Raw genomic sequence first — 54,780 nt, forward strand, 5'->3', positions numbered from 1 at the left:
GGACACCCTTTGCACTACCCGCCTGCTCTCCGCCAGCGTTCCGCCCCGATCCGCGCCGCCGTGTCGGCGTGGCGGCGCGGCTGTGGCACCTGCACGCGTCTTGTCCGGCGGATTGCCACGAGAATTGCCGCGCGAATCGCAATCGTGGCTGGCGTAGCGGCTCTCGCGGCCTGCTCCCATCCCGCCGATCCCTGGCAGCTCACGAATGTCACCGGCCATCTGCCGGATCTCGACTTCAGCCTGACCGACGACAGCGGCCGGCCGGTCACGGGCGCGAGCTTCAGCGGACAAACGACACTCGTGTACTTCGGCTACACGCATTGCCCCGACGTCTGCCCCGAGACCATGGCGCGGCTGATGCAGGTCATGGCGAAGCTCGGCCCCGATGCGCGCAACCTGCGCATCCTCTTCATCAGCGTGGACCCGGACCGCGACACGCCTGCCGTACTGCACACGTATGTCGCGGCATTCGACGCGCAGCACATCCTGGGCCTGACCGGCAGCGACAGCCAGATCGAATCGCTCGCGAAGCGCTATCGCGTGGCCTATCAGATGGAGAAGCGCAACCCCGACGGCAGCTACGACGTGACGCACAGCTCCGCCGTTTACGTGTTCGACGCAGGCGGCCGCGCGCGCCTCCTCGCCACCGACAACGACACGCCCGACGTCATCGCGCACGACGTGCGGCGCGTGATCGACAACGCCGGCTGAAGGCCCGCGCCATGCTGCCTTCGACGCCATCACCGCACGCGCCCGAACCATGAACCTGCTCTATTGGCTCGACCCGTGGGAGCCGTCGCCTACGGTCGTGATCGCCCTCGCAACCGCCGCGATCCTGTTCGTGCGCGGCCAGCGCCACGCGCGCGTCTCACTCGCGCGGCGCATCTCGTTCTGGTTCGGACTCGGCGCGCTCTATGTGGCGCTGCATACCCGGCTCGACTACTTCTTCGAGCACGAGTTCTTCATGCACCGCGCACAGCATCTGGTCCTGCATCATCTGGGACCGTTCTTCATCGCGCTCGCGTATCCCGGCGCCGCCTTGCGCGCGGGCATTCCATTCGCGTGGCGCCAGCGTTTCGTGCGGCCCGCGCTCGCGGCCCGGCCGGTGCGCCTCGCACTCGATATCGTGATGCACCCCGTTGTCGCCGTGACGCTCTTCGTCGGGCTGATCTACTTCTGGCTCTTCTCGCCGATCCATTTCATCGCGATGCTCGACTGGCGCCTCTACCGCGTCATGAACTGGAGCATGGTGATCGACGGACTCCTCTTCTGGTGGCTCGTGCTCGATCCGCGGTCCGCGCCGCCCGCGCGGCTTGCGCCCGGCAAGCGCGTGCTGGTCGTGATCGCGGCGATTCCGCCGCAGATCCTCCTCGGCGCGTTCATCTTCTTCACGCCGCGCGAACTCTATCCCGTGTACTCGATCTGCGGACGCGCCTTCACGTGGCTGAGCCCCATGCGCGACCAGCAGATCGGCGGGCTGCTGCTGTGGATTCCGGGATCGATGATGAGCGTGATCGGCGCGCTGGTCGCCCTGCGTCACTGGATGCGGCTGTCGGCGCGCGGGCGCCTGCGGCAACGCGGCAGGCCTGCGCGCACGTCCGTTGCCGCCACCCGCGACAACGAGCCGCAGCGCACCTGAACCGCGGCTCGCTCACGGCGAGCAGCCTACTCCGAGCGCATCCAGACGTGAGGGATGCCGTCTTCGTTGTGCACGTCCGAGACCGGCTCAAAGCCGAAAGCGCCGTAGAACTTCTGCAGATGAGCCTGCGCATGCAGACGCACGGGTACGCCCGGCCACTGCTGCGCGATGTGGTGAATCGAGCGTTCGAGCAACGCATTACCGAGCTTGATGCCGCGATAGCCTGCCGTCGTCAGCACGCGGCCAATGCGCACGTCGGTGTCAACCGCGTCGGGCAGGAGCACGCGCAGATAGCCGGCGAGCACCGGACGCTCTCCCGAAGCATCCCATGCGAACAGATGCCAGGCGCCTTCGTCGAGCCCGTCGATATCGCCATAGACGCAGTTCTGCTCCACCACGAACACCGCCGATCGCGCTTCGAGCATCGCGTAGACCTCGCGCGGTTCGAGTGCGGCGAAGGCCTTCCAGCGCCAGTCGAGATGGGCGAGCGGCAAGGAGGAAGACTGCGCGGAAAACTGCGTATTCATGGAGAACTTTCCGTAGAACAGGGGAGACAGGCGATTATGCCCCGCCCCGCGTCACTTGCGGCCCTTGGTTTTTTCGTACTTGCGCCAGTACTGGAACGGCTCTTCGTGCAGATCGATGTCGAGATCGACGATGCGCGCCTGCATGCTTTCCTGCGCGTCGGCAATCGCCCTGTTGTACACGGCGGGTGCGATCTCTTCGAGGAAGAAGCCGAGCAGCGCGCCCGCGGCGATGTTGCCGATCGGCTCTTCCATGTTCGCGTCGAAGTAGCGCTGGATGGACGCAATCGCATCGCGGCGCGCGTCTTCGGGGAGTTCGATGGACATGGCGGTCAGGGGTACGGGAGACCCGCCTATTGTGCCGTGCCAAGGCATGCTGTGCGATGCCGCGCGACGCCGTGTGCACGACGACGGCCGCGAAAAAAAGAAAAGCCACCCGAAGGTGGCTTTTCTTTGCATCTGGAGGCGCGAGCCGGAGTCGAACCGGCCTACACGGCTTTGCAGGCCGCTGCATAACCGCTTTGCTATCGCGCCAGAAGCGGGGTGCCCGTACGCGAGGCTTGCATGCGCCCGCAACGATCGGACAGATTTGTTGGATGGCCCGAATCACCAGGCCTGCCAAACAAAAGGGGAAGCGCTGCTTCCCCGGGCGTGACCAGAATTCTGGAGCGGGAGACGAGTCTCGAACTCGCGACCTCAACCTTGGCAAGGTTGCGCTCTACCAACTGAGCTACTCCCGCATGGTCCTGCTTTGCACTGCCGTGGCGCGCTGCTTTTTACTGCCTGAAACATCGCACCAGAATTCTGGAGCGGGAGACGAGTCTCGAACTCGCGACCTCAACCTTGGCAAGGTTGCGCTCTACCAACTGAGCTACTCCCGCGTAATTTACTGCTTTTTCCTGCTACTGCACTTCATCTGCAGGCATCTCCACCGCATCTGCTTGCTGCCAAATTGTCGTGCAGCGGAGAAGTGAGATTATGTATAAGGCACTGAATCGTGTCAACCCCCCGAGGGCAATCTTTTTTCAGGAGGATGAACGCGCGCCTACAAACTCCCCCGCTCGCGGATCTGCGGCCACGCGAGCTTCATGTAGTAGAGCATCGACCAGATCGTGAGGAAGGCCGCGACGTAGATCAGCCACGTCCCCCAGACGCGCGAATCGAACAGCGTGAACCCGCCGATCGTGAGCGGCGCGTAGAACAGCAGCATCGGGATCGCCACCATCTGGCACGCGGTCTTGAACTTGCCGAGCGAATTCACCGCAACGCTCTTCGAGGCGCCGATCTGCGCCATCCATTCGCGCAGCGCCGAAATCGCGATTTCGCGCCCGACGATCACAAGCGCGATCGCCGCATCGAGCCGCCCAAGCTGCACGAGGATCAGCAGCGCAGCGGTGACCATCAGCTTGTCCGCAACCGGATCGAGAAAGGCGCCGAACGACGAGGTCTGGTTCCAGCGGCGGGCGAGATAGCCGTCGAACCAGTCGGTGAGCGCCGCCAGCACGAAGATCAGCATTGCCGCCGTGTTCTGGTGGGGCGGGCTCAGCAGCGTCTGGGGCAGATAGAACACGCCGACCACGAGCGGGATCAGCACGATCCGCAGCCACGTCAGGAGAATGGGGAAGTTGAACGGCATCGGCGAGCGCTGTCTGTCGAAAGGATTTGCAATTGTGCCGCGTCGCCGCACCCGCTACAAGCAAGGGTGGACAGCGCCCCGGCGGCCTCAGTGAAGCTGCTGATAGATCTGCTCCGCGAGCGAACGCGAAATGCCCTCGACGCTCGCGAGGTCCTCCACGCTCGCCGCCATCACGCCCCGCAAGCCGCCAAAGCGCGCGAGCAGGCGCTGGCGCCGCTTCGCGCCCACGCCCTCGAGCTCTTCGAGACGCGAAGTCTGACGCGTCTTGCCGCGCTTCGCCCGCATGCCCGTGATCGCGAAACGGTGCGCTTCGTCGCGGATCTGCGCGACCAGCATGAGCGCCGCGCTTTCCTTGCCGAGTTCCAGCGGCGCGCGGCCGTCGGCGAATACCAGCGTCTCCAGCCCCACCTTGCGCCCCTCGCCCTTCGCGACGCCCACCAGCATCGCCGGATCGAGACCCAGTTCGGCGAACACCTGGCGGGCGATCTCCACCTGCCCCTTGCCGCCGTCGATCAGCACGATGTTCGGCAACTGGCCGCCCGTCGCCACCGGCCCGGCGCCTTCGGGGCTCGCTGCGGGATCGGCAGGGTCGACCGGATCGGCGCCCGGCTGCGTCTGTCCTTCGTCGGTTTCGTTGGCCGCCGCCTGCGCGACCATCTTCTCGTAGCGGCGCGTGAGCACCTGGCGCATCGCGGCGTAGTCGTCGCCGCCCGTGATGCCGGTGATGTTGTAGCGGCGGTACTCGCCCGACTGCATCTTGTGATGGTGGTAGACCACGCACGACGCCTGGGTCGCCTCGCCCATCGTATGGCTGATGTCGAAGCACTCGATGCGCAGATGCGCGAGGTCGTCGAGTTCGAGCCCGAGCAGTTGCGCGAGCGTGCGCGTGCGCGCCTGCTGCGAGCCCTGTTCGGAGAGGAGCCGCGCCAGCGCGAGGCGCGCGTTCTGCTCGGCCATCGCGAGCCAGGCGCGCTTTTGCCCCTGCGGCTGACGCAGGAGCGTGACCTTGTGGCCAGCCTGCTCCGCGAGCACGTCCACGAGTTCGCTGTTCGCGGGCGGATGGCTCACCACGAGCACAGGCGGCACGCGGTTGCCGAAGTAATGCTGCGCGATGAAGGCGTCGAGCACCTCGGATTCGATGCCGTCCGCCGTGCGGCGCTTGCGGCCCGCCGTGGACTGGGAGGCTTCGCCGCCGGCTGGGCCTTCGAGGTTGCCGTCGTCTTCGTCATCTTCCGCGGACTGCGCGCCCGCGCCATCCGTCTCGGGCGGCAGGTCGGCGACAATGGCGAGTGGATCGGGCGTGCCTTCGTCATCTGCGTCAACTTCATCAGCTTCGTCGGCATCGCCGGGCTGCGTGTCCTGCGCCGGCTCGCCCTCGTGCTCCGCGCGCGCCGAAAGGCCGGCCGCCGCCTCCAGGGCCCGCCGCGCCATGGCCGGCAGCGCAGTCAGCGCCGAAGCCGCAAACACCGCTTCGCTATCCACCTCTTCCGCAACGCCGCCCTCCTCGTCCGTCAACGCCCGCTCGACGTGCGCCGGGAAATACGCCTTGTCGCCCAGATGCCGGCCGCCGCGCACCATCGCGAGATTCACACAGACGCGTCCGCCCAGCGCCACCACGGCCAGGATGTCGACGTCGCTCTCGCTGCCGGTCTCGATCGCCTGCTGATGCAGCACGGTCGAAAGCGAGCTCATCTGGTTGCGCACGGCCGCCGCCTGCTCGAACTTGAGCTCCGCGGCGAACGCATGCATCTTGGTTTCGAGCTCCTTCATCACCTCGTTCTGCCGCCCGAGCAGGAAACGCGACGCGTTGCTCACGTCGCGCGCGTAATCCTCCTCGCCGATGGCGCCCACGCACGGCGCCGTGCAGCGCGCGATCTGATGCAGCAGGCAGGGCCGCGTGCGGTTGTTGAACACCGAATCCTCGCAGGTGCGCAACTGGAACACGCGCTGCAGGATCTGGATGCTCTCGCGCACGGCCGAAGCGCTCGGGAACGGCCCGAAGTACTGGTTGTTGCGATCGACGGCCCCGCGGTAATACGCCATGCGCGGAAACCTGTGTCCCGTGAGCTTGAGGTACGGGTAGGACTTGTCGTCGCGAAAGAGGATGTTGTAGCGCGGCGTGAGCGCCTTGATGAGGTTGTTTTCGAGCAGCAGCGCTTCGGCCTCGGAGCGCGTGACCGTGGTCTCGATGCGCGCAATGCGCGTGACCATCATCGCAATGCGCGGCGAAAGCAGCGTCTTGGTGAAATAGCTCGATACGCGCTTTTTCAGATCGCGCGCCTTGCCGACGTAGAGCACCGCGCCCTGCGCGTCGTAATAGCGATAGACGCCGGGCAGGTGCGGCAGCTGCGCCAGCGCCTTCTTCGGGTCGAAAACGTCGGAGTCGGTCATCCAGGGAATCGGGAAATTCGGGGGACGGGCCGCGTCGCGCGCCGCGACGCGTTCATGCCGGCCTCGCGTGGGTCCGGCGGTGTCTTAGAATCGCAAGACTAGATCATACCGCGCCGCTCCATCCCGCCTGCCCCCCCATGACCGACGCCCTCCACGCCTCGACATCCCCGACCACCGGATCCGCCGCCCCGGCCGACGTCGATTGCGACATCGCCTGCGACATCTTCTGCGCGGTGATCGACAACTTCGGCGACATCGGCGTGTGCTGGCGCCTCGCGCGCCAGCTTTCGCACGAGCACGGCTGGCAGGTGCGCGTGTTCGTCGACGACCTGCACGCGTTCGCGAAGCTCTGCCCAGCGCTCGATACCGCGCTCGCCACGCAGCGCGTCGGGGGCGTCGTGGTCGAACACTGGCATGCGCCCACCCACGCGGGCGAAACGCTGCAGATCGCCGATGTCGTGATCGAAGCCTTCGCGTGCGAGCTGCCGCCCGTCTACGTCGCCGCGATGGCGGAGCGCGCGCGCGCGCCGGTGTGGTTCAACCTCGAATACCTGAGCGCCGAGGACTGGGTGGCCGACTTCCACCTGCGACCCTCGCCGCATCCGCGCTACCCGCTCACCAAGCACTTCTTCTTCCCGGGTCTCGGGCCCGGCACGGGCGGCGTACTCAAGGAACGCGATCTCGACGCGTCACGCGCGGCTTTCGAAGGCTCGCCCGAAGCACGTGCCGCCTGGTGGCGCGATACGACCGCCGCACCGCCGCCTGGCCCCGACGCCACCGTGATCTCGCTTTTCGCCTACGAAAACCCGGCCATCGACAGCCTGCTCGCCCAATGGCGCGACAGCGCGACGCCCATCGTCCTGCTGGTCCCGCAAGGCCGCATCTCGGGCGCCGTGGCGCGCTTCTTCGGTCTGCCCTCGTTCGATCCCGGCGCGCATGCGGCGCGCGGCGCCCTGCGCGCACACAGCCTCGCCTTCACCGAGCAAAGCGGCTACGACCCCCTGCTGTGGGCGAGCGACCTCAACTTCGTGCGCGGCGAAGACTCGTTCGTGCGCGCGCAATGGGCCGCGCGACCCTTCGTCTGGCACATCTACCCGCAGGCCGACGACGCCCACCTCCCCAAGCTCGACGCGGCGCTCGAACACTACGCGAGGCCGCTGTCCGCGCAGGCGCGCGCCGGGCTGGAGCGCTTCTGGCACGCCTGGAACGGCCGCGGCACGCCGGACTGGCCCGCGTTCGCACGCCATTTGCCCGACTATTCGGCGCGCGCCGCCAGCTGGGCCGCGGAACTGGCGCTGCCCGGCGACCTCGCCGGAAATCTGGCCGAATTCGCAAAAACTCAGTTAAAATAAGCGGTTATCCGACGGCAGCCGTCTCAAGCGATTCGATCCGGCAATTCAGTGCAACGGCTGTCGCGACCGTGCCCCTTTTTTTGAGTTTGCGGAAGACCGGGCCGGATCGCAACACGAACCCACGCGAACGCGCTTGCGACGTTTGCCGTCGCGCACACTCGAAGTTATTCAATCTGGACAGGACAGTTTTTTATGAAGACCGCACAGGAACTCCGCACCGGCAACGTCGTGATGATCGGCAACGACGCCATGGTCGTGCAAAAGGCCGAGTACAACAAATCGGGCCGTAACGCCGCCGTCGTGAAGATGAAGTTCAAGAACCTGCTGACCGGCGCAGGCATGGAAACCGTGTACAAGGCGGACGACAAGTTCGACGTCGTCGTGCTGGACCGCAAGGAAGTGACGTACTCGTACTTCGCCGACCCGATGTACGTGTTCATGGACGCCGACTACAACCAGTTCGAAGTCGAAGGCGAGATGATGGGCGACGCCCTGAACTACCTCCAGGACGGCATGGCCTGCGAAGTGGTGTTCTACAACGAGAAGGCCATCTCGGTCGAACTGCCGACCACGCTGGTCCGCGAAATCATCTACACGGAACCGGCTGTCAAGGGCGATACGTCGTCGGGCAAGGTCATGAAGCAGGCCAAGCTGAACACCGGCTTCGAGCTGCAAGTGCCGCTCTTCTGCAACATCGGCGACAAGATCGAAATCGACACGCGCACGAACGAATACCGCAGCCGCGCGTAAGCGCCGGGCACGCCGTGCGGATGCACGGCGGCTGGATTCGGTGAAGGAGCGCCCCTCGGGGCGCTTTTTCTTTTTTTCTCAAACGTGTATGTTTGTGACTGATGCGGGAATTCCTACCGGATGACGCTGCGCGCATAACGGGCGCGGCCCGCTCCGGCAAGGCGCTACCCGCGGCACGGTTTCTGCTGTCCTGGGCTCTGTCGTCGCGAAACGTTGCCTCGACCTAACCCAACGGGAGAAACCCATGAACAATGACATTGCGGAAGGCAAGTGGAAGCAGTTGATCGGCAAGGCCAAGGCCGCCTGGGGCGAGCTGACGGACGACGAGCTGATCAAGGCCGAAGGGCACGCCGACCGGCTCGCCGGGCTGATCCAGGAACGCTACGGCAAGACCCGTGACGAAGCCGAGCTGGAGGTGCGGCGCTGGTTCGAGGCCAATCGGCCGCGCGAATGAAGCGCACGTGAAGCGCGCATGACTCGCGAGGGGCACGCATCGCACGGCCCCCACTGCTTGCCGGATGCATGGGGGTTGTACGGCCGCGTGGCGCGGCCACCCGCCCGCTTCGCGCGGGCGGCGTCGCCACGTCGCTGCCATCCTGGAGGACCGGATCTGAAACGCCTGCATCAAGTTTGCCCGCTGGAAGCTGCCGCGCCGCACGGGCCCGGCATGCCATTGCGCATCCGGACTGCGCCGCGGGACTTTGCGCCTCCACTTCTTCGCCACGCCGCCTCGCCATGCCACACGCCCTGATTGTCGAAGACGATCCCAACAGCCTGTCCGGCCTGTCCGCCATCCTGGCCGCCGACGGCTTCTCCGTCGACACCGCGGCCACGCTTGCCGAGGCGCGCGGCGCGCTCGCGCGCTTCATCCCGGACGTGGTGCTCGTCGACCTGAATCTGCCCGACGGCAGCGGCCTCGAACTGCTCCCGCATCTGCCCGCACAGCCGGGCGGCGCGCTGCCCGTCATCGTCATGACCGGCAATGCCACCGTGGAAAGCGCGATCGAGGGCCTGCGCCACGGCATCTGGGACTATCTGCTCAAGCCGGTCAACATCCCGCGCCTGCGCAGCCTGCTCGCGCGCATCCCGCGTCCTTACGAACTCACCGAGGAAGTCCGGGTGCTGCGCTCGCTCTTGCGCCAGATCGGCCGTTTCGGGCCGATGCTCGGGCGCAGCAGCTCGATCCAGCGCGTCTACGACACGCTCGAACAACTCGCGCCCACCGAAGCCGCGATCCTCGTCCACGGCGAGGCCGGCACCGGCAAGGAAGTCGCCGCGCGCACGCTGCATCAGCTGAGCCGGCGCCGCAAGGGGCCGTTCGTCGTGTACGATGCGCGCGCCGCCTGCGCGGAAGCCGCCGAGGGCCGGCCGCTCGAGAGCGTGCTGTTCGGCCACGAACGCGGCGCGTTCAACGGCGCGGAGCAGCGCGAAGCGGGTCTCGTGGCCGAGGCGAACGGCGGCACGCTTTTCATCGACGAACTCACCGATCTGCTGCCCGCGCAGCAGGCGGCGCTGTTGCGCGCGCTCGATTCGCAGACCTTCATGCGCGTCGGCGGCAACAACGAGGTCGGCACGGACTTCCGCCTGATCGCGGCCACGCGCACGGTGCCGCGCGATGCCGTAGCGCAGGGCGTCCTCAACGAGGAGTTGTGGCTGCGCCTCGATGCGGCGGCTCTCCTCCTGCCGCCGCTGCGCGAGCGCGAGGAAGACGCGGCGCTGCTCGCCACGGCATGGGTGGACGAACTCAATCTCGATGCGCAGACGCGCGGCACGGCCGGAACGCGTCTGATCGCGCCGGCCTTCATCCGCGAATGTCTCGCCTACGACTGGCCCGGCAACGTGCGCGAGTTGCAGGAACGCGTGCGGCGCGCCTGGGAAGCCTCCGGCGACGTGCTGGAAACGCTCCAGGCCGAGGAAAGCAGCGGCGCGCCCACGCGCGAGATGAACGGCGGGCGCGTCCAGGTGACGGTGGGCACGCCGCTCGCCGACGTGGAAGAGATGCTGATCCGCGCGACGCTGGACGCTGTGGGCGGTACACGGCATCGTGCGGCCTCGCTGCTCGGCATCAGTCCGAAGACGCTTTACAACAAGCTCCAGCGGATGCGGTTGAACTGAGCTTCTCGCGCGATACGCCCGCAAGCATGCAAATGGCCGCCCACGAGGGCGGCCATTTGCTTTCACGCGCGCTGTGATCTGCGCGTTTTTATCGGCACTTTTATCTGCGTTTCGATTCGGCTACGGCAGCACGCTGCGCAGCAATGCCTGTGCGGAAAGATACGCCGGCTCCGCGATGAGCCGGTCCCAGCGCAGCGCCTTGCCGCGCGCCCGCAAGCGCCGGATGCGCTTCGCCGCTTCCTTCGCGGGGTACCGCGGCTCCACCGCCCGCAGCGCGTCGAGCACCTTTTCCGCTTCGTCGGGCTGGTTGCAGATCAGCACCATGTCGCAGCCCGCTTCGAGCGCGGCGCGCGCGCCCTCGGCCAGCGTGCCGCCCTGGCGCGCGGCTTCCATCGAGAGATCGTCGCTGAACACCGCGCCCGTGAAGCGCAGCTTGCCGCGCAGGATCTCCTGCACCCAGATGCGCGAGAAGCCCGCCGGCTTCGTATCGACCTTCGGATAGATCACGTGGCCCGGCATCGCGGCCGCGAGCGAGAGACACAGCCAGTCGTAGGGCATCGCATCCTCGCCGAGAATCGCCTCGAGCGGCCGGTCGTCGACCGGCACGGCCACGTGCGAATCCGCCTGGGCCCAGCCGTGTCCCGGAAAGTGCTTGCCGCAGTTCGCCATGCCCGCGAGCGCGAGGCCGTGGTTCAGGCTCTTCGCAAGCAGCGTGACCACGCGCGGATCGCGATGGAACGCGCGGTCGCCCACCACCTTCGACTGGCCGTAGCCGAGATCGAGCACAGGCGTGAACGAGAGGTCGATGCCGCAGGCGCGCAGCTCGCTCGCGAGGATATAACCCACGGTCGTCGCCAGCTTCGTCGCGAGCAGCACGTCCTTGTCCCACAGCTCGCCCAGGCGCCCCATTGCGGGCAGTACCGTGAAGCCATCGGTGCGAAAGCGCTGCACGCGGCCGCCTTCGTGATCGACGGCGATCAGCAGGTCGTCGCGCACGGCGCGGATCGCATCGGTGAGCGCGACGAGCTGCGCGCGGTTTTCGTAGTGCCGCGCGAACAGGATCACGCCGCCGGTCATGGGGTGGGCGAGGCGCCGCACGTCGTCGTCGGTCAGCGTCTGGCCGACCACGTCGAGCATCACCGGTCCGGGAAGGTTCTTCATCGATCAGTCTTGGGTAGAAGCCGCACGGCGCGGGCCGTGCGGCGGGAAAATCAGAGGGTCTTTCGGAACCATTCGGTCCGTCAGCCCGGGGTCTTGTCGGTTTCCGCGATCACGAACGACACGGCGTAGTCGTGTTCGTCGCTGAGCGTCACGCGCATCGAGATGCCGCGCTCGTCGAGCCATTGTGCGAGCGGCCCCGAGGCCACCATCACGGGCTTGCCGCCCGGTTCGTTGAGCGTTTGCACCGAGCGCCAGGTCATGGGCATGTGGATGCCCAACCCGATTGCCTTGGAGAACGCCTCTTTGGCCGAAAACCGCGTGGCCAGGTAGGCCAGCCCGCGCGCGGCCGCGCGCGCCTTGCGCGCCTCGTAGACGGCCAGCTCGTCCGGGCCCAGCACGCGCGAAGCGAAGCGCCCGTTGGTGCGCTCCATGACCGCCGCGACGCGGCTCACCTGGATGATGTCGGTACCGATGCCGTAGATCGCCATAGGCTCCTCGTTGACGCACCGCCGCTGCCGCGTCCGCTCGACGCGGCGCCAGCGACGGTGACAAAAGCGGTGACGAAACCCGTGAATTACGCGCGCGCGCCAAGACGCGCGGCGACCATGATCGCCTTCATCTCGCGCACCGCGTTCTCCCAGCCCACGAAGACGGCGTGCGCCACGATCGCGTGGCCGATGTTCAGCTCGTCGATACCGTCGATCGCCGCGATCTGCTGCACGTTCGTGTAGTGCAGGCCGTGACCCGCGTTGACCTTGAGCCCGAGGCCGATGCCGCAGTTCACGCCCACCACGACGCGCTCGTATTCGCGCTCCTGCTCGCCGGCGTCGTGCGCTTCGGCATAGCGGCCGGTGTGCAGTTCGATCACCGGTGCGCCGGTCTCGTGCGCCGCGCGGATCTGCGTTTCGTCCGGGTCGATGAAGAGCGAGACGCGAATGCCTGCTTCCGCGAGCTGCCGGCAGGCGGCGCTCACGACGTCGAAATGGCCGGCGACGTCGAGGCCACCTTCGGTCGTGAGTTCCTGGCGCTTTTCGGGCACGAGGCACACGTCCTGAGGCTTGATCTCGCACGCGATGTCGAGCATCTCGGCCGTCACGGCGCATTCGAGATTCATGCGCGTTTTCAGGAGCGGGCGCAGCGTGCGCACGTCGGCATCGACGATATGGCGGCGGTCCTCGCGCAGATGCAGCGTGATGACATCGGCGCCCGCATCTTCGGCAAGCAGCGCCGCGCGGATCGGATCGGGATAGGCCGTGCCGCGCGCATTGCGCAGCGTGGCGACGTGGTCGATATTCACACCGAGATCGATCACGTTGGGCGAAGTGAGAAAGAAGCTCATAAGTTCTGCAGGTCGATCAGGATCTGGCGCGTCGCGAGCGGCGTGCCGCCAAGGTAAGTGTTCAGCAGAAAACGCATCAGCGCCTTGCTCTGCGCGACGGTCTGAGGACGATGGTAATCGTCCTGCTCCATGTCGAGCAACGTCTGCCCCGACAGGACCGGCCACTGCGCCGGCCATTCGTCCGATGCCTCGCGCACGCCGCGTTCCGGATCGAACACGTAGCGCCCTTCCGCCACCACCGTCCGGCGGTTCACCGTGCGGCTCAGCGCGAGTGCGTAGCCGGTCTCGCGCAGCAGCACGCGCTCGAACGAGCGCAGCACCTGCACGGGCGGCTCGTCGTGCGCGAGACGCGTGAGCGTGACCACATAGTGGCGGAACAGGTCGGGATGCGGGTCTTCGCGCGCGCAGAATTTCACGAGCAATTCGTTCACGTAGAAGCCGCACAGCAGCGCGTCTCCGGTGAGCGGCAACATGCCGCCCACCCATTCGGAGCCCGTGAGCGTGCGCACTTCGCCCTTGCCCGTCCACGACAGCGTGAGCGGCTGAAACGTCTGCAGCACGCCGCGCAAAGCCGAATGGGGGCGCTTCGCACCCTTGGCCACGAGCGCGATACGGCCATGGTCGCGAGAAAGAACGTCGATGATGAGGCTCGTTTCGCGGTACGGATAGCTGTGCAGCACGAAAGCGGGCTGCTCGGCGACGCGAAAGTCCGACGATGTCCCGCGGCGCCGTGGCGGCCGCGGTGGCTCGGGCGCCTCGCCTTCGCCGCCCTGATCGGCGCGCGGCGCTTGCGCTTTCGCGCGGCGGCGCGGTGCGGCCGGCCTGGATACAGCCGGCCTCGCGGCGGCGGGTGGGGCGAATGCCTCGTCTTCGTCACCGGCTTCGAGTGCCGGCGACGTGTCGTGCAGGCTTACGGCCTCGCCGTCATTCATACCCATAGGCGCGCAGCCCGGCTTCGTTGTCGGCCCAGCCGCTCCGCACCTTCACGAAGGTCTCGAGATAGACGGGGCCGTCGAACAGCTTCTCCATGTCGAGCCGCGCTTCGGTGCTGATCTGCTTGAGCTTCGCGCCCTTCTGGCCGATCACCATGGCCTTCTGGGTGTCGCGCTCGACGAGGATCGTCGCGAAAATGCGGCGCAGCCGCCCTTCCTGCTCGAACTTGTCGATGATGACGGTGCTCGTGTACGGCAGCTCGTCGCCCGTCCATCGGAACACTTTCTCGCGCAGGATCTCGGCCGCGAGGAAACGTTCGCTGCGGTCGGTGAGGTCGTCTTCGCCGTAGATCGGCTCGCCTTCGGGCAGATACGGCTTGAGCGTTTCGAGCAGGCGCTTGATGTCGTCGGGACTCTTCGCCGAAAGCGGCACGATCTCGCGGAAGTCGCGCAGCTTCTGCACCTCTTCGATGAACGGATAAAGCGTGGCCTTGTCGTTCACGCGGTCGATCTTGTTCGCGATGAGCAGCGTGGGCGCGTTCGGCGGGATCAGGTCCAGCACCTTCTGGTCGTCGGGGCCGAACTTGCCGGCCTCAATCACGAAGAGCACCGCATCGACCGAGCTCAGCGTGGAAGTCACCGCGCGGTTCAGCGAGCGGTTGAGCGCGGTGCTGTGGCGGGTCTGGAAGCCCGGCGTATCGACGAAAATGTACTGCGCGTCTTCGGTCGTGTTGATGCCGGTGATGCGGTGGCGCGTGGTCTGCGCCTTGCGCGACGTAATGCTGATCTTCTGGCCCACGAGGGCGTTCATCAGCGTCGACTTGCCGACGTTCGGCCGGCCGACGATCGCGACCATGCCGCAGCGAAAACCGGCAGGAGTGGAAGTGGGTGCGTTCATGATCGGACCGTGCAAGAAAACGTTAGATGCGCGTTGAGTGCGCGTTAAATGCGGCGGCCGCGCGCGAGGCGCGCACGGCTTCGCGGTCAGTGGCCGGCGTCGGCGGCGCGCACGGACAGCGCGTCGGCATGCTCCGCTTCGGTGGCGGAAGCGGCGGGATGGCCTGGCAGCGGGCCGGACGACGGGGTTTCTGCGGCATCGCGGCTGCGCGACGCCGGACGCGATTCAAGAGATTGTGCGCTTGATGCGTGTTGTGCGCTCGGTGCGCCGGCTTCGGTGCGCTCGACGGCGCGCAGGGCGGGGTCGGCTTTCGAGGCATTCGGGACATTCGAGGCATTCGGACGTTCGGCCTTCTCGCCCGCCCGCTCGGGTGGCTTCTCACCCGGGCGCTCCTGCACGTGCGCCGCGCGAATGACGGCAAGCGGCGCCGCCTGCGGCGGCGGCACACGGTCGCCGCTCAGCTCGGGCGGCACGCTCTGGCGTTCGCCGCGCGCGGCGCGCTCGCGCCGCTCCGGCGCGCGCAGATCCAGCGCGCCCTGCACACCCGTCACGCCGGGCACCACCTCCGGTTCAGGCCTGGCCGCGCGCGCGCCCTTCGAGCGGCGCGGCTTGGTGGCCAGCGCCGGGGCCGCCGCCATCACCTCGTCGAGCGCCTTCTTGGCCGCCGCCTGCTCGGCGGCACGACGGCTCGCGCCGGAGCCCGACACCTTCACATCCAGCTTCGGCACCGTGCATTCGACTTCGAACTGCTGATTGTGCGCTGCACCATGCGTCGCGATGACGGTATAGGTAGGCAGCGCGATCTTGTGCCCCTGCAGATATTCCTGAAGCAGCGTCTTGGAATCCTTGCCGAGCGTGCGCGGATCGATGTGATCGAGGATCGGCACGTAGAGGCGCTTGATGACCGTCTGTGCGGCGTCGAAGCCGCCGTCGAGGAAGATCGCGCCGAAGATGGCTTCCAGCGCGTCCGCGAGGATCGACGGGCGGCGGAAACCTCCGCTGCGCAGCTCGCCCTCGCCCAGACGCAGGCCGTCGGCAATATTGAGGGCCTGAGCGATCTCGTAAAGCGACTGCTGCTTGACCAGGTTCGCGCGCACGCGCGAGAGGTCGCCTTCGTCCAGCTTGCCAAAACGTTGGAACAATAGCGCCGCCACCGCGCAATTCAGAACCGAATCGCCGAGGAACTCGAGGCGTTCGTTATGCGTGGCACTGTGACTGCGGTGGGTCAAAGCCTGGCGCAACAATTCCGCATTGCGAAATTCGTAGCGCAGCCGGCTTTCCAGCGGAGATAGGGGCATGGACAGAGTATAACGCGCTCGCCCGCCCCGGCGAAAACCCGGGGCGGACGGCGAAAAAGCGTGGATGTTGCGAAGTTAGCGCGGATTCTTCAAGTGGTGTGCGAACACCCTGCGCGCTGGCCGAAGCCTGCGCAACGCAAGCGCGTTGCGCAGCCCGTCAATGGAACGAGCCGATGCGCTTCAGATTGCTGAAGTTCATCCAGATGAAGAAGGCGCGACCAACGAGGTTCGCGTCAGGCACGAAGCCCCAGTAGCGGCTGTCGGCGCTGTTGTCGCGGTTATCGCCCATCATGAAGTAGTTGCCCGGCGGCACCTTGCAGATCACGCCGCGCGCGTTGTACTGACAGTTGTCGCGATACGGATAGTCTTCGGCGCCGATGATGAAGGGCGGCACTGCAGGATTGTTGAGAATGTTGTTCTTGCGGCCGAACAGATCCTCGGTGTACTGCTTCGCGTATCCGATGCGCTCTTCGTCGAAGTAGTCGGGCTGCGGCGTTTCGGGCACGGGCTGGCCGTTGATGGTGAGCTGCTTGTCCTGGTACGACACCACGTCGCCCGGCAGGCCGATCACGCGCTTGATGTAGTCGACCGATTCGTCCTTCGGATAGCGGAACACGACCACGTCGCCGCGCTCGAGCGGACGGCCCTGCGTGATCCTGGTGTTCGTGATCGGCAGGCGAATGCCGTAGTCGAACTTGTTCACGAGGATGAAGTCGCCCACGAGCAGCGTCGGCACCATCGAACCCGAGGGAATCTTGAACGGTTCCACCACGAACGAGCGCACGAGGAACACGATCAGGATCACGGGGAAGAAGCTCGCCGTGTATTCGAGCCACCACGGCTGGCGCAGCTTGTCGTTGCGCAGCGTCTGGCGCGTCGTGCTCGCATTTTCGTCGGCGAAACGCTCGCCGACGCGTGCCTGCTGGCGATCGAACTCCGCCACGGCGGCGTCGGCGGCGAGGCGCCGGCGCGGCATGAAAACAAGCTTGTCTGCAACCCACGCGATGCCCGTCACGATCACGAGCACAAAAAGGATCAGCGCAAAATTCATGTAGTTATCCGTTATTCAACGTAATGCGATGTGCCGCGGCGGCTTTATTTGTCTTCGACACGCAGGATCGCAAGGAAGGCCTCCTGCGGAATTTCCACGGAGCCCACCTGCTTCATCCGCTTCTTGCCTTCCTTCTGCTTCTCGAGCAGCTTCTTCTTGCGCGTGATGTCGCCGCCATAGCACTTGGCCAGCACGTTCTTGCGCAGTGCCTTGATGTTCTCGCGCGCGATGATGTGCGCGCCGATGGCGGCCTGGATCGCCACGTCGTACATCTGGCGCGGAATGATCTCGCGCATCTTCGCCGCCACTTCGCGGCCGCGGTACTGCGACTGCGAACGGTGCACGATGATGGACAGCGCATCGACCTTGTCGCCGTTGATCAGCATGTCGACCTTCACCACGTCCGACGTGCGGTACTCCTTGAACTCGTAGTCCATGGACGCGTAGCCGCGCGACACCGACTTCAGGCGGTCGAAGAAGTCGAGCACGATTTCGGCCATCGGGATTTCGTAGGTGAGCTGCACCTGGCGGCCGTGGTACTGCATGTTGGTCTGGTTACCACGCTTCTGTGTACAGAGCGTGATGACCGAACCCACGTAGTCCTGCGGCATGTACAGGTTCACGGTCACGATCGGCTCGCGTATCTCCTCGATCTTCGAAGGCTCCGGCATCTTGGCCGGGTTCTCGACCTTGATCTGGCTGCCGTCGGCCTGCACGACCTCGTACACCACGGTCGGCGCCGTGGTGATGAGATCCATGTCGAACTCGCGCTCGAGACGCTCCTGGACGATCTCCATGTGCAGCAGCCCGAGGAAGCCGCAGCGAAAGCCGAAGCCGAGCGCCTGCGAGACTTCCGGCTCGTACTGGAGCGAAGCGTCGTTGAGCTTCAGCTTTTCGAGCGATTCGCGCAGCGCGTCGTACTGGTTCGCCTCGACCGGATAGAGGCCCGCGAACACCTGCGGCTTCACTTCCTTGAAGCCCGGCAGCGGCTCTGCGGCCGGCTTCGTCGCATGCGTGACGGTGTCGCCCACCTTGGTCGCCGCCAGTTCCTTGATGCCGGCGATGATGAAGCCCACCTGCCCCGCCGACAGCGAATCGAGATTGCGCGACTTCGGCGAGAACACGCCGACGTGCTCGACCGGATACTGCGCGCCGGTGGCCATCAGCTTGATCTTGTCCTTCGGACGCAACGTGCCGTTGACGATGCGCACGAGCATCACCACGCCCACGTAGTTGTCGAACCACGAGTCGATGATGAGCGCCTGCAGCGGCGCCTCGGGATCGCCCTCGGGCGCCGGCACCTTTTCGATCAGCGCTTCGAGCACGTCCTCCACGCCGAGGCCCGTCTTCGCGCTGCAGCGCGTGGCGTCGGTGGCGTCGATGCCGATCACGTCCTCGATCTCGGCAATCGCGTTTTCGGGGTTGGCGGCGGGCAGGTCGATCTTGTTGAGCACCGGCACGACTTCCACGCCGAGCTCGATGGCCGTGTAGCAGTTCGCGACCGTTTGCGCCTCGACGCCCTGGCTCGCATCCACGACGAGCAGCGCCCCCTCGCACGCGGAGAGCGAGCGGCTCACCTCGTAGGAGAAGTCCACGTGGCCCGGCGTGTCGATGAGGTTCAGGTTGTAGACCTCGCCGTTGCGCGCCTTGTAGGAGAGCGCCGCAGTCTGGGCCTTGATGGTGATGCCGCGCTCGCGCTCGAGATCCATCGAGTCGAGCACCTGGGCTTCCATCTCGCGGTCGGACAGGCCGCCGCACAACTGGATGATGCGATCGGCGAGCGTCGACTTGCCGTGGTCGATGTGCGCAATGATCGAGAAGTTACGAATATGATCCATTGAGTGCCGATCAAGCAAAAAGGCGCGCCCCGAACGAAAAGCAGAGCACGCCTCGTAAGCAGATGAAAAACCGGACTATTTTAGCCGAAAAGGGGGGCGGCCGGCGAGGCAAACCCTAACCTCGGCCTCCCAGCCCGAGCGCCTCGCGCAAACGCGCTTCGTCCAGGTGATAGTGGCAAAGCTCGACGCCGTCGCAAACCAGCACCGGCACGAGCTCGTCGTAACGCGCCTGCAATGCGGGGTCGGAATCGACGTCGATGACCTCCAGCTGCGCGCGCGCCGCCGCGGCCAGCGGTTCGACCGCCGCGCGCATGTCTTCGCAGAGATGGCACCAGGCGCGGCCGTACAACACGAGCTGCGCGCGTCCCGCTGCGGCCGCGCGCGCCTCGCTCACTTCTGCCCCGCCGCGCGCGGGCGGATCGGCACGAACTGCGTGTTGTCGCCGCGCCGCACGAGCACCGCCACCATCTTCTGCGGATCGAGGTGCGAGGTGACTTCCGCGAACTGCTTCGCGCCGGTGATGTCGGTATCGCCCACGCGCAGGATGATGTCGCCCTTTTGCAGGCCGGCGCGCGCCGCCGGGCCGTCGGCCGAATCCACCTGCACGCCGCCCTTGATCTTCAGCTGCGCAAGCTGGTCGGACGGGATATCGACTACCGAGAGACCGAGCGCGTTCGAGGCGCTCGGCTTGGGCTGCGGCGCCGACTTCTGGTCGGCCTTCGCGGACTTGTCGCTCTGCATTTCGGCGATCGTGATCGGCAAATCGCGCGTCTGACCCTTGCGCCAGATCGTGAGGGTCGCCCGGGTGCCCGGCTTCGTGTCGCCCACCATGCGCGGCAGGTCGGTGGCCGTATCCACCGACTGGCCGTTGAACTTCAGGATGATGTCGCCCGGCTGGACGCCCGCCTTGTCGGCCGGGCCGCCCGGCTCGACGCTCGAGACCAGCGCGCCCTGCGCCTTGGGCAGACCGAGCGAATCGGCCACGTCCTTGGTCACCTCGCCGATCGCCACCGCAATGCGGCCCCGCGTGACCTTGCCGTTCTTTTCGAGCTGGTCGGCCACGCGCATGGCCTCGTCGATTGGAATCGCGAACGAAATGCCCATGAACCCGCCGGTGCGGCTATAGATCTGCGAGTTGATGCCGATCACCTCGCCCTGCATGTTGATGAGCGGGCCGCCCGAGTTGCCGGGGTTCACGGCCACATCGGTCTGGATGAACGGCAGATAGTCGCCCGTGTCGCGCCCCTTGGCGCTGACGATGCCCGCCGTAACGGTGTTTTCGAGGCCGAACGGCGAGCCGATCGCGACCACCCATTCGCCGACCCGCAGCTTGTTCGAATCGCCGATGGTCACGGCCGGCAGGCTGCTCGCCTGGATCTTCACGACGGCCACATCGGTGCGATCGTCGACGCCGATGAGCTTCGCCTTGAATTCGCGCTTGTCGGTGAGCGTGACGTAGATGCTGTCCGCGTCGTCCACCACGTGCGCGTTGGTCATCACGTAGCCGTCGCTCGACAGAATGAAGCCCGAGCCGACGCCACTGCTCTGCTCGCTGTCGTTGCCGCTGTCCGGCGGGTTCGAATCCTGATCGCTGCCCTGTCCGCCGCCCTGGCCACCGCGCGGCGATTGCCCCTGCGGGCTCTGCGGCAGCGGAATGCCAAAGAAGCGGCGGAAGAATTCCGACATGTCGCCGTTGTCCATGCCCGGCGGCAGATTCGGCTGCGCGGAACTAATCCGCGTGGTCGTACGGATATTGACGACGGAAGGCCCGACCTTGTCGACGAGATCGGTGAAGTCGGGCAGATTGGCGGCGTTTGCCGCCGACGCCGTATGCGGCGCGAACGGCAGGCAAGCCGCGACCGCCGCGGCCGCGAGGAATTTGCGCAGCGGAAGAATCGTCATATCGTAGTCAGCCCGTAGTCAGCCGAAGGATGTTACCTGGTAGCCTTGTATTCTATGGCAGACGCAAACTGCTGCAACGTGGCCTGGGGCACTTCGCCAAGCACCGTGATCCAGTAATCGCCGCGGCGCTTCACCAGTACGTTGGTCGCGCCGCTGCTGCCCGCGCCTTCCTTGCGACTGTTGTGCTCCACCGGCTCGACGAAAACCGAGATCGCGGCGAGACCGTCGGAGAACACGGCCTGATCGACGGGGATAGGCGGATCGTTCGCGTCGCGCGCGGCCATCGGGCGGCGCAGTTCGCGGATCTTGTGGAAGCCGGCCACTGCCGGGCCGAAGCTCCAGCCCTGCGCTTCCATATCCACCGGCTCGAGCGGCGGACGCACCACGGTCCAGCCGCCCAGATTGCGCATGCCGTTCACGATCGCGGCCTTGTCCAACGGCACGCCGATGCTGACCTGCGTGAACGCAAGCTGTTCGAGCACCTGGCCGTTCGTGGGATCGAGCGTCTGCGCGCGCAGCAGCAACCCCGTTCTGGCGTCGGCCCAGAGCTTGTAGGCGTAGCGGTAAGCGTCCTTGGGATCGAGCTCGACGACCTGGCTGTCGATGCCCGCCACCCGGTCGTTGCCGAGCACCTTCGGCGTATAGACGCTCAGCACCTGATCGCCGCCGGTGCTCAGGAGCGCCGGAAAAGCGTCCTTGTTCTGGCGCTTTTCGACGACGCACAGCTTGCGTTCGGGCACGAAGGTATAGAGATCGTCGTTGTGGCGCAGCAGCTTGCGCGGCTTGCCGTCGAGGCTTTCGATCTGCTCGTACTCGCCGTCGTTTTTCGTGGCGTAGTGCGCGATGCGCGAGGACTGCACGAACGCGCCGCGCTGATAGACGAAGGTGCCGGTGTAATTCTGCTGCTGGGCGGCCTGCTGGATGCGGTCGAGCCATGCGGCCGCACCCTGAGGCGTGGCGAGGTCGGCGGCCGGCGCGCCTTGCGCGTCGGCCCGGTTGGCCACAGACAGAGCGGTTAGCACTACGGCTACACAGCACAGCAATGCCGGTAGCCGCCCCCAGATTGTCGTTTTATTGAACCGCAATGTCTGCATCAGACTTACTGGCCTTGCGTAGTGAGAGCGGCGGCCCGGATCAGCGGCATGGAATCCGACATCACCGGTTGCTGCGCGAACTGCTGGTGCGCTTCCAGATACTCGTCGAGACGTGCGTCCCGAATGATGTTGCCGTCCTGCACGGCGGCCGTCTGCATCGGCGCGGCGTTCATCGCCACGCGCTGCACGCCGTCGCCCTGGGCCGACACAGCGGCGACCTGCGCCCCGCCGCTCGCGAGACCCGCGCCGCGCATTTGCGGCACGACGATCCAGGTGAGCGTGGCGGCCGCTGCGGCAACCGCCAGCGTGGGCACGACACGGTGACGCAGTGCGAGAATGCGCCCGACCCGGCTCGCGCCGTCACGGCCTTCGCGCGCGGCCGGCAGTGCCGCGGGTGCAAGCACGTGCGGCTCGGCCTCGAAGCGCGCGGCGAAACCGGCCATGAACGACTGGCTCGCGGCCGCGCTCAGCGCCAGATCGTCCGAGCGCAGCACGTCGCCGATCAGGTGATACTCCGACCAGACCTTGCGGCTGTCCTGATCGAGTTCGGAAAAAAACCCGTTCTGACGCTCGCCGGCGGTGAATTCCCCGTCAACGAAGGCGGACAGATGCTCGCTGCGCGAGCCAGACACCGATTGCATCGAAACCGACCCCATGATGCTCCCCATTCCTTACGAACCTTGATGACACTAACCCGGTGAATCGCATCCGTGCCCGGCGGGCTGCTGACTTACCAGCGCTTGCCTTCCGGTGTGTCCAGCAGCGGACGCAATTTTGCCGCAATGGCTTCACGAGCGCGGAAAATTCTTGATCTGACGGTGCCGATCGGGCAATCCATCATCTCAGCGATTTCCTCGTAGCTCAAACCTTCAATTTCCCTAAGCGTAATGGCGGTGCGCAACTCTTCCGGTAAAACCGCCATCGCAGCATTGACCGTCTCTGCGATCTGCTTGCTCATCAACATCGACTCAGGCGTGTTGATATCCCTTAGTTGATCGGCATCCGAGAAAGTTTCAGCCTCTTCTGCATCCGCTTCGGTGGAGGTGGGGGCGCGTCTTCCCTGGGTCGCAAGGTAGTTCTTCGCCGTATTGACCGCAATTCGGTACAACCACGTATAGAAAGCGGATTCGCCGCGAAACTGCGGCAGCGCCCGGTACGCCTTGATGAAGGCGTCCTGGGCTACGTCCTCGACCTCGGCGGGGTCCCGCACGAGGCGCGAGATCAGCCGGATGATCTTGCGGTGGTATTTGGAGACCAGCAGCTCGAACGCGGCCTTGTCGCCTTTTTGCACGCGCTCGACCAGCACCTGGTCGATTTCTTTTTCGCTCACCTGAAAAATCCGTTTAGCTCATATTGACGCGGGGCACCATTGTAGCGCCCCCTTTCGCCCCTCACGTTACCCGAGTAACCGCGGTTACAGTCGTTACAGCGTGCGGCCAGGCGCAAGTTGGGCACACCACGCGCGCCCGGGCGGCGCAACCGGCGCTTCAGCGGCCCGCCGCGCAGCGGGCGCGCACCGCCAGATCGCGGAAGGCATCGCGCCCCGCCGCATCCGCCGCCACGAGCACCGTGGCACGCCGCGTTCCGGCGTTGATCGCGAGCGCGAGCAGGCTGCCGCCCCACTGCGACGCACCAGTCAGGCGCCCCTCCACCATGCGGACACCCGCGCGCGAATACGCCGCGAACGAGTCTGGCCCGATTTCGATGATAGCGGGTTGTGTGCGACGCCACGCCACGGCTGCCAGGCCGCAGGCTGCAAGGAAGGCGACTACGAGGGGCAAGGTGCGCCCGTTGCCGAGCCAGGGGGCGAGCGCCGTCCAGACGGCCGCTGCGGCCATGCCGGCACCGAGAGCAACAGCGCAATGAAGCGCCAGCGAAGGGCGCAGGGGAATCCGCGGCGCACCGGGGCGCCGCGCATCGAAGGTGGGAGCGCGGCCGGCCGGACTGGCCGGCGCGGCCGCATGCGGGTCGATAGCGGTCAAGCGTGACGCTTGAAGACCAGCGTGCCGTTCGTGCCGCCGAACCCGAACGAGTTCTTCAGCGCGATGTCGATCTTCATGTCCCGCGCGGTGTTCGCGCAGTAGTCCAGGTCGCACTCGGGATCCTGGTTGAAGATGTTGATCGTCGGCGGCGAGATCTGGTTGTGCACGGCAAGCACCGTGAACACCGACTCCAGGCCACCCGCGCCGCCGAGCAGGTGCCCGGTCATCGACTTCGTCGAGTTCACGACGATGTCCTTCGCGTGGTCGCCGAAGGCGCGCTTGATCGCGATGGTTTCCGCAAGGTCGCCGAGCGGCGTGGACGTGCCGTGCGCGCTCAGCCAGTTGACTTCGTTCGCGTTCACGCCTGCGTTGCGCATTGCCGCCAGCATGCAGCGGCGCGCGCCGTCGCCGTCTTCCAGCGGAGCGGTCATGTGATATGCATCGCCGCTCATGCCGTAGCCGCCGACTTCCGCGTAGATCTTCGCGCCGCGCTTCTTCGCGTGCTCGTACTCTTCGAGGATCATCACGCCGGCACCCTCGCCCAGCACGAAGCCGTCGCGGTCCTTGTCCCACGGACGGCTCGCCGTCGCCGGGTCGTCGTTACGCTGCGAAAGCGCACGCGCGGCCGCGAAGCCGCCGATACCGAGCGGCGAAACCGTCGATTCCGCGCCGCCGGCGATCATCACGTCGGCGTCGCCGTACTCGATCAGGCGCGAGGCCTCGCCGATGCAGTGCAGGCCGGTCGTGCAGGCCGTGACCATCGAGAGGTTCGGGCCCTTGATGCCGTACCTGATCGACAGATGGCCGGAGATCATGTTGATGATCGAAGCCGGCACGAAGAACGGCGAAATGCGGCGCGGGCCGCGGTTGAGCAGTTCCGTTTGCGTGACTTCGATCATCGGCAGGCCGCCGATGCCCGAACCCACCACGACGCCCACGCGTTCGGCGTTTTCGTCGGTGATCTCGAAGCCGCTGTCCTGCATCGCCTGGACGCCCGCGGCGATGCCGTAATGGATGAACGTATCCATGTGGCGCGCTTCTTTCGCCGGCATGTAGTCTTCGACGTTGAAGCCCTTCACCTCGCCGGCGAAGCGGGTCGAGAAGTTCGTGGCATCGAACTTCGTGATGTTGGCGATACCGGACTTGCCGGCGACCAGATTGGCCCAGCCGTCGGCAACATTATTGCCAACAGGCGAAATCAGCCCCAGGCCTGTAACAACAACTCGACGGCGGCTCACGATAACCCCTTTTCCATAGATGACAAAAACAAAAGCCACAGTGGCCACAGGAAATGCTCCTGTGAGCCCCGTGGCTAATTGACCGGCAAAAGCCCTGCGAGTGCGGGCGCGTGCGGGTTCACTGGCGAGAGTCCTCTCGGGCCGCTTGCGCCGCCCGTACAGACCAATGGCGCCTGCGTGTCCTTAAGCCTTGACGTTCGCGCGAGCGTAGTCGATGGCTTGCTGGACCGTCGTGATCTTCTCGGCTTCCTCGTCGGGGATTTCCATGCCGAATTCGTCTTCGAGGGCCATCACCAGTTCGACGGTGTCGAGCGAGTCGGCGCCCAGGTCGTTCACGAACGAAGCCTCGTTCTTGATTTCGGCTTCGGCAACGCCCAGTTGTTCGGCGACGATCTTCTTGACGCGCTGTTCGATGTTATCCATTACCCCTCCAAGGGAAAAAAGTTAGCTCATGAATGCGAGTGCGCGCATTTTATCAGGTTTGACCTGGCAGAAAAGCGGCGCTCGAGGTTCCGGATGGCCTATATCCGCGACCGCACCTGTTGGGCGTATCAAGGCGCGGATAGTACCCGAATCCGGTTAAGACATATACATGCCACCGTTCACATGCAGCGTGGTGCCGGTGATGTACCCCGCGTGCGGCGAAGCGAGGAACGTCACCGCATGCGCGATATCGTCCGGGCTGCCGAGGCGGCCCAGCGGAATCTGCGCCTTGAGCGCGGCCTGCTGCTCGGCCGGCAGATCTTTGGTCATGTCAGTGTCGATGAAACCCGGCGCGACGCAGTTCACCGTGATGTTGCGGCTGCCGATCTCGCGCGCGAGCGCGCGGGTCATGCCCGCCACGCCGGCCTTCGCGGCCGCGTAGTTGGCCTGGCCCGGGTTGCCCGACGAGCCCACCACCGAAGTGATGTTGATGATGCGACCCGCACGCGCCTTCATCATCGGGCGCAGCACGGCGCGCGAGAGGCGGAACACCGACTTCAGGTTGGTGTCGATCACGGCGTCCCACTCGTCGTCCTTCATGCGCATCGCGAGGTTGTCCTGCGTGATGCCGGCATTGTTGACGAGGATCGCGAGACCGCCGAACTCCTTCACCGTCGCGTCGATGAGCGCTTCGGCCGCCGCGGCGTCGTTGACGTCGAGCACCGCGCCGCGGCCCCTGAGGCCCGCGGACTCGAACGCGGCGCTGATCGCCTGCGCGCCCGCTTCGCTCGTCGCCGTGCCGATCACCGTGGCGCCCTGGCGCGCCAGTTCGATGGCGATCGCCCGGCCGATGCCGCGCGAGGCGCCCGTCACGATGGCGGTCTGGTTGTCGAGAATCTTGTCCATCTTTCTATTGCATCCGTTGCGAGGGTGACTCTGGAACTGCCCGGCCGATGTTCGATCAGGCCTGGGCGACGAGCGCGAGCGCTTCGTCGAGCGACTTCGGATCGGTCACCGAGGCGCCCACGAGATTGCCGTCGATACGCTTCGTGAGACCGGCCAGCACCTTGCCCGGACCGCACTCGATGACATGCGTGACGCCTTGCGCGGCGATCGCCTGCACACACTCCACCCAGCGCACCGGGCCTGCGGCCTGGCGCACGAGGGCGTCGCGGATCGCTTCCGGATCGGTCGCGAAAGCCACGTCGACGTTGTTCACGACGGGAATCGACGGCGCGTTGAGCTTCACGCTCGCGAGGTAATCGCGCAGCTGGTCCGAAGCCGGCTTGAGCAGCGACGAGTGGAACGGCGCCGAAACAGGCAGCGGCAGCGCGCGCTTCGCGCCCTTCGCCTTGGCGACTTCGCAGGCTTTCTCGACGGCGGCCTTGTGGCCCGCGATCACGACCTGCGAGGGAGCGTTGAAGTTGACGGCCTCCACCACGCCGCCGGCCGCCGCTGCTTCGGCGCAAACCGCGCGCACGGTGTCGTCGTCGAGGCCGAGCACGGCGGCCATGCCGCCCTCGCCCACCGGCACCGCGCTTTGCATCGCCTGCGCGCGAAAACGCACGAGCGGCACGGCGTCGCGAAACGCCAGCACGCCGGCGGCGACGAGCGCCGTATATTCGCCGAGGCTGTGGCCCGCGACGATGGCTGGCGCCGGGCCGCCTGCCTGCTGCCACGCGCGATACACGGCGTAGGCGGCGCTTAGCATGACCGGCTGCGTGTTGGTGGTGAGGCTCAGTTCGTCGGCCGGGCCTTCGGCGATCAGCTTGCCGAGATCCTGATTCAGCGCGTCGGAGGCTTCCTGCAGGGTTTCGCGCACGACGGCGCTATCGGCGAAGGCGTCGAGCATGCCGACGGCCTGCGAGCCCTGGCCCGGAAAAACGAAAGCGAATTTCATAACGTCCCCAAATTCGATCAATTCAGATGGGTGCGCGGCAATCGCGCACACGCATCATGCGCGCCGCCTGCGCTCGCTGGCCGCAAGGCCCGGCAGCGCAGGCGTTCGCGCCCAGTCAATGTCAGTAGCGGATGACGGAGGCGCCCCACGTGAAGCCGCCGCCCACCCCTTCGATCAGCACGTTCTGGCCGCGCTTGATGCGCCCGTCGCGCACCGCGACGTCGAAGGCGAGCGGGATGGATGCTGCCGACGTGTTGCCGTGCTCGCCCACCGTGACCACCATCCGCTCGGCGGGGAGGCCGAGCTTGCGGCAGGTGCCCTGCATGATGCGGATATTGGCCTGGTGCGGAATCAGCCAGTCGATCTGCCCCGGCGAAAGCTGCGCCTTGTCGAGCGCTTCGTGCGCGACCTTCTCCAGCACGTTCACGGCGAGCTTGAACACCGCCTGGCCGTCCATGTGCAGGAACGCGTTGCCGGCGATCACGCCGCCGTTCACGTTGCCCGGCGTGCAGAGAATGTGGGCGTAGCTGCCGTCGGCATGGAGCGCGCTAGACAACACGCCCGGCTGATCGGAGGCCTGCAGCACGATCGCGCCCGCGCCGTCGCCGAACAGCACGCAGGTGGTGCGGTCGTTGAAGTCGAGAATGCGCGAGAAAGTCTCCGCGCCGACGACGAGCGCCGTGCGGTGCTGGCCGCTGCGGATCAGGCTGTCGGCCACCGAGACGGCATAGGCGAAACCCGAGCACACGGCCTGCACGTCGAAAGCGGCGCCCTGATTGCGGATGCCGAGCTTGTTCTGCAGCAGGCAGGCCGTGCTCGGAAACACGAAATCGGGGGTGGACGTCGCGACGATGATGAGGTCGATGGACTGCGGATCGACGTCGGCCGCGGCGATGGCGTGCTGCGAAGCCGCCAGCGCGAGATCGCTCGTCGTGACGTCGGGCGCGGCGAAGTGGCGCGCATGGATGCCCGTGCGGGCAACGATCCACTCGTCGCTCGTCTCGACGCCTTTCGCGGCGAGGCGCTCGGCCAGATCCTGATTGGTGACGCGCTCGGGCGGAAGATAGCTGCCCGTGCCGAGCACGCGGGAATAGAGAGTCGATTGAGCCATTATGCCTTCGAGGAAGATGCGGTACCGGGCGGCGTCTCGCCTGCGCCCGGAGCGCCGGCTGCGAGCGGACCGCCGGACTGGCTGCTGCCGGCCGACTGTTCGAGCGAACCGGCGTTCTCGTCCATGGCGCGCGCGAGGCGTTCCAGCACGCCATTTTTGACGGCATCATACCCGCGTTTGACGGCCCACTCAAACGCGTAGGCGTCCGCGGAGCCGTGGCTCTTGATGACGAGACTCTTCAGGCCGAGCAGCGCCGCACCGTTGTACTGGCGGTGATCGACGCGCTTCTTGAAGCGCAGGAGCACCGGCATCGCGGCCACCGCCATCAGCTTCGTGAGCCACGAGCGGCCGAACTCTTCCTTGATCATGTCGTTGAGCATCTGCGCGAGGCCCTCCGACGTCTTGAGCGCGACGTTCCCAACGAAACCGTCACAGACGATCACGTCGACGGTGCCCTTGTAAATATCGTTGCCTTCGACATTGCCGCGGAAATTCAGCGTGCTCGCGCGCAGCAGTTCGCCCGCGCGCTTGATGGTCTCGTTGCCCTTGATGACCTCTTCGCCGATATTCAGGAGCCCGATGCTCGGGCGCTCCTTGCCTTCGAGCGCGGCGACGAGCGCGTGGCCCATCTCGGCGAACTGGAGCAGATGCTGCGGCTCGCAATCGACGTTGGCGCCGAGGTCGAGCATCGTGGTGTAACCGGTGGGATTCGGCATCGCGAATGCGATGGCCGGGCGTTCGATGCCGGGCAGCGTCTTGAGCACGTAGCGCGACACGGCCATCAGCGCGCCGGTGTTGCCGGCCGACACGCAGGCCTGCGCCTCGCCTTCCTTCACGCGATTGAGCGCGACGCGCATCGACGAATCTTTTTTCTTGCGCAGGGCGACCTCCACCGGATCGTCCATTTCGACGACCTCGGTGGCGGGAACGAGGGAGAGCGCAGGATGATCCAGCGCCTTCAGTTTCTTCAACTGGGCGCGGATCGCCGACTCGACGCCGACGAGCAGAAGATGCGCGTCGGGATGCGAGCGGACGAATTTGACTGCGGCAGGCACCGTCACGGACGGTCCGTGGTCGCCTCCCATGCAATCTATCGTGAGCGTAACAGTCATGGAATGCGACGGATTTCAGGCACAAAAAAGCGGCAGTTGAATGCCGCCTTTTTTGCCGAGCCGAAGAATGGTCAAGCGAACGGAATCGCCATGCGCGAGCGGCCGGCCGTTGTCCTGCAGGCGCCGCGCAGTGGAACGATTAGTCGTTCTTGGTCTTGACGACTTTCTTGCCGCGGTAGTAGCCGTTCGGGCTGATGTGGTGGCGCAGGTGCACTTCACCCGTGCTCGGCTCGACAGCCAGCGGAGCGCCCGTGAGGAAATCGTGCGAGCGGTGCATGCCGCGCTTCGACGGCGACTTCTTGTTTTGTTGAACTGCCATGATAACTCCTGAAAATTTTCCGAATTCTAACACAGCCCGATCCGGCCGCCGCCACCCAGGGGGATGGCCGGACTCCGGGACTGGGCCCACGAATCACTGCACCGCGCAATGCACGGTGCAAACACTTCACGCCACTGGCAGCCGCGTCAATGCTTGCTGTCAGGACCGTCCTTCTTGAGCGATTCGAGCGCCGCGAACGGGTTCACACGCTCTTCCGTCTCGATTTCCTGCTCCGGCACGTCGTCCACGGAATCCACGCCGTCCGCGCCGTCGGCACCCGAGGCGAGGCTTTCGTGGATTGCCGGACAAACTTCGTGCTTCGGCACCAGCGGCAGCGAGAGCAACAACTCCTCTTCGATCAAGTCGACGAGATCGAAATGGCGCGAGCCCACGATCACATCGGCTTCATCGTCGTCGAGCGGAAACTCCTCCGCCTCTTCTTCCGTCTGGACGATACGGAAGACCGGATCTGCATTGAACGCCTGCTCGTAGGGAGCGAGGCAGCGCTGGCACGTGAGCCAGGCACTGCCGTGAACCGCGAGCCGCAGATACGGCTGCGGCCCCTCGGTGCCGTCGTCCTGCAATTCCTGCTGCGTGAAGCCCGCCGCCTGCCACGTGAACACGGTATCGCGGTCTGGCGCGTCGGCCGGGACTTCGTTTAACATGCGCGGCAGTTGCGAAAGTCGCACGGCTCCTGCGGCCTCGCGAGCACTGCGCGCGAATTCGAAGAGATCGAGATCGCGCGGGTTCAGCGAAACGACGGCGCCCGCGGGCTTGCCAGTAGATTCGGTCATGTGCGCTCCTGCCACGAGGCGTTCAGTCGGTTGCGGATTGCGGGCTGCGCGCCTTGCACACGGGTTCAACGTGGCCCAGCATGACACAGCGCGCCTTTGCCGGATCGTCGCATAAACGGACACGCCCTGGCGCCGCCCGTGCGAATTTTCCCGCGAATTTGCCCGGAGTCCGCGCGCCTCGTCCACTGCTGCTTTCGCTCGATGAACCGACGTCGACCAGTGCCGATGCAAGCCTGATACAAACCATCAAGCGCACGCGCGAAACGAGCGCACCGATGAAAAGCCCAAAATCATAACGCCTTTATCTTTTCGAGTCAAACACTTAACGGTATGCACGCAAGTGCCTGTACCACTTCGGTTTTCTCTTATCCGCCCCTCTTTTTTCACTCGATCGACCATGCAGGATTCCTCTTCCCCGCGCCCCGGCATTGAACGGCCCGCGCTGATTCTCGGTTCCAGTTCGCGCTACCGCCGCGAGTTGCTGGAGCGGCTGCGCATTCCGTTCACCACCGCCGTGCCGGCCATCGACGAAACCCCGCACGCCGGCGAAGCGCCCGAAGCCACGGCGCTGCGCCTGGCGCAGGCCAAAGCCCGTGCCGTGGCAGACGCCCTGCCCGCCACGGCCGGCCGCACGCTCGTAATCGGTTCGGATCAGGTCGCCACGTTCGACGGCCTCCAGATCGGCAAGCCCGGCACGCACGAGCGCGCGCTCGTGCAACTGCAGGCGATGCGCGGCCGCGAGGTGCTGTTCCATAGTGCACTCAGCCTGCTCGACACCGCTACTGGCCAAACGGATACCGTCGATGTCGTGACGAAGGTGCGCTTTCGCACCCTCTCCGATGCCGCGCTCGACGCCTACCTGCGCGCCGAGCAACCCTACGACTGCGCGGGCAGCGCGAAGGCCGAGGGCCTCGGTATCGCCTTGCTGGAAGCGATCGAATCCGACGACCCCACGGCGCTGATCGGCCTGCCGCTGATCGCGCTCACGCACATGCTGCTCGCCGCGGGCTACCCGCTGCTGGAGGCGCAATGACCGGCACGCTCTATCTGATTCCGAACACGCTCGGCGACGGCGACGAAGCCGCGCTCGCAGCCGTCCTGCCGGCGCCGGTGCGCGAGCGCGCGGGCACGCTCGCAAGCTATATCGGCGAGAACGCCAAGACGACGCGCGCGTTTCTCAAGCGTGTCGGCACGACGCGCCCGATCCAGGAGATCGAGATCCGCGAGCTGAACGTGAATACGCCGGCGGGCGAGATCGACAAACTGCTCGCGCCGCTTCTTGCCGGCATCGATACCGGTCTCGTGTCGGAGGCGGGCGTGCCCGCCGTGGCCGACCCGGGCGCCCTGCTGGTGCGGCGCGCGCACGAACGCGGCATCAAGGTCGTGCCGCTCGTCGGGCCCAGTTCGATCCTGCTCGCGCTGATGGCCTCGGGCCTGAACGGCCAGAGTTTCGCGTTCCACGGCTACTTGCCGGTCGATGCCAACGAACGCGCGAAAAAGCTGCGCGAACTGGAACAACATTCGCGCAAGGCAAAGCAGACGCAGATCTTCATCGAAACGCCCTACCGCAACCGCACGCTGCTGGACGCGCTGCTCGCCGGCTGCGCGCCCTCGACGCTCGTGTGCGTCGCCGCCGACCTCACGCTGCCCACGGAGACCATCGTGAGCCGCACGGTGGCCGACTGGAAGAAAAAGACCGCGCCCGAATTGCACAAGCGGCCGGCGATTTTCCTGCTGCTCGCGGTCTGACCAACGCTCGCCGCAGAAAGGCAAAACGGCCGCTCGCGCATGACACGCGAGCGGCCGTTTCGTCATCGGAAAGCGCGATTAGCGAACCACCATCTGCCCGCCCGCGATCAGCGCGTGCATCGCCGCCGACCCTACCGCCGCGCCAAAGCGCTTGGCGACGCGGTCGGTCAGGCTTTGCTTGACCGTGTAATCGACGATATCGGGTGCCTTGATGACCTCGCGGGCCACGTAGTCGGTATCGCCGTAACCGTCGGCGAGGCCCAGTTCCACGCTCTTCTCGCCGGTCCAGAACAGGCCCGAGAAGATGTCCGGCGACTCATGCAGGCGCTTGCCGCGGCCGGCCTTCACGGCGTCGATGAACTGCTGGTGGATCTGGTCGAGCATGTCCTGGGCATGGGCGTCCATCTGGGGCGTATCCGGCGAGAACGGGTCGAAGAAGCCCTTGTTCGCGCCGGCGGTGCGCAGGCGCCGCTGCACGCCGAGCTTGTCCATCAGGCCGGTGAAGCCGAAGCCGTCCATCAGCACGCCGATCGAGCCGACGATGCTCGCCTTGTTGACATAGATCTTGTCGGCGGCCGCCGCGACGTAATAGCCGCCCGAGGCGCACATATCGCCCACCACGACGTAGAGCGGGATCGCCGGATACTTCTTGCGCAGGCGCTGGATCTCGTCGTTGATGATGCTCGCCTGCACCGGACTGCCGCCGGGGCTGTCGATGTGCAGGATGACGCCGGCCGTGCCGTCGTCGTCGAAGGCGCTGTCGAGCGCACTGTTGATGTCTTCGGCGTTCGCGCTCGTATCCGAGGCGATTTCGCCGTCGAGCGACACCAGCGCCGTGTGCCGGCCCTCGCTCTCCACGCGCGCACCGGAAAAGTCGAGGACGCTCCAGGCGATCACCACCAGCACGGCGAGAAAGGCGAAGCGGAAAAAGATTCGCCAGCGCCGCGCCGCGCGCTGCTCGTGGATCGCGGCCAGCGCGATGCGCTCCAGCGCCTCGCGCTCCCAGCCGGGCGCATTGCGGTCCGCCGGAGACGGACGTGCCGGTTCGTTCGATTCAGGGGTCAGATTATCGGACATGCGTGCGGTGGAAGGTCAGGGTTGGGTCGGATGCAGGGCGTCGTCGGGAAGCCAGAATACCGCACGCCCATGAGGCGTGTCCCGTTCCTCGACGCGCACCGCCCGCAGGCGAGCGCCGCGGCACGGTCCGCCGACACATTTGCCGGTGTCGGGCTGATAGATCGCCCCGTGCGTCGCGCACATCAAGTATAGGCCCGAGGACTCGAAGAACTGACCCTCGACCCAGTCGAGCTCCATCGGCACGTGGGCGCAGCGGTTCAGGTAGCCATAGACCTCGCCGCCATAGCGCACGAAGAACACCACGGCGTCGCCGCCGGCGTAGGTGGCGTTCAGCCGCCGTCCCGCGCCGCCGTCGACCAGTTCTTCGGCCGCGCAGACGCGCACCGGATCGAGCACCGTCTGCGTCATGCGTGCTCCCGCAGCCAGGCGGCGAGCGAGGCCACGTCGGGCGCGATATAGCGCGGCGAAAGCGCCTCGAGCGAACCCGACGCGTGCGCGCCATAGGCCACCCCCACGCCCGCCACGCCTGCGTTGATCGCCATCTGCAGGTCGTGCGTGGTGTCGCCGATCATGAGCGTGCGCGCCGGATCCTGCCCCAGTTCGCGCGTGAGCTCGTGGAGCATGGCCGGATGCGGCTTCGAGAAGGTTTCGTCGGCGCAGCGGGTGCCGTCGAAAAGGCTCGTGAGGCGCGCCTCGTCGAGCGCGCGATTCAGGCCGACGCGGCTCTTGCCCGTCGCCACGGCCAGCAGATACCCCACCTCGCGCAACTCGGCCAGCATCTCGCGCACGCCCGCGAAGAGCTCCGTCTTCTGCTCGTTGAGCAGGTAGTGCACGCGGTAGCGCTCGACGAGTCGCGGGTAGTCGGCGGGGTCGAGCGTGGGCGCGGCGATCGACAGCGCCTCGCGCAAGCCGAGGCCGATCACGTAGCTCGCCGCTTCGTCGCCGGGCACGGGCAAGCCCAGGTCGCGGCACGACGCCTGGATGCTGCGGGTGATGTGGGCGGTCGAGTCCATCAGCGTACCGTCCCAGTCGAACACAATCAGGTCAAATTGCTCTCGGGCCATGCGGTCCTTCTCCAAACAGTGTCGGTCCAGTCGGGGCTTCTAGTCGGATTCTGCGGCGGATCTGCCCGCACCATCGCCCTGTGGTTCGTTGCGCTCGCCCCCCTCGCGCTGCGCGCGCAGGGACTCCACGAAGCGCCGGCATTCGGCGGGCAGCGGCGCCTCGAACTGCAACGTCTCGCCCGTGATCGGATGCGCGAGCTTGAGCCGGTACGCATGCAGGAACATGCGCTTGATGCCGGGGTCCGCCCCTTGCCGTGCGAGCGCCTTGTTCAGCGCGAAGTCGCCGTACTTGGCGTCGCCGACGATCGGCAGACCGAGGTGCGCCAGATGCACGCGAATCTGGTGCGTGCGCCCGGTCTTCAGTTCGGCCTCGAGCCAGGCGTACTCCGGCCAACGCTCGACGAGGTTGAAGACCGTATGCGACGGCAGGCCGTCCGGCTGCACGCGCACGCGGCGCTCCCCTTCCGGGGTCAGGAACTTGTGCAGCGGCTCCTTCACGGCCCGGCGGCGCCCCCAGTCGGCCGCCCAGTCGCCATGAACGCACGCGTAGTAGCGCTTGTCCATGCGATTTTCGCGGATCTGCTCGTGCAGGCCCACCAGCGCGGCGCGCTTCTTGGCCAGCATGAGGATGCCGGAGGTCTCGCGGTCGAGCCGGTGCACCAGTTCGAGGAATTTGCCGTGCGGCCGCGCTTCGCGCAACTGCTCGATCACGCCGAACGCCACGCCGCTGCCGCCGTGGACGGCCACGCCGGCCGGCTTGTCGATCACGAGAAGCGCTTCGTCCTCGTAGAGCACCGGGAATTGCCCGGGCGGCACGTGGGCAGCCTGCTCGGGAGCGTTCGACTGCGCGGTGCGGATGGGCGGCACGCGCACCACGTCGCCCTCCGCGAGCCGGTATTGGGCATCGATCCGGCCCTTGTTCACGCGCACTTCGCCGCTGCGCAGGATCCGGTAGATATGGCTTTTGGGCACGCCTTTGCAGACGCGCAAAAGGAAATTGTCGATGCGCTGACCGGCCGAACTCTCGTCGATTTCGACGAAAGAAACCTGGTCGCTTGCGACCTGATTCTGGGATATTTTGCCTAACCCTTTCATTCTGAATATAATTTGCCCAGCGCTCGCGCGACGGTGGACCGAACGGCCAAAAGCTCCGGGAAGTCCGAAGACCGCGCTGCGTGCGCAGGCTGCAAGCGATAAACCGTTATTTTACTTGCGCCCGGGGCGTGTTGCTTGCCCTGAAAGTAGAGAAGCAACGAGTTGCACGCACGGAAATCCGCATCGGCAGGGACGGCGCCCACAGGCACGTTCGGTCGGAAACGGACTCCGACGGTAACGGAAGGTTGGTATAAAGAATTCATCCGGCGAGTCCCGCCGCGCGGTCGAGGCGACCGGCGAGAGGACGCGCTGGTGGCGAAATACGGCGAGCGCCCGAAGCGTCCTGTGCAACGTGCAGGACATGGCGACGTCAAAAGTGGCGAGACACCCCGAGGGGGAAGACGGGCGTAACCTGAAAGCTTCCCGTGCGCGGCTGGTTGGATACCTGCGGCCGCGAACCTGATCCGGCCAGCAGCGCGCGCGGTTCGCCGCTGCGGTCGATGCCTGCTGTGGTAGTGCGTTTTCGGCACAGCGATGCCTCGCATCGCGCACCCAGCCCCCGGCAAACGGATTGGAAGCGCAGGAAAAACGCGCCGTCGCGCTCCCGCGGCGAGTCGTGCCGCTTGTTGAAGCCGTATTCGCATGAGCCCCGCCGCCCGCCCGGGCGTCGCAGTTTTTTACTGCGCACGACCCGGCTGGGCGCAATCCAGGCAATTCTCCCCGCCATCGTTCCTGCTCCCGCGTGCTTGTGACAACACGATAAGGTGCGGCATGCCGCTGCCCGCCCCGTGCCGCCCGGCCCTGTTGCCCGGCGCCGCGACGGGCCGCGCGCGAAGCCGCTCTGGAGCCGTTCAATGAAACGAATGCTGTTCAACGCGACGCAGCAGGAAGAACTGCGCGTCGCCATCGTCGATGGACAGAAGCTGATCGACATCGACATCGAAACCGCCGGGCGCGAACAGCGCAAAGGCAATATCTACAAGGGGATCGTGACCCGCATCGAGCCGTCGCTCGAAGCCTGTTTCGTCAACTACGGCGAAGACCGCCACGGCTTCCTGCCGTTCAAGGAAGTCGCCCGCCAGTATTTCCGCGAAGGCGTGGACATGCGCAGCGCGCGCATCCAGGACGCCCTCAGGGAAGGCCAGGAACTCATCGTCCAGGTCGAGAAGGAAGAGCGCGGCAACAAGGGCGCGGCGCTCACCACCTTCATCTCGCTCGCCGGCCGCTACCTCGTCCTCATGCCGAACAACCCGCGCGGCGGCGGCGTGTCGCGCCGCATCGAGGGGGACGATCGTCAGGAACTGCGCGAAACCATGGCGCAGCTGCAACTGCCGGACGGCATGAGCATCATCGCGCGCACGGCCGGCATCGGCCGCTCCGCCGAAGAGCTCCAGTGGGACCTGAACTACCTGCTGCAACTGTGGCGCGCCATCGAGGCCGCTTCGCAGGCCGGCCAGTCGGGCCAGCCCATGCTGATCTATCTGGAATCGAGCCTCGTGATCCGCGCGATCCGTGACTACTTCCAGCCCGACATCGGCGAAATCCTCATCGACACCACCGAGATCCATGACCAGGCGCGCGCCTTCATGGATATCGTGATGCCGGACAATGTCAACAAGGTGAAGCGGTACCACGACGACGTGCCGCTCTTCTCGCGCTTCCAGATCGAGCACCAGATCGAGACGGCGTACTCGCGCACGGTGCCGCTGCCCTCGGGCGGCGCGATCGTGATCGACCACACCGAGGCGCTCGTCGCCATCGACGTGAACTCGGCGCGCGCGACCAAGGGCGCCGACATCGAGGAAACCGCCGCGCGCACCAACCTCGAAGCCGCCGACGAAGTGGCGCGCCAGCTGCGTCTGCGCGACCTGGGCGGCCTGATCGTGATCGACTTCATCGACATGGAGTCGGCCAAGAGCCAGCGCGAAGTCGAGCAGCGCCTCAAAGACGCGCTGCGCCACGACCGCGCCCGCGTGCAGATGGGCAAGATCTCGCGCTTCGGCCTGATGGAGCTCTCGCGCCAGCGCCTGCGCCCGGCTCTTTCGGAAGGCAGCCACGTCACCTGCCCGCGCTGTAACGGCACGGGTCACATCCGCGATACCGAATCGTCGGCGCTTCAGGTCCTGCGCATCATCCAGGAAGAAGCGATGAAGGAAAACACCGCGGCGATCCACTGCCAGGTGCCGGTCGAAGTGACCGCCTTCCTGCTCAACGAAAAACGTTCGGAAATCAACAAGATCGAGTCGCGCTTCAAGGTCGGCGTCGTCCTGATCCCGAACAAGCACCTCGAAACGCCGCACTACAAGCTCGAGCGCCTGCGTCACGACGACGCGCGCCTCGACGATCCGCGCGCCTCCTGGAAGATGGCCGAGGAAGCGGCTCGCGAGCTCGAATCGGAAACCGGCTACAGCAAGCGCACGGCCGAAGCCAAGCCCAAGCAGGAAGCCGCCGTGAAGGGCATCACGCCCGAGCGTCCGGCCCCGAGCGCGGCGGCCAAACCCGTCGAAGTCACGCCGGTGCCGGTTGCAGCGGCGCCGGCAGCCGGCGGCGGTTTCTTCGGCTGGATCAAGCGTCTCTTCGGCGGCGCGCCGGCCCCGGTTGCCGCACCCGCACCGGTCGCGCAGGACAAGGCAGGCCGTCCGGCCCGCGAAGCGCGCGGTGAGCGCGCAGAGCGCGGCGAAAAGGCCGCGACCGGCAGCGGCGGCGATCGCAACCGCAACCGCCGCGCAGGCGGCCGCGATGCAGCGGGCCGTGGCGAAGCCGCGGGAGCCGCACGCGCCGGCCAGCCGTCGGCACGCCGTGAGGAACGCGAGCCGCGCGAGGCTCGTGAAGGACGCGAGGGCCGCGAAGGCCGTGCGCCGCGCGAAGCCCGCGAGGGACGCGATGGGCGCGAAGGCCGTGAGGGACGCGAAGGCCGTGAAGCTCGCGAGAGCCGTGCCGAACGCGAACCACGCGAGCAGCGCATCGAACGCGTGGAGCGGGGTGAGCAGCGCAGCGAGCAGGCGGAAGCCGGCGCGCCGCGCGGCGAGCGCCAGGAGCGTGGTGAACGCGGCGAGCGCCGCGAACGAGGCGAGCGCGGTGAGCGCCGTCGTCCGCAACAGGCAGAAGCCGCCGAGGCACAGGAAGCGCGCCTCGACGCCGCCAGCGTCGAAAACGTGGGCGCGGTAACGGCGGAAGGCGTCACAGCCGGTGTGGGCGACGAAGACGCTGGCACCGCGCGTGAGGGCGAGGAACGCCGCCGCCGCCGGCGCGGCCGCCGTGGCGGTCGTCGCGAGCGCGAAGCCGAAGGCGTGGCTGGCGCGAGCGCCGAAGACACGCTGGAAGGCGGTGCGGACGTCGAGGAAATCGCACCGGTTGCAGCGGAGAGCGCGGCTCCCGTCGTCACCCCCGTCGCCCCCGTCGTTCTGCAAGCGGAGGAAGTCCGCGCCGAAGCGCAATCGACACAAGCTGTCGTGCACGCCGTGGCCACCGAGACCGTGGTCGTGACCGCGCTGCCGGAAACCGAACAGGTGATCGCCACCCACGTCGAGTCGCACATCGAGACGATCGCACCGGTTGAAGCGGCTGCGCCCGTGGTCGAAGCTGTCGAGCCGGCACCGGTTGCGGCGATCGTCGAGCCGGTCGCGGCTGCTCCGGCAGCGCCGGTTGCAGCGGAACCGGCCCCGGTTGTCGAGACTGCCCCTGCGGCAGAGCCTGCAGCGGTGGCCCCGGTCCAGGCCGAAGCACCCGCAGCCCGCGAAGACCGCGTGGAAGCCCCGGCAGCCGTGGAAGCCGTTGCGCCGGTGCAAGCCGTTGCGCCGGTACAAGCCGCCGAGCCGGTGGTGCAAGCCGCCGCCGCACCGGCCGCGGTCGAACCCGCGACGCCGGCTCCGGTGCAGGCAGCTGCCCGCCCGGCCGCGCTCACGCCCGACACGCTGACACCGATGCTGGCTGCCGCCGGCCTCGTCTGGGTCAACACCGACGGCGACAAGCTGCGTGCCGCCCAGGCCGCCGCCGCGCTGATCGTGAAGCCGGCCCGCGTGCCGCGCGAGCGCAAGGCGCTGCCGCCGGTCGATCCGACGCCGATGCAGCAGGTCGAAACCCAACGCCCGGCGCAGTAAGGCCAGGCCAGACTGGAGGGGCGCGGGCTTGAGGCCCGCGCCCTGCCCGGTCCGAGGGTCAGCAACCTGAAGCCCGCCATATCGGCGGGCTTTTTTTTGATATATCAGCGTTCACCCAGGCCTATGGCCGGGTCGGGGTTCGGCTAAAATCGATTCCATACGCTTACATTGCCACCATGTCCCGACGCGTCATTCCCGTTGCCGATGCCCGCACGCTGCCTCCCGAGGCAGCCGGCGCCGCCGTGCGCCCGCCATCCGGCGAGGTGGTGGACGCGCTCGCGCGGCCTTTGCACGACCTGCGCATCTCGGTTACGGACCGCTGCAACTTCCGCTGCGTGTATTGCATGCCGCGCGAGGTATTCGACAAGAACTATCAGTTCCTGCCCCACGCCGCGCTGCTGTCGCTGGAGGAAATCGAGCGTCTCGCGCGGCTGTTCGTCGCACAGGGCGTCACGAAAATCCGCCTGACCGGCGGCGAGCCGCTCCTGCGCAAGAACATCGAATTCCTGATCGAGCGTCTTGCGACACTGCGCACGGTCGACGGCGAGCCGCTCGACCTCACGCTCACCACCAACGGGTCGCTGCTCGCCCGCAAGGCGCGCGCGTTGCGCGACGCGGGCCTCACGCGCGTGACGGTGAGCCTCGACGCGCTCGACGACACCCTCTTTCGCCGCATGAACGACGCCGACTTCGCAGTCGCCGACGTGCTGGACGGCATCGAAGCGGCGCAGGCCGTCGGCCTCGCGCCCCTCAAGGTCAACATGGTGGTCAAGCGCGGTACCAACGACGCCGAGATCGTGCCGATGGCACGGCATTTCCGCGGCTCGGACGTGACGCTGCGCTTCATCGAATACATGGACGTGGGCACCTCGAACGGCTGGAACATGACGGAGGTGCTGCCTTCGGCGGACGTGGTCGCGCGTATCGCCGAACACTTTCCGCTCGTGCCGCTCGAACCCCATAGCGCCGCCGAGACCGCGCAGCGCTGGGGCTACGCCGACGGCGCCGGCGAAATCGGCGTGATTTCCAGCGTGACGCGCGCCTTTTGCGGCAACTGCACGCGCGCGCGCCTTTCGACGGAGGGCAAGCTGTACCTGTGCCTGTTCGCATCGATGGGCTACGACCTGCGCACGATCGTGCGCAACGGCGCAAGCGACGACGCCATCTCGACCGCCATTGCGCGGATCTGGGCAGGCCGCGCCGACCGCTACTCGCAATTGCGCGGCAGCGCCGCCGTGCCAGCCGACACGGCGCCCGAAGCACGCCGCATCGAGATGTCCTATATCGGCGGCTGATACGCCACCGACGCCTGCCACCCTGCCCGTCCGGAAAACCATGTCCACCATTCTGCCCGCCGCCGCCATCACGGGTCTCGTGCTCGCAGGCGGACGCGGCCAGCGCATGGGCGGCGCCGACAAGGGCCTGCAACGCCTGCAAGGCCGGCCGCTCGCGGCACACGTGCTCGAGCGCCTCGCGCCGCAGGTCGGCGCACTCGCGATCAGCGCGAACCGCCATCCCGAGACCTACGCCGCGCTCGGCGCGCCGTGGCACGCCCAGGTGCTCGCCGATACGCTCCCGGGTTTTCCGGGCCCGCTCGCCGGACTGCTCGCGGGCCTCAGGGCAGCCCGCACCGAGTGGCTGCTCGCCGCGCCCTGCGATTCGCCGTGGCTGCCCGCCGATCTCGCCGCGCACCTCGCCGCAGCGGCGCTTGCCGAACACGCCGACATCGCCACCGTCACCACCGCGAATGCGGCAGGCGAGGTCTCGTTGCACCCCGTCTTCGTGCTGCTGCGCACGTCGCTCGCAGACGACCTCGCCGCCTTTCTGGAGGCCGGCGAGCGCAAGGTGCGCGCGTGGTACGCGCGCCACAGGGCGGCCGAAGTGGCCTTTGCCGACGAGCGTGCGTTTTACAATATCAACTCCTTGCAGGAACTCGCCGACTTCGACCGCGCGTAGCGCGCGAGCAGTCCACCGGCCACTGTCCGCCCATCGTCTCAAGGCCTGTCCACCAGGACACCCGCCGCACCCATCCGTGCGGATGCGACGCTTCTCCACCCGATGACCACGCTTAACACTTTGTCCGGTTGCGTCACCCGCTACGATCCTCAAGCCTTGCCCGTCAGCGCCGCCCAGGCCATCGTGCTCCAGTGGGTGACGCCGCTCGCGGCGAGCGAACGCGTGCCGCTGGCCGATGCGCTCACGCGCGTGCTCGCGGCGGACGTAATCTCGCCGATCGACGTGCCCGCGCACGACAATTCGGCGATGGACGGCTACGCATTCGACGGCGCCGTGCTCGAAACCCCGCGCGGGCCTGAGGCAGAAACGTTGACGCTGAACGTCGCGGGCAAGGCCTTCGCGGGGCATCCCTACACGGGCGCGATCGCCCGAAACGCGTGCGTGCGCATCATGACCGGCGCGCCGATGCCCGCAGGGTGCGACACCGTCGTGCCTCAGGAGCACGTGAAGCGCAGCAACCCCGACGACGGCCATATCGCGTTCGCGGCGCAAGCCGTCGCGCGCGGCGCGAACCGCCGACGCCGCGGCGAGGATCTCGCGAGAGGCAGCGTGGCGCTCCACGCCGGGCGCGTGCTGCGCGCCTCCGACATTGGCCTTCTCGCCTCGCTCGGGCTCACCGATGTCGAAGTGAAGCAGCGCCTGCGCGTGGCCTACTTTTCGACCGGCGACGAATTGCGCTCGCCGGGCGAGACGCTCGATGCGGGCTGCATCTACGACAGCAATCGCTACACGCTCGGCGCGATGCTCAAGCGGCTCGACGTCGAGGCCATCGACCTGGGTCGGGTGCGCGACGAACCGGCCGCGCTCGCCGCAACGCTCAAGCTCGCCGCCGAGCGCGCGGACGTCGTCCTGACCTCGGGCGGGGTGTCGGTCGGCGAGGCGGACTTTACGCGCACCCAGTTGCAAAAGCTCGGCGACGTGGCGTTCTGGGGTCTCGCCATGCGCCCCGGCCGGCCGCTCGCGTTCGGCCGCATCTGGTCGGGCGGCACGCCCGGCGCGGGGCACGCGGCGCTCCTCTTCGGCTTGCCGGGCAACCCGGTCGCGACCATGGTGACGTTCTACCAGATCGTGCGCCCGGCCCTGCTCGCCATGGCCGGCGCCGCGCCGCAGCCGGTGCCGCTGATCCCGGCGCGCTGCGAAGCGCCGGTGAAGAAACGCCCGGGCCGCACCGAATTCCAGCGCGGCCTGGCGCACCGGGGCGGCGACGGCCAGTGGCGCGTCGCGCCGACCGGTTCGCAAAGTTCCGGCGCGCTCAGCACCATGAGCGAGGCAAATTGCTTTATCGTGCTCGCCCATGAGACCGCCGATCTCGACGCCGGCGACGCCGTCGACATCATGCTTTTCGACGGACTCGTCTAGCACGGGCCCGCGCCTTTCAGCCACCGTCACATTCGCTACGTCCACCACGTCATACGGACCGACTCACATGAAAAAACAGATCTCGTTCATTGCCGCGGGGCAGACCGCCAAGGCGCTCATCCTCGTGTATCTGACGTTCAGCGTGCCGATCGTGCTGCTCGGCGTGCTCGTCGCGTTCGTGCGCTACGGCTCGGTCGAGCTTTCGACGATCTTCAGCGCGCTGCTGCTCAATGCGATCGTCGGCTTCATCCTGCTGTGGATCGCCTGCCACGCCTACAACTGGGTCGCATCGCGCTTCGGCGGCATCGAAATCCATTTGTCGGACGTGCCGGAGGAAGCGTAATGGCCGCAACGATCCGCGCGGCCACGCCCGCCGACGTCGCTGCGGTGCACGCGCTGATGTACGAGCTGGCCGAGTTCGAAAAGCTCACGCATCTGTTCACGGGCACGCCCGAGGGCCTCGCCGACGCGCTCTTCGGCGCGCGTCCGGCAGCGGAAGCGCTGGTGGCGGAAGACGCAGGGCGGATCGTCGGCTATGCGCTCTTCTTCCACAACTATTCGACTTTCCTTGCGCGCCGCGGGCTCTATCTCGAAGACCTCTACGTGCAGCCTTCGCAGCGCGGCACGGGCCTCGGCACGGCGATGCTGCGCGCACTTGCTGCGATCGCCGTCGAGCGCCAGTGCGCACGCTTCGAGTGGACGGTGCTCGACTGGAACCAGCCGGCCATCGGCTTTTATGAAAAGCTGGGCGCAGCCGTGCTGCCCGAATGGCGCGTGGTGCGCATGACGGGCGACGCCCTGGAGCGCCTTGCCGCGCCGGCTGAGCAGCCGGCCTGAGCGCGACCGCGTAGCGTTCCCTGGCACGCTCCCAGATGAAACGGGCCGCCTGCATGACAATGCAGGCGGCCCGTTGCGTTCTGGCGAGTTCAGCGGATATCGCGAAGGCGCCTGGCAGGCGTCCTATTCGTCGCCCGCGCCATTGCGCAGCGTGTCGCCGAGCAGATCCGTCGCTTCCTCGCCCGGCAGCGCCTCCACATCGCGCAGCTTGCGGTTCATAGCGCGCGTGCGCACCTCGGCGGCTTCGATCGAGCGCGTCACCGTCTCCAGTTGCGACTTCGTCTTCGCAAGCACGTCGCCGAACTTACCGAACTCCGTCTTCACCGCGCCCAGCACCTGCCACACCTCGCTCGAACGGCGCTCGATCGCGAGCGTCCGGAAGCCCATCTGCAGACTGTTGAGCAGCGCCGTCAACGTGGTCGGCCCCGCCACCGTCACGCGGAAGTCACGCTGCAATAGATCGGTCAAGCCGGGGCGGCGCAGGATCTCCGCGTAGAGCCCCTCGGTCGGCAGGAACAGCAGCGCGAAGTCGGTGGTGTGCGGCGGCGCCACATACTTCTCCGCAATCGTGCGCGCCTCGGCCCGCACGCGCGCCTCCAGCGCGCGGCCCGCCTCTTCGATCGCCGCGACGTCGGCACGCTCCTGCGCATCGATCAGGCGCTCGTAGTCCTCGCGGGGGAATTTCGCATCGACGGGCAGCCACACCGGCGCAGCCGTGCCGTCCGCGCCCTCGCCCGCGCCGCGTCCAGGCAGGCGGATGGCGAACTCGACGCGCTCGTTGCTCTTCGGCACCGTCGCCACGTTCTTCGCGTACTGGTCGGGCGTGAGCATCTGCTCGAGCAGCGCTTCGAGCTGAACCTCGCCCCACGTGCCGCGCGTCTTCACGTTCGTGAGCACCTTCTTCAGGTCGCCGACGCCCGCGGCCAGCGTCTGCATTTCGCCGAGTCCCCGGTGCACCTGTTCAAGCCGGTCCGACACGAGCTTGAACGACTCGCCGAGGCGCTGTTCGAGCGTGGCGTGAAGCTTCTCGTCGACAGTGCGGCGCATCTCTTCGAGCTTGGCCGCATTGTTCGCCTCGATGTCCTTCAGGCGCTGCTCCAGCGTAGCGCGCACTTCGGCAAAGCGCCGGTCGTTCGCCTCGGTGAGCTGGGCGAGCTGTTGCGCGAGCAGGCTGCCGAAGTGGCGCAGCGCGGCGCCCTGCTCGTCGCGCGCCTGCTGGGCCTGCTGCTGCAGGCTCTGGCGCACCGCTTCGAGCTGCTGCGCGTTGGTCTCGGTCAGCTTGACGAGTTGCTGCGCGAAACCGTCGATCTGGTTGTTCTGCACCGTCGCGATGCTCGTGAGGTGCGAGGCCAGCGCCTGCTGCACCTGCGCGAAGCCGCCGCCGAACTCGCTGCGCGACGCCTGCGCCGTGCGCGCAATCTCGTTGCGCAGTTCGCGCTCGATGCGCTCGGCCGCGCGCGCCTGGGTATCGTTCGCCGCGGCGACGCGGTCGCTCAGGCCGTCGAGCGCTTCGCGCAGCTCGTGCACCGCTTCGGTTTCCTCGCCGCGGCGCGCGCGCACGAGCACCACGAGGGCGATGACCAGGGCGATCGCGAGCAGCAGCGTCGCGATCGACATCAACAGCAGCTCACTCATGAACGGGCTTTCCCCATGACGTCAGGATTGATCGGATTGGGCGGCCTGCCCGCGCGCGGCCCCTCGCCGAGTGCGGCGATGAGGTTGTCGGCGGCGAGGTTCGCCATGGCGCGGCGAGTCGCTTCGCTCGCGCTCGCGATGTGCGGCGTGAGCACGACGTTGGGCACCGTCAACAGCGCCGGATGCACCTTCGGCTCGCCCTCGAACACGTCGAGGCCGGCCGCCGCGATGCGGTGCTCGCGCAGCGCCTCGGCCAGCGCCGCATCGTCGACGATGCCGCCGCGCGCGATGTTAGTGAGCGTGGCAGTCGGCTTCATCAGCGCGAGTTCGGCGGCGCCGATCGTGTGATGATTCCCGGCCGTATAGGGCAGCACCAGCACCACGTGATCGGCCTCGCGCAAAAGCGCTTCCTTCGTGCGGTATTCCGCGTTCAGTTCGGCCTCGATGGCGGGCGCCACGCGCGAGCGGTTGTGATAGATCACGCGCATGTTGAAGCCCTGCGCGCGCCGTGCGATCGCCTGGCCGATGCGGCCCATGCCCACGATGCCGAGCGTAGAACCATAGATGTCCGGGCCCAGAAACATGTCGTAGGACCATTTCCCCCACTTGCCCGCGCGCAGGAAATGCTCCGACTCGGCAATGCGGCGCGCGGCCGCCATCATGAGCGCCCAGCCGAAATCGGCCGTGGTTTCGTTGAGCACGTCGGGCGTGTTGGTGCCGAGCACGTTCGCCGCGTTGAACGCGGCCATATCGAAGTTGTTGTAGCCCACCGCCATATTGGCCACGGCGCGCAGCCGCGGCGCGGCCGCGAGCGTGGCCGCCGTGATCGGGTCGCCGGCCGTGAGCGCGCCGTCCTTGTCGGCGAGGCGCCGCGCGAGCTCGTCGGCGGGAAGCGCGTCGCCGGTGTTCCAGTCGACGTCGAAATACTGCTTGAGCCGGTCGATCACGTCGGGAAAGATCGGCCGCGCCACGAGAATCTTCTGCATCGTTGCTCTCCACTTCAGGTTCGGTTGCGCACGCTCACGCGAAAAAGAGCCAGGTCGCCGCGAGAAAGACCGGCACGAGTATCGTGCACGACCAGCCAAGATAGCCGAAGAAGCCCGGCATGCGCACGCCGCGCGACTCCGCTATCGCCTTGACCATGAAATTCGGCGCATTGCCGATATAGGTGTTCGCGCCCATCAGCACCGCGCCCGCCGAGATCGCGGCGAGCGTCTTCGCGCCGGTCGTCATCAGCGTCGCGGCGTCGCCGCCCGCGAGGTTGAAGAACACGAGCCAGGTGGGCGCATTGTCGAGAAAGGACGAAAGAAGCCCCGTCGCCCAGAAGTACATGATGTCGTCGGGGCGGCCCGGCGCCTCGTTCACGAGATGGATGAGGCCGGCAAACGCGCCCGCCTCGCCCGCTTTCAGGATCGCGATGACCGGCGTGATCGTCACGAAGATGCCCGCGAAGAGCTTCGCGACTTCGGCGATCGGCGCCCAGTTGAAGTCGTTGGCGGCGCGCACCGCGCGCGGCGTGAGCGCGAGCGAGACGAGCGCGAGAGCGACGAGGCCCGCGTCGCGCACAAGGTTCTGCAGCTCGACGCGCGCGCCTGAAACCATGAAGGCGATGCCCGGCTTCCACACGCCGCTCAGCAGCACGAAACCCGTCACGCCCGCCAGCAGCAGAAAGTTGAGCTTGCCGCCCACGGCAAGACGCCCCGTGTCGGGCGTGGGATCGAGCAACGCGTCGCGCCTCTCGTCCTCGCGGCGGAAGAACCACGTATCGAGCGCATGGAAGAGCGCAAGCAGCACGCCGCAGACGAACAGCATGGGCAGCACGAGATGCTGCGTAGTCCAGAAGAAACTCACACCGTTGAGAAAGCCGAGGAAGAGCGGCGGATCGCCGAGCGGCGTGAGCATGCCGCCCGCGTTCGCCACGAGAAAAATGAAGAACACGACGACGTGAACGTTGTGGCGCCGGTTGTCGTTTGCGCGCAAGAGCGGTCGAATCAGCAGCATGGCCGCGCCGGTCGTGCCCATGAAGCTCGCGAGCAGCGTGCCGAGCGCGAGGATCGCGGTGTTCGTGCGCGGCGAGCCGCGCAGGTTGCCGTACACGCAGATGCCGCCCGCGATCGTATAAAGCGAGCCGAGCAGGACGATGAACGGTATGTACTCGTCGATCAGCGCGTGCAGAAACATCGGCCAGGTGGCGGCCACGCCGTGGGTGGCGGCAAACGGCAGCAGGAACGCAAGCGCCCAGGCCGCGGCGATCTTGCCGAAATGCCTGTGCCAGAACGCGGGCGCGAACATCGGATAAAGCGCAATCGAAAGCAGCATGCCCGCGAACGGCAGCCCCCAGGTGACGGGAAGCGTGGCACCGTCCACGCCCTCGGCATGGGCGCACGCGGGCACGAGTGCGAGCGCCGCCGTGATGCCGAAGCGGCGCAGCGCCTGCACGCCGCGCGGTGCCGTCATCGCCGCTTGCCTGCTGCTGGGCGCAGCAAGACGCTCACGCGCCATGCACGACGACGACATGCACGCGATACGGACCGTGCGCGCCGAGAATGATGGTCTGCTCGATATCGCCGGTGCGCGACGGCCCCGAGACGAAATTGACCGCGCGGGGCAGTTCGCCGCGCTCGGCGCGGATCAGCGCGAAGGCGTCTTCGTGGCCCGCGACGATGCGCGAAGCGGGCACGACGGCGATGTGCGTTTCCGGCAGGAGCGCGCCCGAAGCCCAGGTATCCGGGCTCGAGAGCAACACGAGCGTGCCGGTCTCGGCGGTCGCGCAGAAGCAGCCGGTGAGGCCGACGAGATCGCGATCTTCGGGCTTGCGAAACGCCACCGACAAACCTGCCGAGGCCCAGTCGAGCGAGGCGAGCGTGGCCCAGGCGACGGCCTGCATCGACAGGCCGCGTTCGGCCAGATAGCGCTGTGCGGCGGCGGGCACCGCGGCCAGGCCTTCGACTTCGTCGACAGTAGTGGACATCTTCTGCGCTTCGCGCACGAAGCGCGCGACGAGGTCGCCTTCGAGCGGCGGCCGCGGGCCTTGCGGATGACGCGCGAGATAGTCGGCCACCGCTTCGCGCTCGGACGCGGCGGGCGTCGCCTCGCGCCCCTGGGCCGCGCGGATGCGAGCGAGTATGCTGCGGCGGGCGGCCGTGGTGTCCATGAGCGGTCCTCGTTGCGTGACAGAAAAGCCCGATATGCACGGGATCGTGCACGGGCGGGGCGTCGCGCCGATTATACCTGGACACCTCGCTGGATACCCCACCGAACACCCCACCGAACACCCCACCGAACACCCACGGTCGCCCGCCCCGCTTCGTGCATTTCGCGAGCGCCGCGCGTTATTTGCCCGCGCATTCCTCTTCGGTGGGCTGCTCGATGCCGAACACCTGACGCAGATAGGCGAGATAAGCCTTGTCGTCGCACATGTTCTTGCCCGGCGAATCGGAGAGCTTGGCGACGGGCTGGCCGTTGCAGCGGACCATCTTGATCACGATCTGCAGCGGCTGGTAACCGAGGTCGTTGGTGAGATTGGTGCCGACGCCGAATGCCAGCCGGCAGCGCTTGCCGAAGCGCTCGTAAAGCCGCAGGACCTTGGGGATGTCGAGCGCGTCCGAGAAAATCATCGTCTTCGTGCGCGAATCGCAGCGGTTGTCCTCGTAGTGCTTGAGGAGGCGCTCGCCCCATTCGAACGGATCGCCCGAATCGTGGCGCGCGCCGTCGAAGAGCTTGCAGAAGTACATGTCGAAGTCGCGCAGGAAGGCCCGCATGCCGTACACGTCCGAGAGCGCGATGCCGAGGTCGCCGCGATACTCCTTGGCCCACATCTCGAAGCCGTAGATCTGCGAGTCGCGCAGGCGCGGGCCGAGCGCCTGGCACGCCTGCAGGTACTCGTGCGCCATGGTGCCGAGCGGCGTGAGATTGTGCTTCATCGCGTAATACACGTTGCTCGTGCCCGTGAACTGCTCGCCCAGATCCTCCTTGAGCGTGAGGATCACCTCCTCGTGCCAGCGCTTCGAAAAGCGGCGGCGCGTGCCGTAGTCGGCAATCTTGCAGTCGGCGAATTCTGGCTTCGCGCCGAGCAGCTCGATCTTGCGGCGCAGGCGCTCGCGGCCCTCGTCGTACTGCGGGTGATGCTGCGTGTTGCGGAAATAGACTTCGTTGACGATGGCGAGCACCGGGATCTCGAAGAGGATCGTGTGCAGCCACGGGCCCTTGATCTCGATGTCGATCTCGCCGTTGTTCTTCGGCGAAGGCGCGACGGTGATGTACTTCTCGTTCAGATGGAAAAGCGCGAGAAAGTCGACGAAATCGCCTTTGACGAAGCGCAGCCGGCGCAGGTAATCGAGCTCGACTTCGGAGAAGCGCAGCCGGCAGAGCTTCTGGATCTCGCTTCGGATCTCGTCCACGTAGGGCACCAGATCGACGTCCGGCGTGCGGCAGCGGAAGCGGTATTCCACGCTCGCGGCGGGGAAATGATGCAGCACCACCTGCATCATCGTGAATTTGTACAGATCGGTATCGAGCAGCGAAGTAATGATCATGATGAGGCAGCCGGACTGCATTCGGAGGACGCTGTGGGCACGCGCAGTACACGCCACCCGGCGCGCCGGCAGGCTGGCTGCGGCGCGCGGGGCCGCGCGGACGGTGTGCGTCGGCGGTGCGGCCATGTTACCCGAATGCACGCGCGGCCACTGCCGCGGAGGGCACGCCCGTGCGGCTTGCGGGGACAATCTTGTACCCCGCCGCAAGCGCACCCGCGCGGCGCCATAAACTAATCACGAAACGATATAAGCGCGCGTGCGGGCCTCCCGCTGGGGAAATTCCCGTTAAGTTACAATAACGTTTTTGGCCCAGACGCCGTCCCACTATACAAAAGCTTGCAGGAGCTGCCTGAATGACCCACGTTGTGACCGAAAGCTGCATCAAGTGCCGCTATACCGACTGCGTCGATGTGTGCCCGGTGGACTGCTTTCGCGAAGGTCCCAACTTCCTCGCGATCGACCCGGACGAGTGCATCGACTGCGCCGTGTGCGTGGCCGAGTGCCCGGTGAACGCCATCTACGCCGAAGAAGACGTGCCTGGCGACCAGCAACATTTCACCGCCCTGAACGCCGAACTGGCGAAGGGCTGGCCCAGCATCACCAAGACCAAGGCGCCGCTGCCCGAAGCCGACGAATTCAAGGACGTGAAGGACAAGCTCGCGCTTTTGGCGCGCTGATTGCACCCTGACGACACATTGATGGCGCGCTGAGGCTCACGTCACCCGAAGCGGATTTGTTTTTGGGATGGCGCCCGGGTGTTGACAGATCCCGCCGCGCCCCATAGAATCTCGTTCTCTGCTTTTGTTGATCCCCGATAGCTCAGTCGGTAGAGCGCCGGACTGTTAATCCGTAGGTCCCTGGTTCGAGCCCAGGTCGGGGAGCCAAAGAATCGCAAAAGCCCGTTAACCACAACGGGCTTTTTTATGTAGTGAAGAGTTGCTGTAGTGCTGTTCCCCGATAGCTCAGTCGGTAGAGCGCCGGACTGTTAATCCGTAGGTCCCTGGTTCGAGCCCAGGTCGGGGAGCCAAAAATCGAAGGCGTTGCGCGTAACCGCGCAACGCCTTTTTTCTTTTCCGGCAGCACGTTCTGCTGCTCTGCTCACTCCCGCGCTTGCGGCTGCCGCTTTGCCACCCGTGCTACGATGCACTCACGATGTACTTACCCTGTAACACATCTGGGGTGGCGCCATGAGCGACGTAACCTTTACTTTCCGGGTCGATGCAACCCTGAAAAGCGAATTTGCCACGGCAGCGAAAGCCCACGATCGCACCGTCGCACAACTCCTGCGCGACTTCATGCGGAACTATGTCCGGCAGCAAGGCGCAGCGGAACATGACACAGTGGCCGCCACGCCGATCAATAAGCCCCCTCTTCCGGACTCCGCATGAAACCCACCGACAAACTCGCCGCGCTCCTCGCGTGCGCCGGCACCCTCGCCACGGCTACCGTCCACGCCGAACAGATCGGCAGCGTGAACACCAACTTCCGTCTCACCGGTTCTGACCGCGTGGTCGTCGAAGCCTACGACGATCCGCAGGTCAAAGGCGTCACCTGCTACGTCTCGCGCGCCCGCACGGGCGGCGTGAAAGGCACGCTCGGCATCGCCGAAGACCCCACCGAAGCTTCCATCGCCTGCCGCCAGGTCGGTGAGATCGCCTTTACCGGGCCGCTCAAGCAGCAGGACGACGTGTTCAACGAGCGCATGTCGTTCCTCTTCAAGACGCTGCACGTCGTGCGCGTGGTGGACGCGAAGCGCAACGCCCTCGTCTATCTGACCTACAGCGACCGCGTGGTGAGCGGCAGCGCGAAGAACAGCGTCACCGCCGTACCGGTGCCGGCCGGCACGACGATCCCGCTGCGCTGAACGCGGCGCTACACTGAGGCGTCTGCCCGGATTGCCCAGCGTATTGCCAACTGCCTTGCCCACTGCATTGCCGCCATGACCGCCCGCCGTTTCCGCGATTCCGCCCGCTACTGGCGCACGCCGCTCCTGCCCGGCGCGGATCTGCTCACCGCCGAGTATCACGAGCACACCTTCGCGCCGCACTGGCACGAGGCCTACGCGATTCCTGTGATCGAGGACGGCGCGGAGTGCTATCGCTACCGGGGCGCGCACTACGTCGCCGAAGCGGGCACCGTGCCGGTCATCAATCCGGGCGAGCTGCACACCGGCTCGCGCGCCGTGGACGAAGGCTGGCGCTATCGCGTGATGTACGTGCCGATCGACTATCTGCACGGTCTCGCCGACGAAATCGCCGGGTGCACGCAGCCGCTGCCCTGGTTCGGCGCCGATGTGATCCGCGATCCCGATCTCGCCCGGCGCCTGTCCCGCGCGCACCGGCTGCTCGAAGCCGATACCGACCGCCGGCGCGCGGCGTCCGGCGCTCAGGTCACCCTTCGCGCCGCGCCGCACGCCCCGGGTTCGGTGGCGGCCAGCCCCGACAACCCCGGCAGCGACCTGCTGCTCGTGGAAGGCGCCCTGCTCGATGCGCTTTCCGCCCTGCTCACCCGCCATGCGCGCACGCACGAAGCACCGCTGCGGCCGACGCTGAACGATCCACGCGTGGAAACGATGAAAGCCCTGCTCGCCGCCGATCTCGCCACGCCGCTGCGGGTAGGTGATCTGGCCGAGGCGGTGGGCCTCTCGCCGTTCCATGCCACCCGGCTTTTCACGCAGGCCACCGGCCTGCCGCCACACGCCTGGCGCACGCAGTTGCGTCTGCAGCGCGCGCTCGCGCCGCTGCGCGCGGGCGCCTCGGTCGCCGATGTCGCAGCCGCCAGCGGCTTCACCGACCAGAGCCATTTCACGCGCCATTTCCGGCGCATGTTCGGCGTGCCGCCGGGACGCTGGCAGGGGACCTGAGCCGATTTATCGATCCGCGCGCCGCAAGAACGTACAAGCCAGGCGGGCGCGCACCCGCTAAGCTGCCCCCAGTATCAGGAGGACAGCTTGACCACCCATCCCAACCGCTCCCAGGAGTTCATCGCCGGCGCGCGCGACACGATCCCCATGATGGTCGGCGCGGCGCCTTTCGGCGTCATTTTCGGCACGCTCGTCACGTCGGGCCCGCTCGCGCCCTGGCACGGCCAGCTGATGTCGCTCGCCGTTTTTGCGGGCTCCGCGCAGTTCATCGCGCTCGGCCTGATCGCTTCGCACGCGAGCTTCATCGTGATCTGGGCGACCACGCTCGTCGTGAACCTGCGCCACGTGCTCTATAGCGCGACCCTCGCCCCCTACGTCTCGCACCTGCCGCTGCGCTGGCGTCTCGTGCTGGGCGGCCTGCTCACCGACGAGGTCTTCGCCGTCGCGTGGGCGCACTTCCGCCGCCATCCGCCCGGCGACGACGTCTCGCCCTGGCACTTCCTCGGCTCGGGCGTCGCGATGTACGTGAACTGGCAGATCTGGACCGCCGTCGGCCTGCTGTTCGGCGCCGCGTTCCCGGGCCTGCAGTCGCTCGGGCTCGACTTCGCGATGGTCGCCACCTTCATCGCCATCGTGGTGCCGCAGCTCGTGGCAGTGCGCTACGTGGCCGCGGCCGTCACCGCCGGCGCGCTCGCTTTCTTCTGGCAGGGCTGGCCGTACAAGCTCGGCCTGCTCGCCGCCGTGTTCGCGGGCGTCGCGGTAGGTGTGGCGCTCTCGCTGCCGCGCCGCGAATCCAGCAAGGGCACACCCGGCGGCGCGCCCGCCCCGTCGCGCGACGCGCCGCCCGCCACTGCGCGCAACGGCGACAATCACGCCGGTCCGCATACGGCCGCAGGAGCCCGGCAATGAACTATGTCGTCCTCATTCTCGGCATGGCCCTCATTACCTGGCTCATCCGCACGGTCGTCTTCGTGCTCGGCGAGCGGCTCGTCTTCCCGCCGCTCGTGCGCACCGCGCTCGGCTTCGTGCCCGTGACCGTGCTCACGGCGATCATCGTGCCGATGGCCGTCTCGCCGCACGGCCAGGGCGCCGAGCTCACGTGGCGCAATCCGCAGCTGGTGGGCGCGCTCGCCGCCATCGCGGTGAGCGTACTCACGCGGCGTCCGCTCGTGACGATCGCGGTCGGCCTTGGGGTGTTCTTTTTCTGGCAGGGCGTGGTGCTGCGCTGAGGCGCGCAACGCCCCGCCGTGGTGCACCGGAACCGCCTCAACCGGCTAAAAAAGCGAGAAAGGGCCCGATGCTGCGGCACTTCTCAAGTTTCCCCCCCGAGCGCCGTTAATCCCGTCATGGCCTGCTTTGGCGCCGCCGCCCGCGTATCTTCGCGGCCGGCGGCGCGGGCACGCGGCGCACCGCGCCGCACGGCGTCCCCCTTGCCGGGAGACTGCCGGCACGGCGCAGTGCGGCAAAGATCACACGGGGCAACTACATGGGGCACATCACCCTCAACCTGAAGGACGAAACGGTAGCGTCGCTGCGCAAGGACTTCGACGCCTTTCTGCGCGTGTCGCTCAAGCTCGACCCGCAGTTCGCGACGCCTTCATTCGAGGACTTTCTGCGCGCGAAGCTGCTCGACAACATGACGCCGCTCACC

Annotated in this window: 56 protein-coding genes and 5 tRNA genes (1 of these 61 cut by a window edge); 23 read left to right on the top strand and 38 right to left on the bottom strand. The window is 66.7% G+C overall.

The features are described from left to right. Positions 1 to 144: 144 nt before the first annotated feature. Complete coding sequence (locus U5760_RS04270) at positions 145 to 711, top strand: SCO family protein (protein WP_415914030.1); 567 nt, start codon at positions 145 to 147, stop codon at positions 709 to 711. Between the two features lie 49 nt (positions 712 to 760). Then, positions 761 to 1,639, top strand: coding sequence for a cytochrome c oxidase assembly protein (locus U5760_RS04275; protein WP_322009814.1), 879 nt, complete (start codon positions 761 to 763; stop codon positions 1,637 to 1,639). Positions 1,640 to 1,665: 26 nt separating this feature from the next. Here the strand turns inward: U5760_RS04275 and U5760_RS04280 are convergent, their stop codons facing one another. From U5760_RS04280 to uvrC, 7 genes are all read right to left on the bottom strand, one after another. Next, positions 1,666 to 2,166: a GNAT family N-acetyltransferase gene (locus U5760_RS04280; protein ID WP_322009816.1), complete on the bottom strand. Its 501-nt coding sequence runs from the start codon at positions 2,164 to 2,166 to the stop codon at positions 1,666 to 1,668. A 51-nt stretch (positions 2,167 to 2,217) separates the two neighbouring features. Beyond that, a complete protein-coding gene (locus tag U5760_RS04285) occupies positions 2,218 to 2,490 on the bottom strand; it encodes a DUF2164 domain-containing protein (protein WP_322009818.1) in 273 nt (90 codons plus the stop codon). Positions 2,491 to 2,623: 133 nt separating this feature from the next. Further along, positions 2,624 to 2,697: transfer RNA gene (locus U5760_RS04290), tRNA-Cys, on the bottom strand. Positions 2,698 to 2,827: 130 nt separating this feature from the next. After that, positions 2,828 to 2,903, bottom strand: a tRNA-Gly gene (locus tag U5760_RS04295). Between the two features lie 65 nt (positions 2,904 to 2,968). Continuing rightward, positions 2,969 to 3,044 (bottom strand) — tRNA-Gly (locus U5760_RS04300). Positions 3,045 to 3,208: 164 nt separating this feature from the next. Next, complete coding sequence (gene pgsA / locus U5760_RS04305) at positions 3,209 to 3,799, bottom strand: CDP-diacylglycerol--glycerol-3-phosphate 3-phosphatidyltransferase (RefSeq protein ID WP_322009820.1); 591 nt, start codon at positions 3,797 to 3,799, stop codon at positions 3,209 to 3,211. Positions 3,800 to 3,886: 87 nt separating this feature from the next. Beyond that, positions 3,887 to 6,190, bottom strand: a complete 2,304-nt coding sequence (uvrC, locus tag U5760_RS04310) for an excinuclease ABC subunit UvrC (protein ID WP_322009822.1) — start codon at positions 6,188 to 6,190, stop codon at positions 3,887 to 3,889. Positions 6,191 to 6,327: 137 nt separating this feature from the next. Between uvrC and earP the strand changes: the two genes are divergently transcribed. The 4 genes from earP to U5760_RS04330 all read left to right on the top strand — a co-directional run bounded on the left by earP (position 6,328) and on the right by U5760_RS04330 (position 10,407). Beyond that, a complete protein-coding gene (earP, locus tag U5760_RS04315) occupies positions 6,328 to 7,542 on the top strand; it encodes an elongation factor P maturation arginine rhamnosyltransferase EarP (protein WP_322009824.1) in 1,215 nt (404 codons plus the stop codon). Between the two features lie 192 nt (positions 7,543 to 7,734). Further along, positions 7,735 to 8,292 (top strand): elongation factor P, encoded by a 558-nt coding sequence (gene efp, locus U5760_RS04320; RefSeq protein WP_322009826.1) that lies wholly within the window; start codon positions 7,735 to 7,737, stop codon positions 8,290 to 8,292. A 244-nt stretch (positions 8,293 to 8,536) separates the two neighbouring features. Continuing rightward, a complete protein-coding gene (locus U5760_RS04325; protein ID WP_322009827.1) occupies positions 8,537 to 8,746 on the top strand; it encodes a CsbD family protein in 210 nt (69 codons plus the stop codon). 281 nt (positions 8,747 to 9,027) lie between these two features. After that, the gene (locus U5760_RS04330) at positions 9,028 to 10,407 is read left to right on the top strand and encodes a sigma-54 dependent transcriptional regulator (protein WP_322009828.1); all 1,380 of its coding nucleotides are present in this window, start codon (positions 9,028 to 9,030) and stop codon (positions 10,405 to 10,407) included. A 120-nt stretch (positions 10,408 to 10,527) separates the two neighbouring features. Here U5760_RS04330 and nagZ read toward each other — a convergent pair whose 3' ends face one another. From nagZ to U5760_RS04440, 22 genes are all read right to left on the bottom strand, one after another. Then, positions 10,528 to 11,568 carry a beta-N-acetylhexosaminidase gene (nagZ, locus tag U5760_RS04335; protein ID WP_322009829.1) on the bottom strand — a complete coding sequence of 347 codons (1,041 nt, stop codon included), beginning with the start codon at positions 11,566 to 11,568 and terminating at the stop codon, positions 10,528 to 10,530. Positions 11,569 to 11,648: 80 nt separating this feature from the next. Then, on the bottom strand, positions 11,649 to 12,056 hold the full coding sequence (gene acpS / locus U5760_RS04340) for a holo-ACP synthase (RefSeq protein WP_322009830.1): 408 nt from the start codon (positions 12,054 to 12,056) through the stop codon (positions 11,649 to 11,651). Positions 12,057 to 12,142: 86 nt separating this feature from the next. Continuing rightward, the gene (gene pdxJ / locus U5760_RS04345) at positions 12,143 to 12,907 is read right to left on the bottom strand and encodes a pyridoxine 5'-phosphate synthase (RefSeq protein ID WP_322009831.1); all 765 of its coding nucleotides are present in this window, start codon (positions 12,905 to 12,907) and stop codon (positions 12,143 to 12,145) included. Then, positions 12,904 to 13,845 carry a DNA repair protein RecO gene (gene recO, locus U5760_RS04350; RefSeq protein WP_322009832.1) on the bottom strand — a complete coding sequence of 314 codons (942 nt, stop codon included), beginning with the start codon at positions 13,843 to 13,845 and terminating at the stop codon, positions 12,904 to 12,906. The genes pdxJ and recO overlap by 4 nt, the downstream gene beginning before the upstream one ends. Further along, positions 13,832 to 14,737: a GTPase Era gene (gene era, locus U5760_RS04355; protein WP_322009834.1), complete on the bottom strand. Its 906-nt coding sequence runs from the start codon at positions 14,735 to 14,737 to the stop codon at positions 13,832 to 13,834. Before era ends, recO begins: the two co-directional genes overlap by 14 nt. Before the next feature lie 86 nt (positions 14,738 to 14,823). Beyond that, complete coding sequence (gene rnc / locus U5760_RS04360) at positions 14,824 to 16,035, bottom strand: ribonuclease III (RefSeq protein ID WP_322009836.1); 1,212 nt, start codon at positions 16,033 to 16,035, stop codon at positions 14,824 to 14,826. A gap of 157 nt (positions 16,036 to 16,192) precedes the next feature. Beyond that, positions 16,193 to 17,086 carry a signal peptidase I gene (gene lepB / locus U5760_RS04365; RefSeq protein WP_322009838.1) on the bottom strand — a complete coding sequence of 298 codons (894 nt, stop codon included), beginning with the start codon at positions 17,084 to 17,086 and terminating at the stop codon, positions 16,193 to 16,195. Between the two features lie 44 nt (positions 17,087 to 17,130). Further along, positions 17,131 to 18,924 carry a translation elongation factor 4 gene (gene lepA, locus U5760_RS04370; RefSeq protein WP_322009840.1) on the bottom strand — a complete coding sequence of 598 codons (1,794 nt, stop codon included), beginning with the start codon at positions 18,922 to 18,924 and terminating at the stop codon, positions 17,131 to 17,133. A 115-nt stretch (positions 18,925 to 19,039) separates the two neighbouring features. After that, positions 19,040 to 19,318 carry a glutaredoxin family protein gene (locus tag U5760_RS04375; RefSeq protein ID WP_322009841.1) on the bottom strand — a complete coding sequence of 93 codons (279 nt, stop codon included), beginning with the start codon at positions 19,316 to 19,318 and terminating at the stop codon, positions 19,040 to 19,042. Beyond that, positions 19,315 to 20,826 carry a DegQ family serine endoprotease gene (locus U5760_RS04380; RefSeq protein WP_322009842.1) on the bottom strand — a complete coding sequence of 504 codons (1,512 nt, stop codon included), beginning with the start codon at positions 20,824 to 20,826 and terminating at the stop codon, positions 19,315 to 19,317. The genes U5760_RS04375 and U5760_RS04380 overlap by 4 nt, the downstream gene beginning before the upstream one ends. Before the next feature lie 32 nt (positions 20,827 to 20,858). Next, complete coding sequence (locus U5760_RS04385) at positions 20,859 to 21,920, bottom strand: MucB/RseB C-terminal domain-containing protein (RefSeq protein WP_322009843.1); 1,062 nt, start codon at positions 21,918 to 21,920, stop codon at positions 20,859 to 20,861. Between the two features lie 5 nt (positions 21,921 to 21,925). After that, entirely contained in the window at positions 21,926 to 22,576 is a 651-nt protein-coding gene (locus tag U5760_RS04390) for a sigma-E factor negative regulatory protein (protein ID WP_322009844.1), read from the bottom strand. 74 nt (positions 22,577 to 22,650) lie between these two features. Further along, on the bottom strand, positions 22,651 to 23,250 hold the full coding sequence (gene rpoE, locus U5760_RS04395) for an RNA polymerase sigma factor RpoE (RefSeq protein ID WP_028226884.1): 600 nt from the start codon (positions 23,248 to 23,250) through the stop codon (positions 22,651 to 22,653). A gap of 157 nt (positions 23,251 to 23,407) precedes the next feature. Next, positions 23,408 to 23,902 (bottom strand): protein YgfX, encoded by a 495-nt coding sequence (locus U5760_RS04400; RefSeq protein ID WP_322009845.1) that lies wholly within the window; start codon positions 23,900 to 23,902, stop codon positions 23,408 to 23,410. Further along, a complete protein-coding gene (gene fabF, locus U5760_RS04405; RefSeq protein ID WP_322009846.1) occupies positions 23,899 to 25,140 on the bottom strand; it encodes a beta-ketoacyl-ACP synthase II in 1,242 nt (413 codons plus the stop codon). The genes U5760_RS04400 and fabF overlap by 4 nt, the downstream gene beginning before the upstream one ends. 183 nt (positions 25,141 to 25,323) lie before the next feature. Further along, a complete protein-coding gene (gene acpP / locus U5760_RS04410; protein WP_004197638.1) occupies positions 25,324 to 25,563 on the bottom strand; it encodes an acyl carrier protein in 240 nt (79 codons plus the stop codon). Between the two features lie 156 nt (positions 25,564 to 25,719). After that, entirely contained in the window at positions 25,720 to 26,469 is a 750-nt protein-coding gene (gene fabG, locus U5760_RS04415; protein WP_322009847.1) for a 3-oxoacyl-ACP reductase FabG, read from the bottom strand. A gap of 55 nt (positions 26,470 to 26,524) precedes the next feature. Then, positions 26,525 to 27,463 (bottom strand): ACP S-malonyltransferase, encoded by a 939-nt coding sequence (fabD, locus tag U5760_RS04420; RefSeq protein ID WP_322009848.1) that lies wholly within the window; start codon positions 27,461 to 27,463, stop codon positions 26,525 to 26,527. A gap of 121 nt (positions 27,464 to 27,584) precedes the next feature. Continuing rightward, a complete protein-coding gene (locus U5760_RS04425; protein WP_322009850.1) occupies positions 27,585 to 28,574 on the bottom strand; it encodes a beta-ketoacyl-ACP synthase III in 990 nt (329 codons plus the stop codon). Further along, positions 28,574 to 29,686 carry a phosphate acyltransferase PlsX gene (gene plsX, locus U5760_RS04430; RefSeq protein WP_322009851.1) on the bottom strand — a complete coding sequence of 371 codons (1,113 nt, stop codon included), beginning with the start codon at positions 29,684 to 29,686 and terminating at the stop codon, positions 28,574 to 28,576. The genes U5760_RS04425 and plsX overlap by 1 nt, the downstream gene beginning before the upstream one ends. A 139-nt stretch (positions 29,687 to 29,825) precedes the next feature. Continuing rightward, positions 29,826 to 30,005, bottom strand: a complete 180-nt coding sequence (gene rpmF, locus U5760_RS04435; protein WP_018441573.1) for a 50S ribosomal protein L32 — start codon at positions 30,003 to 30,005, stop codon at positions 29,826 to 29,828. A 146-nt stretch (positions 30,006 to 30,151) separates the two neighbouring features. Beyond that, a complete protein-coding gene (locus tag U5760_RS04440; RefSeq protein WP_322009853.1) occupies positions 30,152 to 30,799 on the bottom strand; it encodes a DUF177 domain-containing protein in 648 nt (215 codons plus the stop codon). Between the two features lie 397 nt (positions 30,800 to 31,196). Between U5760_RS04440 and U5760_RS04445 the strand changes: the two genes are divergently transcribed. Together U5760_RS04445 and U5760_RS04450 are read left to right on the top strand one after the other, a co-directional pair. Next, positions 31,197 to 31,832, top strand: a complete 636-nt coding sequence (locus U5760_RS04445; RefSeq protein WP_322009855.1) for a Maf-like protein — start codon at positions 31,197 to 31,199, stop codon at positions 31,830 to 31,832. Further along, positions 31,829 to 32,548 carry an SAM-dependent methyltransferase gene (locus U5760_RS04450; protein WP_322009856.1) on the top strand — a complete coding sequence of 240 codons (720 nt, stop codon included), beginning with the start codon at positions 31,829 to 31,831 and terminating at the stop codon, positions 32,546 to 32,548. Before U5760_RS04445 ends, U5760_RS04450 begins: the two co-directional genes overlap by 4 nt. A gap of 78 nt (positions 32,549 to 32,626) precedes the next feature. Here the strand turns inward: U5760_RS04450 and U5760_RS04455 are convergent, their stop codons facing one another. From U5760_RS04455 to U5760_RS04470, 4 genes are read right to left on the bottom strand one after another with little or no spacing between them, the layout of a single operon-like run. Next, positions 32,627 to 33,625: a S49 family peptidase gene (locus U5760_RS04455; protein ID WP_322009857.1), complete on the bottom strand. Its 999-nt coding sequence runs from the start codon at positions 33,623 to 33,625 to the stop codon at positions 32,627 to 32,629. Between the two features lie 15 nt (positions 33,626 to 33,640). Continuing rightward, complete coding sequence (locus U5760_RS04460; protein ID WP_322009859.1) at positions 33,641 to 34,033, bottom strand: Rieske (2Fe-2S) protein; 393 nt, start codon at positions 34,031 to 34,033, stop codon at positions 33,641 to 33,643. Further along, a complete protein-coding gene (locus tag U5760_RS04465) occupies positions 34,030 to 34,689 on the bottom strand; it encodes an HAD-IIIA family hydrolase (protein WP_322009860.1) in 660 nt (219 codons plus the stop codon). Before U5760_RS04465 ends, U5760_RS04460 begins: the two co-directional genes overlap by 4 nt. Positions 34,690 to 34,728: 39 nt before the next feature. Further along, positions 34,729 to 35,784 carry an RluA family pseudouridine synthase gene (locus U5760_RS04470; RefSeq protein ID WP_322009861.1) on the bottom strand — a complete coding sequence of 352 codons (1,056 nt, stop codon included), beginning with the start codon at positions 35,782 to 35,784 and terminating at the stop codon, positions 34,729 to 34,731. A gap of 854 nt (positions 35,785 to 36,638) precedes the next feature. On the opposite strand from U5760_RS04470, the gene U5760_RS04475 reads away from it, so the two are divergent. The 6 genes from U5760_RS04475 (at position 36,639) to U5760_RS04500 (ending at position 44,096) form a co-directional block, all read left to right on the top strand. Then, entirely contained in the window at positions 36,639 to 39,884 is a 3,246-nt protein-coding gene (locus U5760_RS04475) for an Rne/Rng family ribonuclease (protein ID WP_322009862.1), read from the top strand. 176 nt (positions 39,885 to 40,060) lie between these two features. Next, positions 40,061 to 41,179: a GTP 3',8-cyclase MoaA gene (gene moaA / locus U5760_RS04480; protein ID WP_322009863.1), complete on the top strand. Its 1,119-nt coding sequence runs from the start codon at positions 40,061 to 40,063 to the stop codon at positions 41,177 to 41,179. Between the two features lie 40 nt (positions 41,180 to 41,219). Further along, the gene (mobA, locus tag U5760_RS04485) at positions 41,220 to 41,840 is read left to right on the top strand and encodes a molybdenum cofactor guanylyltransferase MobA (protein WP_322009865.1); all 621 of its coding nucleotides are present in this window, start codon (positions 41,220 to 41,222) and stop codon (positions 41,838 to 41,840) included. Positions 41,841 to 41,942: 102 nt separating this feature from the next. Then, positions 41,943 to 43,259 (top strand): gephyrin-like molybdotransferase Glp, encoded by a 1,317-nt coding sequence (gene glp / locus U5760_RS04490; RefSeq protein ID WP_322009866.1) that lies wholly within the window; start codon positions 41,943 to 41,945, stop codon positions 43,257 to 43,259. A gap of 67 nt (positions 43,260 to 43,326) precedes the next feature. After that, the gene (locus U5760_RS04495) at positions 43,327 to 43,602 is read left to right on the top strand and encodes a hypothetical protein (protein WP_028212919.1); all 276 of its coding nucleotides are present in this window, start codon (positions 43,327 to 43,329) and stop codon (positions 43,600 to 43,602) included. After that, positions 43,602 to 44,096, top strand: a complete 495-nt coding sequence (locus U5760_RS04500) for a GNAT family N-acetyltransferase (protein WP_322009867.1) — start codon at positions 43,602 to 43,604, stop codon at positions 44,094 to 44,096. The genes U5760_RS04495 and U5760_RS04500 overlap by 1 nt, the downstream gene beginning before the upstream one ends. A 123-nt stretch (positions 44,097 to 44,219) precedes the next feature. Here U5760_RS04500 and U5760_RS04505 read toward each other — a convergent pair whose 3' ends face one another. The 5 genes from U5760_RS04505 to pncB all read right to left on the bottom strand — a co-directional run bounded on the left by U5760_RS04505 (position 44,220) and on the right by pncB (position 50,266). Further along, positions 44,220 to 45,731: a DNA recombination protein RmuC gene (locus tag U5760_RS04505; RefSeq protein WP_322009868.1), complete on the bottom strand. Its 1,512-nt coding sequence runs from the start codon at positions 45,729 to 45,731 to the stop codon at positions 44,220 to 44,222. Further along, a complete protein-coding gene (locus U5760_RS04510; protein ID WP_322009869.1) occupies positions 45,728 to 46,717 on the bottom strand; it encodes a D-glycerate dehydrogenase in 990 nt (329 codons plus the stop codon). Before U5760_RS04510 ends, U5760_RS04505 begins: the two co-directional genes overlap by 4 nt. Before the next feature lie 34 nt (positions 46,718 to 46,751). Further along, positions 46,752 to 48,188 carry a sodium:proton antiporter gene (locus U5760_RS04515; protein WP_322009870.1) on the bottom strand — a complete coding sequence of 479 codons (1,437 nt, stop codon included), beginning with the start codon at positions 48,186 to 48,188 and terminating at the stop codon, positions 46,752 to 46,754. A 34-nt stretch (positions 48,189 to 48,222) separates the two neighbouring features. Beyond that, positions 48,223 to 48,885: a lactate utilization protein C gene (locus U5760_RS04520; RefSeq protein WP_322009871.1), complete on the bottom strand. Its 663-nt coding sequence runs from the start codon at positions 48,883 to 48,885 to the stop codon at positions 48,223 to 48,225. A 178-nt stretch (positions 48,886 to 49,063) separates the two neighbouring features. Beyond that, the gene (pncB, locus tag U5760_RS04525) at positions 49,064 to 50,266 is read right to left on the bottom strand and encodes a nicotinate phosphoribosyltransferase (RefSeq protein WP_322009872.1); all 1,203 of its coding nucleotides are present in this window, start codon (positions 50,264 to 50,266) and stop codon (positions 49,064 to 49,066) included. A gap of 353 nt (positions 50,267 to 50,619) precedes the next feature. On the opposite strand from pncB, the gene fdxA reads away from it, so the two are divergent. From fdxA to U5760_RS04570, 9 genes are all read left to right on the top strand, one after another. Further along, entirely contained in the window at positions 50,620 to 50,943 is a 324-nt protein-coding gene (gene fdxA / locus U5760_RS04530; RefSeq protein WP_028226861.1) for a ferredoxin FdxA, read from the top strand. 131 nt (positions 50,944 to 51,074) lie between these two features. Further along, positions 51,075 to 51,150: transfer RNA gene (locus U5760_RS04535), tRNA-Asn, on the top strand. A gap of 67 nt (positions 51,151 to 51,217) precedes the next feature. Next, positions 51,218 to 51,293 (top strand) — tRNA-Asn (locus tag U5760_RS04540). A gap of 160 nt (positions 51,294 to 51,453) precedes the next feature. Continuing rightward, complete coding sequence (locus U5760_RS04545) at positions 51,454 to 51,654, top strand: hypothetical protein (protein ID WP_322010054.1); 201 nt, start codon at positions 51,454 to 51,456, stop codon at positions 51,652 to 51,654. After that, positions 51,651 to 52,130 (top strand): CreA family protein, encoded by a 480-nt coding sequence (locus U5760_RS04550; RefSeq protein ID WP_322009873.1) that lies wholly within the window; start codon positions 51,651 to 51,653, stop codon positions 52,128 to 52,130. The genes U5760_RS04545 and U5760_RS04550 overlap by 4 nt, the downstream gene beginning before the upstream one ends. A 75-nt stretch (positions 52,131 to 52,205) precedes the next feature. Beyond that, the gene (locus U5760_RS04555) at positions 52,206 to 53,129 is read left to right on the top strand and encodes an AraC family transcriptional regulator (RefSeq protein WP_322009874.1); all 924 of its coding nucleotides are present in this window, start codon (positions 52,206 to 52,208) and stop codon (positions 53,127 to 53,129) included. Between the two features lie 147 nt (positions 53,130 to 53,276). Further along, positions 53,277 to 54,038, top strand: coding sequence for an AzlC family ABC transporter permease (locus U5760_RS04560; protein WP_322010039.1), 762 nt, complete (start codon positions 53,277 to 53,279; stop codon positions 54,036 to 54,038). Next, complete coding sequence (locus U5760_RS04565; RefSeq protein ID WP_322009875.1) at positions 54,035 to 54,358, top strand: AzlD domain-containing protein; 324 nt, start codon at positions 54,035 to 54,037, stop codon at positions 54,356 to 54,358. The genes U5760_RS04560 and U5760_RS04565 overlap by 4 nt, the downstream gene beginning before the upstream one ends. A 257-nt stretch (positions 54,359 to 54,615) precedes the next feature. After that, on the top strand, positions 54,616 to 54,780 hold the start of the coding sequence (locus tag U5760_RS04570; RefSeq protein ID WP_322009876.1) for a DUF4088 family protein. 597 nt of this gene lie beyond the right edge of the window; the window shows 165 of its 762 coding nt (coding positions 1–165); its start codon is at positions 54,616 to 54,618; the stop codon falls past the right edge of the window.

It is taken from the genome of Paraburkholderia sp. J12 (assembly GCF_905220215.1).
In the GTDB taxonomy this organism is placed as follows: domain Bacteria; phylum Pseudomonadota; class Gammaproteobacteria; order Burkholderiales; family Burkholderiaceae; genus Paraburkholderia.

What these genes read in the sequence shown, in the direction of transcription:
- U5760_RS04275 (WP_322009814.1), top strand. Translation starts at nt 761, where the DNA reads ATGAACCTGCTCTATTGGCTCGACCCGTGGGAGCCGTCGCCTACGGTC.
- U5760_RS04280 (WP_322009816.1), bottom strand. Translation starts at nt 2,166, where the DNA reads ATGAATACGCAGTTTTCCGCGCAGTCTTCCTCCTTGCCGCTCGCCCAT.
- U5760_RS04285 (WP_322009818.1), bottom strand. Translation starts at nt 2,490, where the DNA reads ATGTCCATCGAACTCCCCGAAGACGCGCGCCGCGATGCGATTGCGTCC.
- pgsA (WP_322009820.1), bottom strand. Translation starts at nt 3,799, where the DNA reads ATGCCGTTCAACTTCCCCATTCTCCTGACGTGGCTGCGGATCGTGCTG.
- uvrC (WP_322009822.1), bottom strand. Translation starts at nt 6,190, where the DNA reads ATGACCGACTCCGACGTTTTCGACCCGAAGAAGGCGCTGGCGCAGCTG.
- earP (WP_322009824.1), top strand. Translation starts at nt 6,328, where the DNA reads ATGACCGACGCCCTCCACGCCTCGACATCCCCGACCACCGGATCCGCC.
- efp (WP_322009826.1), top strand. Translation starts at nt 7,735, where the DNA reads ATGAAGACCGCACAGGAACTCCGCACCGGCAACGTCGTGATGATCGGC.
- U5760_RS04325 (WP_322009827.1), top strand. Translation starts at nt 8,537, where the DNA reads ATGAACAATGACATTGCGGAAGGCAAGTGGAAGCAGTTGATCGGCAAG.
- U5760_RS04330 (WP_322009828.1), top strand. Translation starts at nt 9,028, where the DNA reads ATGCCACACGCCCTGATTGTCGAAGACGATCCCAACAGCCTGTCCGGC.
- nagZ (WP_322009829.1), bottom strand. Translation starts at nt 11,568, where the DNA reads ATGAAGAACCTTCCCGGACCGGTGATGCTCGACGTGGTCGGCCAGACG.
- acpS (WP_322009830.1), bottom strand. Translation starts at nt 12,056, where the DNA reads ATGGCGATCTACGGCATCGGTACCGACATCATCCAGGTGAGCCGCGTC.
- pdxJ (WP_322009831.1), bottom strand. Translation starts at nt 12,907, where the DNA reads ATGAGCTTCTTTCTCACTTCGCCCAACGTGATCGATCTCGGTGTGAAT.
- recO (WP_322009832.1), bottom strand. Translation starts at nt 13,845, where the DNA reads ATGGGTATGAATGACGGCGAGGCCGTAAGCCTGCACGACACGTCGCCG.
- era (WP_322009834.1), bottom strand. Translation starts at nt 14,737, where the DNA reads ATGAACGCACCCACTTCCACTCCTGCCGGTTTTCGCTGCGGCATGGTC.
- rnc (WP_322009836.1), bottom strand. Translation starts at nt 16,035, where the DNA reads ATGCCCCTATCTCCGCTGGAAAGCCGGCTGCGCTACGAATTTCGCAAT.
- lepB (WP_322009838.1), bottom strand. Translation starts at nt 17,086, where the DNA reads ATGAATTTTGCGCTGATCCTTTTTGTGCTCGTGATCGTGACGGGCATC.
- lepA (WP_322009840.1), bottom strand. Translation starts at nt 18,924, where the DNA reads ATGGATCATATTCGTAACTTCTCGATCATTGCGCACATCGACCACGGC.
- U5760_RS04380 (WP_322009842.1), bottom strand. Translation starts at nt 20,826, where the DNA reads ATGACGATTCTTCCGCTGCGCAAATTCCTCGCGGCCGCGGCGGTCGCG.
- U5760_RS04385 (WP_322009843.1), bottom strand. Translation starts at nt 21,920, where the DNA reads ATGCAGACATTGCGGTTCAATAAAACGACAATCTGGGGGCGGCTACCG.
- U5760_RS04390 (WP_322009844.1), bottom strand. Translation starts at nt 22,576, where the DNA reads ATGGGGTCGGTTTCGATGCAATCGGTGTCTGGCTCGCGCAGCGAGCAT.
- acpP (WP_004197638.1), bottom strand. Translation starts at nt 25,563, where the DNA reads ATGGATAACATCGAACAGCGCGTCAAGAAGATCGTCGCCGAACAACTG.
- fabG (WP_322009847.1), bottom strand. Translation starts at nt 26,469, where the DNA reads ATGGACAAGATTCTCGACAACCAGACCGCCATCGTGACGGGCGCCTCG.
- fabD (WP_322009848.1), bottom strand. Translation starts at nt 27,463, where the DNA reads ATGAAATTCGCTTTCGTTTTTCCGGGCCAGGGCTCGCAGGCCGTCGGC.
- U5760_RS04425 (WP_322009850.1), bottom strand. Translation starts at nt 28,574, where the DNA reads ATGGCTCAATCGACTCTCTATTCCCGCGTGCTCGGCACGGGCAGCTAT.
- plsX (WP_322009851.1), bottom strand. Translation starts at nt 29,686, where the DNA reads ATGACTGTTACGCTCACGATAGATTGCATGGGAGGCGACCACGGACCG.
- rpmF (WP_018441573.1), bottom strand. Translation starts at nt 30,005, where the DNA reads ATGGCAGTTCAACAAAACAAGAAGTCGCCGTCGAAGCGCGGCATGCAC.
- U5760_RS04440 (WP_322009853.1), bottom strand. Translation starts at nt 30,799, where the DNA reads ATGACCGAATCTACTGGCAAGCCCGCGGGCGCCGTCGTTTCGCTGAAC.
- U5760_RS04445 (WP_322009855.1), top strand. Translation starts at nt 31,197, where the DNA reads ATGCAGGATTCCTCTTCCCCGCGCCCCGGCATTGAACGGCCCGCGCTG.
- U5760_RS04450 (WP_322009856.1), top strand. Translation starts at nt 31,829, where the DNA reads ATGACCGGCACGCTCTATCTGATTCCGAACACGCTCGGCGACGGCGAC.
- U5760_RS04455 (WP_322009857.1), bottom strand. Translation starts at nt 33,625, where the DNA reads ATGTCCGATAATCTGACCCCTGAATCGAACGAACCGGCACGTCCGTCT.
- U5760_RS04460 (WP_322009859.1), bottom strand. Translation starts at nt 34,033, where the DNA reads ATGACGCAGACGGTGCTCGATCCGGTGCGCGTCTGCGCGGCCGAAGAA.
- U5760_RS04465 (WP_322009860.1), bottom strand. Translation starts at nt 34,689, where the DNA reads ATGGCCCGAGAGCAATTTGACCTGATTGTGTTCGACTGGGACGGTACG.
- U5760_RS04470 (WP_322009861.1), bottom strand. Translation starts at nt 35,784, where the DNA reads ATGAAAGGGTTAGGCAAAATATCCCAGAATCAGGTCGCAAGCGACCAG.
- U5760_RS04475 (WP_322009862.1), top strand. Translation starts at nt 36,639, where the DNA reads ATGAAACGAATGCTGTTCAACGCGACGCAGCAGGAAGAACTGCGCGTC.
- moaA (WP_322009863.1), top strand. Translation starts at nt 40,061, where the DNA reads ATGTCCCGACGCGTCATTCCCGTTGCCGATGCCCGCACGCTGCCTCCC.
- mobA (WP_322009865.1), top strand. Translation starts at nt 41,220, where the DNA reads ATGTCCACCATTCTGCCCGCCGCCGCCATCACGGGTCTCGTGCTCGCA.
- glp (WP_322009866.1), top strand. Translation starts at nt 41,943, where the DNA reads ATGACCACGCTTAACACTTTGTCCGGTTGCGTCACCCGCTACGATCCT.
- U5760_RS04495 (WP_028212919.1), top strand. Translation starts at nt 43,327, where the DNA reads ATGAAAAAACAGATCTCGTTCATTGCCGCGGGGCAGACCGCCAAGGCG.
- U5760_RS04500 (WP_322009867.1), top strand. Translation starts at nt 43,602, where the DNA reads ATGGCCGCAACGATCCGCGCGGCCACGCCCGCCGACGTCGCTGCGGTG.
- U5760_RS04505 (WP_322009868.1), bottom strand. Translation starts at nt 45,731, where the DNA reads ATGAGTGAGCTGCTGTTGATGTCGATCGCGACGCTGCTGCTCGCGATC.
- U5760_RS04510 (WP_322009869.1), bottom strand. Translation starts at nt 46,717, where the DNA reads ATGCAGAAGATTCTCGTGGCGCGGCCGATCTTTCCCGACGTGATCGAC.
- U5760_RS04515 (WP_322009870.1), bottom strand. Translation starts at nt 48,188, where the DNA reads ATGACGGCACCGCGCGGCGTGCAGGCGCTGCGCCGCTTCGGCATCACG.
- U5760_RS04520 (WP_322009871.1), bottom strand. Translation starts at nt 48,885, where the DNA reads ATGGACACCACGGCCGCCCGCCGCAGCATACTCGCTCGCATCCGCGCG.
- pncB (WP_322009872.1), bottom strand. Translation starts at nt 50,266, where the DNA reads ATGATCATTACTTCGCTGCTCGATACCGATCTGTACAAATTCACGATG.
- fdxA (WP_028226861.1), top strand. Translation starts at nt 50,620, where the DNA reads ATGACCCACGTTGTGACCGAAAGCTGCATCAAGTGCCGCTATACCGAC.
- U5760_RS04545 (WP_322010054.1), top strand. Translation starts at nt 51,454, where the DNA reads ATGAGCGACGTAACCTTTACTTTCCGGGTCGATGCAACCCTGAAAAGC.
- U5760_RS04550 (WP_322009873.1), top strand. Translation starts at nt 51,651, where the DNA reads ATGAAACCCACCGACAAACTCGCCGCGCTCCTCGCGTGCGCCGGCACC.
- U5760_RS04555 (WP_322009874.1), top strand. Translation starts at nt 52,206, where the DNA reads ATGACCGCCCGCCGTTTCCGCGATTCCGCCCGCTACTGGCGCACGCCG.
- U5760_RS04560 (WP_322010039.1), top strand. Translation starts at nt 53,277, where the DNA reads ATGATGGTCGGCGCGGCGCCTTTCGGCGTCATTTTCGGCACGCTCGTC.
- U5760_RS04565 (WP_322009875.1), top strand. Translation starts at nt 54,035, where the DNA reads ATGAACTATGTCGTCCTCATTCTCGGCATGGCCCTCATTACCTGGCTC.